52 protein-coding genes, 4 tRNA genes and 1 pseudogene (2 of these 57 cut by a window edge) are annotated in these 57,671 nt (G+C 57.0%); 36 read left to right on the plus strand and 21 right to left on the minus strand.

Features of this window, described 5'->3' with window-relative positions:
- From CQ017_RS12925 to trxA, 3 genes are all read left to right on the plus strand, one after another.
- Positions 1-1,117, plus strand: the 3' portion of a protein-coding gene (locus CQ017_RS12925) for a hypothetical protein (protein ID WP_146112483.1). 470 nt of this gene lie to the left of the window's left edge; only the last 1,117 of its 1,587 coding nucleotides appear in the window; the start codon falls outside the window, past its left edge; it ends in the stop codon at positions 1,115-1,117.
- Positions 1,118-1,217: 100 nt separating this feature from the next.
- Complete coding sequence (gene trxB, locus CQ017_RS12930) at positions 1,218-2,186, plus strand: thioredoxin-disulfide reductase (protein WP_105554046.1); 969 nt, start codon at positions 1,218-1,220, stop codon at positions 2,184-2,186.
- A gap of 26 nt (positions 2,187-2,212) precedes the next feature.
- A complete protein-coding gene (trxA, locus tag CQ017_RS12935) occupies positions 2,213-2,536 on the plus strand; it encodes a thioredoxin (protein WP_096282898.1) in 324 nt (107 codons plus the stop codon).
- 7,021 nt (positions 2,537-9,557) lie between these two features.
- On the opposite strand, the gene CQ017_RS12950 is transcribed toward trxA, so the two are convergent.
- The 8 genes from CQ017_RS12950 to rpmH all read right to left on the minus strand — a co-directional run bounded on the left by CQ017_RS12950 (position 9,558) and on the right by rpmH (position 15,113).
- On the minus strand, positions 9,558-10,718 hold the full coding sequence (locus CQ017_RS12950; protein ID WP_105554048.1) for a ParB/RepB/Spo0J family partition protein: 1,161 nt from the start codon (positions 10,716-10,718) through the stop codon (positions 9,558-9,560).
- Positions 10,719-10,902: 184 nt separating this feature from the next.
- Complete coding sequence (locus tag CQ017_RS12955; RefSeq protein WP_258133632.1) at positions 10,903-11,874, minus strand: ParA family protein; 972 nt, start codon at positions 11,872-11,874, stop codon at positions 10,903-10,905.
- Between the two features lie 134 nt (positions 11,875-12,008).
- On the minus strand, positions 12,009-12,650 hold the full coding sequence (gene rsmG, locus CQ017_RS12960) for a 16S rRNA (guanine(527)-N(7))-methyltransferase RsmG (protein ID WP_096282904.1): 642 nt from the start codon (positions 12,648-12,650) through the stop codon (positions 12,009-12,011).
- A gap of 44 nt (positions 12,651-12,694) precedes the next feature.
- A complete protein-coding gene (locus CQ017_RS12965; RefSeq protein ID WP_105554050.1) occupies positions 12,695-13,222 on the minus strand; it encodes a R3H domain-containing nucleic acid-binding protein in 528 nt (175 codons plus the stop codon).
- 2 nt (positions 13,223-13,224) lie between these two features.
- Positions 13,225-14,184, minus strand: a complete 960-nt coding sequence (yidC, locus tag CQ017_RS12970; protein ID WP_105554051.1) for a membrane protein insertase YidC — start codon at positions 14,182-14,184, stop codon at positions 13,225-13,227.
- Positions 14,184-14,561 (minus strand): membrane protein insertion efficiency factor YidD, encoded by a 378-nt coding sequence (gene yidD, locus CQ017_RS12975; RefSeq protein ID WP_096282907.1) that lies wholly within the window; start codon positions 14,559-14,561, stop codon positions 14,184-14,186. The genes yidC and yidD overlap by 1 nt, the downstream gene beginning before the upstream one ends.
- Positions 14,561-14,911, minus strand: coding sequence for a ribonuclease P protein component (rnpA, locus tag CQ017_RS12980; protein WP_105554052.1), 351 nt, complete (start codon positions 14,909-14,911; stop codon positions 14,561-14,563). The genes yidD and rnpA overlap by 1 nt, the downstream gene beginning before the upstream one ends.
- 64 nt (positions 14,912-14,975) lie before the next feature.
- A complete protein-coding gene (gene rpmH, locus CQ017_RS12985; RefSeq protein ID WP_096257183.1) occupies positions 14,976-15,113 on the minus strand; it encodes a 50S ribosomal protein L34 in 138 nt (45 codons plus the stop codon).
- A 513-nt stretch (positions 15,114-15,626) separates the two neighbouring features.
- Between rpmH and dnaA the strand changes: the two genes are divergently transcribed.
- The 11 genes from dnaA (at position 15,627) to CQ017_RS13035 (ending at position 26,637) form a co-directional block, all read left to right on the plus strand.
- Positions 15,627-17,063, plus strand: coding sequence for a chromosomal replication initiator protein DnaA (gene dnaA / locus CQ017_RS12990; protein ID WP_096282910.1), 1,437 nt, complete (start codon positions 15,627-15,629; stop codon positions 17,061-17,063).
- Positions 17,064-17,531: 468 nt separating this feature from the next.
- The gene (dnaN, locus tag CQ017_RS12995) at positions 17,532-18,659 is read left to right on the plus strand and encodes a DNA polymerase III subunit beta (RefSeq protein WP_096282911.1); all 1,128 of its coding nucleotides are present in this window, start codon (positions 17,532-17,534) and stop codon (positions 18,657-18,659) included.
- Between the two features lie 59 nt (positions 18,660-18,718).
- On the plus strand, positions 18,719-19,882 hold the full coding sequence (gene recF, locus CQ017_RS13000; protein WP_105554129.1) for a DNA replication/repair protein RecF: 1,164 nt from the start codon (positions 18,719-18,721) through the stop codon (positions 19,880-19,882).
- Positions 19,875-20,402, plus strand: coding sequence for a DUF721 domain-containing protein (locus CQ017_RS13005; RefSeq protein WP_105554053.1), 528 nt, complete (start codon positions 19,875-19,877; stop codon positions 20,400-20,402). Before recF ends, CQ017_RS13005 begins: the two co-directional genes overlap by 8 nt.
- A gap of 342 nt (positions 20,403-20,744) precedes the next feature.
- Positions 20,745-22,742 (plus strand): DNA topoisomerase (ATP-hydrolyzing) subunit B, encoded by a 1,998-nt coding sequence (gene gyrB / locus CQ017_RS13010; RefSeq protein WP_219843944.1) that lies wholly within the window; start codon positions 20,745-20,747, stop codon positions 22,740-22,742.
- Between the two features lie 60 nt (positions 22,743-22,802).
- Positions 22,803-25,430, plus strand: coding sequence for a DNA gyrase subunit A (gene gyrA / locus CQ017_RS13015; RefSeq protein WP_105554054.1), 2,628 nt, complete (start codon positions 22,803-22,805; stop codon positions 25,428-25,430).
- Complete coding sequence (locus CQ017_RS13020; protein ID WP_105554055.1) at positions 25,427-26,041, plus strand: DUF3566 domain-containing protein; 615 nt, start codon at positions 25,427-25,429, stop codon at positions 26,039-26,041. Before gyrA ends, CQ017_RS13020 begins: the two co-directional genes overlap by 4 nt.
- A 118-nt stretch (positions 26,042-26,159) precedes the next feature.
- Positions 26,160-26,233: transfer RNA gene (locus CQ017_RS13025), tRNA-Ile, on the plus strand.
- Positions 26,234-26,264: 31 nt separating this feature from the next.
- Positions 26,265-26,384 carry a DLW-39 family protein gene (locus CQ017_RS18235; protein WP_217990318.1) on the plus strand — a complete coding sequence of 40 codons (120 nt, stop codon included), beginning with the start codon at positions 26,265-26,267 and terminating at the stop codon, positions 26,382-26,384.
- Positions 26,385-26,392: 8 nt separating this feature from the next.
- A tRNA-Ala gene (locus CQ017_RS13030) sits at positions 26,393-26,465 on the plus strand.
- Between the two features lie 99 nt (positions 26,466-26,564).
- Positions 26,565-26,637 (plus strand) — tRNA-Ala (locus CQ017_RS13035).
- Between the two features lie 76 nt (positions 26,638-26,713).
- Here CQ017_RS13035 and CQ017_RS13040 read toward each other — a convergent pair.
- Positions 26,714-27,856, minus strand: a complete 1,143-nt coding sequence (locus CQ017_RS13040) for a glycosyltransferase family 1 protein (RefSeq protein ID WP_105554056.1) — start codon at positions 27,854-27,856, stop codon at positions 26,714-26,716.
- A 972-nt stretch (positions 27,857-28,828) separates the two neighbouring features.
- Between CQ017_RS13040 and CQ017_RS18505 the strand changes: the two are divergent.
- Positions 28,829-29,146 (plus strand): annotated as a pseudogene (locus tag CQ017_RS18505) (EamA family transporter); the annotation flags it as partial.
- A 24-nt stretch (positions 29,147-29,170) separates the two neighbouring features.
- Positions 29,171-29,677 (plus strand): DMT family transporter, encoded by a 507-nt coding sequence (locus tag CQ017_RS18510; RefSeq protein ID WP_308729562.1) that lies wholly within the window; start codon positions 29,171-29,173, stop codon positions 29,675-29,677.
- On the opposite strand, the gene CQ017_RS13050 is transcribed toward CQ017_RS18510, so the two are convergent.
- Positions 29,674-29,877, minus strand: coding sequence for a hypothetical protein (locus CQ017_RS13050; RefSeq protein ID WP_105554058.1), 204 nt, complete (start codon positions 29,875-29,877; stop codon positions 29,674-29,676). The two genes, CQ017_RS18510 and CQ017_RS13050, sit on opposite strands and share 4 nt — an antisense overlap.
- A 168-nt stretch (positions 29,878-30,045) precedes the next feature.
- Here CQ017_RS13050 and CQ017_RS13055 point away from each other — a divergent pair, with 168 nt between their 5' ends.
- Positions 30,046-30,591 (plus strand): peptidylprolyl isomerase, encoded by a 546-nt coding sequence (locus CQ017_RS13055; protein ID WP_105554059.1) that lies wholly within the window; start codon positions 30,046-30,048, stop codon positions 30,589-30,591.
- A 248-nt stretch (positions 30,592-30,839) separates the two neighbouring features.
- A complete protein-coding gene (locus CQ017_RS13060; protein WP_181150552.1) occupies positions 30,840-31,547 on the plus strand; it encodes a rhomboid family intramembrane serine protease in 708 nt (235 codons plus the stop codon).
- A gap of 494 nt (positions 31,548-32,041) precedes the next feature.
- Here the strand turns inward: CQ017_RS13060 and CQ017_RS13065 are convergent, their stop codons facing one another.
- Positions 32,042-32,656, minus strand: coding sequence for a LysE/ArgO family amino acid transporter (locus tag CQ017_RS13065; RefSeq protein WP_105554061.1), 615 nt, complete (start codon positions 32,654-32,656; stop codon positions 32,042-32,044).
- Positions 32,657-32,727: 71 nt separating this feature from the next.
- On the opposite strand from CQ017_RS13065, the gene CQ017_RS13070 reads away from it, so the two are divergent.
- Together CQ017_RS13070 and CQ017_RS13075 are read left to right on the plus strand one after the other, a co-directional pair.
- Positions 32,728-33,612, plus strand: a complete 885-nt coding sequence (locus tag CQ017_RS13070; protein ID WP_181150553.1) for an ArgP/LysG family DNA-binding transcriptional regulator — start codon at positions 32,728-32,730, stop codon at positions 33,610-33,612.
- Between the two features lie 82 nt (positions 33,613-33,694).
- Positions 33,695-34,012: a multidrug efflux SMR transporter gene (locus CQ017_RS13075; RefSeq protein ID WP_105554063.1), complete on the plus strand. Its 318-nt coding sequence runs from the start codon at positions 33,695-33,697 to the stop codon at positions 34,010-34,012.
- Between the two features lie 3 nt (positions 34,013-34,015).
- Here the strand turns inward: CQ017_RS13075 and CQ017_RS13080 are convergent, their stop codons facing one another.
- Positions 34,016-34,273, minus strand: coding sequence for a cell division protein CrgA (locus tag CQ017_RS13080; RefSeq protein WP_096282923.1), 258 nt, complete (start codon positions 34,271-34,273; stop codon positions 34,016-34,018).
- Positions 34,274-34,486: 213 nt separating this feature from the next.
- On the opposite strand from CQ017_RS13080, the gene CQ017_RS13085 reads away from it, so the two are divergent.
- The 3 genes from CQ017_RS13085 to CQ017_RS13090 are packed head-to-tail and all read left to right on the plus strand — an operon-like array spanning position 34,487 to position 36,081.
- The gene (locus CQ017_RS13085) at positions 34,487-35,263 is read left to right on the plus strand and encodes a class E sortase (RefSeq protein ID WP_105554064.1); all 777 of its coding nucleotides are present in this window, start codon (positions 34,487-34,489) and stop codon (positions 35,261-35,263) included.
- 9 nt (positions 35,264-35,272) lie between these two features.
- On the plus strand, positions 35,273-35,440 hold the full coding sequence (locus CQ017_RS18155) for a hypothetical protein (protein WP_181148310.1): 168 nt from the start codon (positions 35,273-35,275) through the stop codon (positions 35,438-35,440).
- Positions 35,437-36,081: an aminodeoxychorismate/anthranilate synthase component II gene (locus CQ017_RS13090; RefSeq protein ID WP_105554065.1), complete on the plus strand. Its 645-nt coding sequence runs from the start codon at positions 35,437-35,439 to the stop codon at positions 36,079-36,081. The genes CQ017_RS18155 and CQ017_RS13090 overlap by 4 nt, the downstream gene beginning before the upstream one ends.
- Here the strand turns inward: CQ017_RS13090 and pknB are convergent, their stop codons facing one another.
- From pknB to CQ017_RS13125, 7 genes are read right to left on the minus strand one after another with little or no spacing between them, the layout of a single operon-like run.
- The gene (gene pknB, locus CQ017_RS13095) at positions 36,082-37,998 is read right to left on the minus strand and encodes a Stk1 family PASTA domain-containing Ser/Thr kinase (protein WP_105554066.1); all 1,917 of its coding nucleotides are present in this window, start codon (positions 37,996-37,998) and stop codon (positions 36,082-36,084) included.
- On the minus strand, positions 37,995-39,791 hold the full coding sequence (locus CQ017_RS13100) for a protein kinase (RefSeq protein ID WP_105554067.1): 1,797 nt from the start codon (positions 39,789-39,791) through the stop codon (positions 37,995-37,997). The genes pknB and CQ017_RS13100 overlap by 4 nt, the downstream gene beginning before the upstream one ends.
- A complete protein-coding gene (locus tag CQ017_RS13105; protein WP_105554068.1) occupies positions 39,788-41,248 on the minus strand; it encodes a penicillin-binding transpeptidase domain-containing protein in 1,461 nt (486 codons plus the stop codon). The genes CQ017_RS13100 and CQ017_RS13105 overlap by 4 nt, the downstream gene beginning before the upstream one ends.
- A complete protein-coding gene (locus CQ017_RS13110; protein WP_096282929.1) occupies positions 41,245-42,633 on the minus strand; it encodes an FtsW/RodA/SpoVE family cell cycle protein in 1,389 nt (462 codons plus the stop codon). The genes CQ017_RS13105 and CQ017_RS13110 overlap by 4 nt, the downstream gene beginning before the upstream one ends.
- Positions 42,630-44,027, minus strand: coding sequence for a PP2C family serine/threonine-protein phosphatase (locus CQ017_RS13115; protein ID WP_096282930.1), 1,398 nt, complete (start codon positions 44,025-44,027; stop codon positions 42,630-42,632). Before CQ017_RS13115 ends, CQ017_RS13110 begins: the two co-directional genes overlap by 4 nt.
- 3 nt (positions 44,028-44,030) lie before the next feature.
- A complete protein-coding gene (locus CQ017_RS13120) occupies positions 44,031-44,510 on the minus strand; it encodes an FHA domain-containing protein (protein ID WP_096282931.1) in 480 nt (159 codons plus the stop codon).
- Positions 44,507-45,331 (minus strand): DUF3662 and FHA domain-containing protein, encoded by an 825-nt coding sequence (locus tag CQ017_RS13125; RefSeq protein WP_105554069.1) that lies wholly within the window; start codon positions 45,329-45,331, stop codon positions 44,507-44,509. Before CQ017_RS13125 ends, CQ017_RS13120 begins: the two co-directional genes overlap by 4 nt.
- 270 nt (positions 45,332-45,601) lie before the next feature.
- Between CQ017_RS13125 and CQ017_RS13130 the strand changes: the two genes are divergently transcribed.
- Both CQ017_RS13130 and CQ017_RS13135 read left to right on the plus strand, forming a co-directional pair.
- Positions 45,602-45,685, plus strand: a tRNA-Leu gene (locus CQ017_RS13130).
- 325 nt (positions 45,686-46,010) lie between these two features.
- A complete protein-coding gene (locus CQ017_RS13135; protein WP_096283002.1) occupies positions 46,011-46,526 on the plus strand; it encodes a YdeI/OmpD-associated family protein in 516 nt (171 codons plus the stop codon).
- On the opposite strand, the gene CQ017_RS13140 is transcribed toward CQ017_RS13135, so the two are convergent.
- Complete coding sequence (locus tag CQ017_RS13140; RefSeq protein WP_255248297.1) at positions 46,527-47,570, minus strand: LacI family DNA-binding transcriptional regulator; 1,044 nt, start codon at positions 47,568-47,570, stop codon at positions 46,527-46,529. It lies immediately after the preceding gene.
- Positions 47,571-47,709: 139 nt separating this feature from the next.
- On the opposite strand from CQ017_RS13140, the gene CQ017_RS13145 reads away from it, so the two are divergent.
- The 9 genes from CQ017_RS13145 (at position 47,710) to CQ017_RS13185 (ending at position 54,697) form a co-directional block, all read left to right on the plus strand.
- Positions 47,710-48,669: a nucleoside hydrolase gene (locus CQ017_RS13145; RefSeq protein WP_105554070.1), complete on the plus strand. Its 960-nt coding sequence runs from the start codon at positions 47,710-47,712 to the stop codon at positions 48,667-48,669.
- A 91-nt stretch (positions 48,670-48,760) separates the two neighbouring features.
- Positions 48,761-49,459, plus strand: coding sequence for a dienelactone hydrolase family protein (locus CQ017_RS13150; RefSeq protein ID WP_105554071.1), 699 nt, complete (start codon positions 48,761-48,763; stop codon positions 49,457-49,459).
- A gap of 77 nt (positions 49,460-49,536) precedes the next feature.
- Positions 49,537-49,968: a universal stress protein gene (locus CQ017_RS13155; RefSeq protein WP_096282935.1), complete on the plus strand. Its 432-nt coding sequence runs from the start codon at positions 49,537-49,539 to the stop codon at positions 49,966-49,968.
- A 95-nt stretch (positions 49,969-50,063) separates the two neighbouring features.
- Positions 50,064-50,783, plus strand: coding sequence for a LysR family transcriptional regulator substrate-binding protein (locus CQ017_RS13160; RefSeq protein WP_146112484.1), 720 nt, complete (start codon positions 50,064-50,066; stop codon positions 50,781-50,783).
- Positions 50,784-50,825: 42 nt separating this feature from the next.
- Positions 50,826-51,614, plus strand: a complete 789-nt coding sequence (locus tag CQ017_RS13165) for an enoyl-CoA hydratase/isomerase family protein (protein WP_096282937.1) — start codon at positions 50,826-50,828, stop codon at positions 51,612-51,614.
- Between the two features lie 2 nt (positions 51,615-51,616).
- Positions 51,617-52,291 (plus strand): alpha/beta hydrolase, encoded by a 675-nt coding sequence (locus CQ017_RS13170; protein ID WP_096282938.1) that lies wholly within the window; start codon positions 51,617-51,619, stop codon positions 52,289-52,291.
- A complete protein-coding gene (locus CQ017_RS13175; protein ID WP_308729561.1) occupies positions 52,288-53,193 on the plus strand; it encodes a carbohydrate kinase in 906 nt (301 codons plus the stop codon). The genes CQ017_RS13170 and CQ017_RS13175 overlap by 4 nt, the downstream gene beginning before the upstream one ends.
- Positions 53,190-53,984, plus strand: a complete 795-nt coding sequence (locus CQ017_RS13180) for an HAD family hydrolase (protein ID WP_096282940.1) — start codon at positions 53,190-53,192, stop codon at positions 53,982-53,984. The genes CQ017_RS13175 and CQ017_RS13180 overlap by 4 nt, the downstream gene beginning before the upstream one ends.
- Positions 53,981-54,697: a glycerophosphodiester phosphodiesterase family protein gene (locus CQ017_RS13185; RefSeq protein WP_105554074.1), complete on the plus strand. Its 717-nt coding sequence runs from the start codon at positions 53,981-53,983 to the stop codon at positions 54,695-54,697. The genes CQ017_RS13180 and CQ017_RS13185 overlap by 4 nt, the downstream gene beginning before the upstream one ends.
- On the opposite strand, the gene CQ017_RS13190 is transcribed toward CQ017_RS13185, so the two are convergent.
- Positions 54,694-55,872: a mandelate racemase/muconate lactonizing enzyme family protein gene (locus CQ017_RS13190; RefSeq protein WP_105554075.1), complete on the minus strand. Its 1,179-nt coding sequence runs from the start codon at positions 55,870-55,872 to the stop codon at positions 54,694-54,696. The two genes, CQ017_RS13185 and CQ017_RS13190, sit on opposite strands and share 4 nt — an antisense overlap.
- A 303-nt stretch (positions 55,873-56,175) precedes the next feature.
- Here CQ017_RS13190 and CQ017_RS13195 point away from each other — a divergent pair, with 303 nt between their 5' ends.
- Complete coding sequence (locus tag CQ017_RS13195; protein ID WP_105554076.1) at positions 56,176-57,102, plus strand: carbohydrate ABC transporter permease; 927 nt, start codon at positions 56,176-56,178, stop codon at positions 57,100-57,102.
- Positions 57,095-57,671, plus strand: partial view of a carbohydrate ABC transporter permease gene (locus CQ017_RS13200; protein WP_096282944.1) — the 5' portion only. 398 nt of this gene lie beyond the right edge of the window; the window shows 577 of its 975 coding nt (coding positions 1-577); it begins with the start codon at positions 57,095-57,097; its stop codon lies beyond the right edge, outside the window. The genes CQ017_RS13195 and CQ017_RS13200 overlap by 8 nt, the downstream gene beginning before the upstream one ends.

A 57,671-nucleotide genomic window follows, 5' to 3' on the forward strand; every position in this document is an offset into this window, starting at 1 on the left:
CGCGCTGAGCAGCGGGTTCGCCGGTTTGAAGAACCGTTTTGGCCGCAAGAATGCCACCGCCGCGGAATCCGTCGATGAAGACGAGTACGTCGAAGAAAATACCGACGATCAGACCGCACCCAATGCCCAGGTAACCACCCCCACGGTGGCAACCCCGATCTCACCGGCAAACAAGGCTTCTGCGACCCCTAAGCCCAAGGTGACCCGTCTGGACGACGATGAGGAACCCAATGTCACCGCAACGGCCGCCCTCGCGGCTGCGGCCCAGTCCAAGGGATCTGCTCCTAAGAAAGAGGAGCCGAAAAAAGAAGAGCCAAAGAAGCCTGCGCAGAAAAAGGCAGCAGCTATGGCCGGCATCGCCGCAGCTTCCGCACCGAAGGCTTCTACCTTCCCTGCAGCCGCCAAGGGCGTTCCTGCACAGGACGTTCCAGAGCCACTGGAGGAAGAGGAAGACGAAGGCACCTCGAAGGGCGTACGTCTGCTCGTGGGCGCCGTGCTGATCGCGGTGCTGATCATCGGCATCGTTTTCGCCTTCAACTTCTTGGGTGGCGCAGGTAAGGACACAACTGCCGATCCTTCGACCGCCCCGTCCGAAACCGCGGCCGCACCGACCCAGGACGAGGCTGAAACGCCAAGCGAGCCTTCACTGCCGGCTCCAAAGGTCGATGATGTCTCGCGTCTGGTGCCAGGCAACCAGCAGCTTAATGCGGAAACCGACAACACCCTCGGCGACATGATCGACGGCAATCCTTCGAGCACCTACAAGACCTACTCGTACACCACCAGCAACTTCGGTGGCTTCTCCTCGAATATGGTCTTCATCCTGGAGCTTGAAGAGGAATCGGGAATCTCCGAAATCAATCTCGAGGGCCTGAATGCCACCGGTGGCGACTACGAGATCCTCGTAGGTACCTCAGATGATCTGGGCGATGCGAAGTCTGTGGCCAAGGGCTCGTTCTCCGGTCCATCGATCTCCGTTCCGGTCAAGGGCGATGACTCCGATCAGATGGCAGGCACGCACGTATTCCTCAACGTCACTGACCTGCCACGCCGTGCTTCGGGCGCCAATGCCTCCCGTCCATTCGGCTTGCAGATCGGCGAGTTCTCCGCCAAGTAACAGAAGCGGAATTTTTTACCAAAGCAATGCGTTGAGGTGGATAGTGAGGTTAGACCTTGCTATCCACTTCGCATTATTAGAACGAAAGGGTTCTACCCTCGTGACTTCAGCACAGAACGACGAAATCCGCGACGTAATCATCGTCGGCTCCGGCCCGTCGGGTTATACCGCTGCGATTTACACCGCGCGTGCGAACCTGAACCCGTTGGTCATTGCCGGCTCAGTCACCGCCGGTGGCGAACTGATGAACACCACGGACGTCGAAAACTTCCCAGGCTTCCCCGAGGGCATCATGGGCCCTGACCTGATGGACAACATGCAGAAGCAGGCCGAGCGCTTCGGCGCCGAGGTGCTCTTCGATGATGTCACCGAGATGCAGCTCGACGGCGAAATCAAGACCCTGTCGTTGGCCGACGGTACCGTGTACCGCGCCCGCACCGTCATTGTTTCCACTGGCTCTGCCTACCGCGAGCTGGGCCTTCCAGACGAAAAACGCCTCTCCGGCCACGGTGTCTCCTGGTGTGCTACCTGCGATGGTTTCTTCTTCCGCGACCAGACGATCTCCGTCATCGGCGGCGGCGACTCCGCAATGGAAGAAGCTCTCTTCCTGACCAAGTTCGCGGCAAAGGTCATCGTGGTGCACCGCCGCAGCGAACTTCGCGCGTCGAAGATCATGGCGGATCGCGCCTTGGCACACGAAAAGATCGAATTCGTCTGGGACTCCGAGGTTGTCGGCATTAACGGCGAAAACAAGGTCAACGGCCTCGTCGTGAAGAACCGCAACACCGGCGAAGAGTCCACCCTGGATGTCACCGGAATCTTCGTAGCCATCGGCAATGATCCACGCGTGGATCTCGTCAAGGATCAGCTGGAGCTAACCGCAGAAGGCACCATCGCCGTCGACGGCCGTTCTTCGCGTACTTCGTTGCCTGGTGTTTACGCAGCTGGCGACGTCATCGATTCAAACTACCGTCAGGCAATCACCGCCGCAGCTTCCGGCTGCGCCGCTGCTCAGGACGTCGAGCATTACTTGGCCAACGTCAAGACCCCGGCCAAGGTAACCAACTAATAATTCGCAGAAAGGGGTTCACTCACATGAGTAACGCTAAGGCAGTAACCGAAGCAACCTTCCAGGCAGAAGTTCTGGAGTCCGAGAAGCCAGTAATCGTAGATTTCTGGGCAGAGTGGTGCGGTCCATGCCGTCAGCTGAGCCCAATCCTGGATCAGATCGCTGAGGAGCACGCAGACAAGGTCACCATCGTAAAGCTGAACATCGATGAGAACCAGGCGATTTCCGCGAAGTACGGCATCACCAGCATTCCTGCAATGTTCGTTTTCAAGGATGGCGAGCACGTCGCCTCCTCGCTCGGTGCTAAGCCAAAGGCTGTCATTGAGAAGGAATTTGCAGAATACCTGTAGATCCTAAGTAGTTGTCAAAATAGGCGTTGAGCTTTCGAGCTCAACGCCTATTTTTGTCCCTACCGCTAGTCAGGGCGTGGTGGCTATGCTCAGAAAACGCGCCTCAGAGCTACGACGTATTTAACCAAGTAATATAGCTTGTTTTCTCTCAAGTAAATTGGAGATTTCATTTCCATGTGTGTTTGTTGGTCAGATTCAACATATCGACGGAAAACACGGCGCTCACCCAACCGGCTGCAGGTAGCACGTGCGCTTCGATCTCTGGCTACTTCAACTTTCTTCGAAGCAACCCGTTAGCGTGCAAAGTAGTTTAGAGCACCTTCCAGATATCGATAGCCGCTTACCAACATGAGCATCTTCGGCGATTACTTTGCATAGATGACGACATCCGCTAGCGGCACCAATCTTCTTACCAGTCATGAATCCCGAGGCTGCCATGCACAAGTCGATCCTCGTTTGAAACTCAGTAGTGCTAGTCAGAAGTGAACTCATCTTTAAAATTTTCATGTTCCTGATTCCTATGTTGCTTGGGATATAGACCAGGAAAATTCAGGAAAAAGACTACCTTCGAGATTCGGCAGTAGAAGACGTGCAACGGTGCCTTGCGAGCTCAAAGAAGAAGACGCTGGATGGGGGTCTCTCAATGTAACGGCCCGCCCTACGACGTACCTGGCAAGCGTCTCTCCTCACTGAATGTGTCAAGTAATCAGGACCAGAAGCATGGAGCGAGAACGGACCGGATGGACCTCAGAACGTTCGCAACCATGTGTCGCTACTCTACTTCGATACAGCAAGTCCAGGAGACCGGTCCACGTAACCGGTACTGGTGTACCAGTTATTGAGAATTGGTGACCGCTGAACTACCTTCGCTGTCCAGTCGCTGCACTCGTGTTAGAGCGTCGATGCCAAGTCGTGGATATCGACGCGGTTCGGCTAATAAGGCGCTATCTCGGATACCCGTTTCTCTTTTGCGCTGACTAGCAACTCACTGAGCTTTCTCGGGAACGCGGCAACGAGAAGAACCGATCGGTCTTCATTGATTCGATTACTGGTGAGAAAGCAGGCTCCTAGAAGCACGCGTATTGTTGGGGTCATCTATTGGGAAAACGCAGGTCCAGTTGTACCTCGCCGAGATTATCAACGTGACCTATAGTCGTCGTAAGTAGTTGGTCGTTCAGGGGCCTTCATAGTGTTGTTGGCAGCCCACGGTGGACAGTTCCCGGGTCTGACGATAGCGCTGCGTCTGTGTACTCGAACGAGTGGACGCATGATGCCACGGTAGTTTGCCATCCGTCCTCCTAGAATAGATTCACCTCCCCCAAGTAGAGCATTTGACTCATTGTGAGGCAGCAATAATGCCTTCCAGCGGCCTTGCCAACGAAACACGATAATCTTCCGTCTGAGCCACCCTTAGAGCCCTTGAAGACCTCTGAATAAGCAGACCCTCTATGGGGAGACTTTCGGCGGATGTCGTAGAAAGCGAAGCAACGCCCGTATGGCTCGACGGCAACAGGCTCTGCACTCACTACAAGCAATCTGTCTGGCCTGCCAGGTTCAATTCAGGGGTTCACGCGGATACGAACTTGGATCGGTTTGTTCAGCATAGGATCTGGGTTGAGCCGGGCAACTTCAACATGTAGGTGCAACCCTCATGGCTACGGATCAAGGGTGTTGTTGAATATTAGTAGGTTTGGGGACCACCCAATATTGCCTTTGAAAGCCAGCGTTATTGCCGTTGGGGACCAGCAGCTGCCCTGAAGGGTGCCACTGGCCGCCAACGGTATTCCTTTCTATACGAGGTTCAACTGCTCACGCATGTTGTACGTCCCGGTTTCGCACCACGTCGTATTGTGAATGATTCGATCCATAATCGCGTCCGCATGCACCCCAGAACCAAGCCGCTGATGCCAGAGGCTTCGTTGTCAGAGGATCAATACACGTGTCGCTCCCGGAACTGTTCCACCTTCTGGTGGTTAGTTAGGTCCCGAGATCTGCCAGTGAAAACTTGACGTTAAGAGTGAATGTTCGTTGGCGCAGCCGCAATCAGTTCTGAAATCGACCGAACCTCATTTATCAGACAATCAGGTCCGCCCGCCCCCGATCGTCGAACGGTGAATACCATGTCGTCTCGCAAATAGCGTTGTTTCACGTGAAACAAACGTCATTTCTGGTCTGGCCTCGAAAGGGCTAGATTCCATTCTGTCTTCCGTTGATTGACGTTCGAAATCGCGCGTCGACGATCGCCGTTTTCAATAATGGAAGGGACCAGTAGCGCACAATTCTGTACCCGAAGAACATATTTGCGTCCCGTGCTGACATGGAGCGGCTTTTCTCGTCGCCAGCTATACAACACCATGGATTCTGTAATTCCAACCTTTAAGTGAGTGAAGAATGTTTCACGTGAAACACGCGCAGATGATGAGTATCAGGAGGACCGCGAACCGAACTGCCCCAAGTGTAGTGAAAAATATCAGCACTACGCCTAGACGGTAGCAAGAACTATAAAAACCGTTTCGTCGCAGACGCCATTGTAGAACCTGGCGCCACATCCCGATTACCCGTAATGAGTTCCAGAATCACTGCGGGAGCAGCCAGTGATTCGGTCGGATGTTCTCATCGATTCGTCAGGTGCCTAATCTGGATAGATGACCTTTTGTCCCACACTGGCTTTCAGCGAGAAATCACAAGTGCACAGTCATCGTTTTTGAGCGGAACTCCTAGTAGCTCTCAAACGCCGGCAAACGAGAACGAGATGCAGACAGCCGATATTTGCCTAGTACCTCTCCCCCACTACATCTGGGATAAGCCCTTCATTTCGCACCTGTCCCGATTGCGCGACATGCTGGATGCTACCGATATTTCCGTTGGGAGACGGTACCTACTTGTGCCGGAGATACAGCGGCCGCCAATGCGAATGTCCATGCCCAACAGCACGGATGATCTCCAGTATTCTGAACCTTTCGAAAACGTTCCAGATGGTACCGCGGAAGAGCCTGCCCATCTCATCTCGCAACGGATGCCGATGCCGAGTAACTAAGTCTCCAGACACTGAGTACAAGATAACGTTGAGCGACAACAGCGGCGTGCATATCTCCAAGCAGCAACGTTCCGAACCAGAAGCAATTTTTCCTTGGCACATGCCGGCAAGACTCCATCCATCGCGACGTTATTCTCATCGCTATGGACTTGTGGAACGTAACCGTAGCCATTGAATCCTTTTCGCGAAGTCTGCCAGGCTTCTTTCGTCGGGTCGGGCAGCCTTCGGCAACGTAGATCCCAACGATGCCGGTGAACCCTATGGCAGTGCCCAAAGAGAACATTCATGTTTCTTTGGGATAGTCCCACACGTAGTACCGTCGGTTGCCACAGGAGTAGACGTTCAGAAAAATACGATCGTGAAATCGCTCGGGAAGCGGATCAGTTGAATATTTGACGATTTGAAAGCGCCAATATGGCCACTCAGAACCGCCAATGGCGCCCCTGAGAGCCATGAATTGGAATCCTTCCGCCATATGACAACATCTGTTGGAGGGAGCAATGCAATTGGTGCGATAAAACAATGCGAAGCTGACACGCTTGCTTCCCGTCGAAGGAATATCGGGGCGGAGTATCGACGTCTCGCGAAACATCTTCAGAAACAACGCATACAACGTCCTAGATGCCGAATTAGAAACCGAAAACACCGGAACGGGAACCCAGGCAAACTATAGGAACCTGTTTGGTAGTTTTTAGTCCCTGGCCTCGGGGAGCATTAGGGCTCGTTCACTCCGCCTGACTGGAATACGGTGTCTAAGCAATTCCCGAGAGTCGGAGTGACACTCAAATTCCTGCATGGACGCGATCATGGAGCGGATCGGGCAAAATACGATCTGAGTCGATACTACGAGCTACAACATGAGGGAGAAAAGGTCCTTGGACTAGGCTATAGGATGTTGTTGCGGTTACGTGGTGCCTCCCGAAAGGTTCGGGCCCTCAACAAGCACATTGGTGGCTATGGAAGGGTATATCCGGAGGCTCCCATACCTCCCGATTTTCGATCAGTATTCATTGAGTATGGGATTTGGAGCTACCGCGCGAAAATACCGAACGCAACTTCAATCGAAGCGTGTGCCGTACTGTCGCAGTGACATCAGATCACCGATCATTCCGAAGGTATACATCCCGTCTGCTACGCCCATGATCTCGTCAGTCGGACCTGTCTACCTCTTCTTGGTAACCTCTACATCGGACACTTGTTCAGCGCTCAAGAGCTGAAAGGTCCCGATATTTCACATACGCCCTACTCCCCTGATCTTCTTCGTGACTGGGGTGCCAACATGGGTATCACTAGAAATTGCTGCAGGACAGAAGCATGCACTCCCATGATGCAACTGGACTTCCAAGGATATTATTCGCCGTGATCGATTGGGCGGTGCCAAATTCATTCAGAAGTATCTTGTATCTAGTCGTGATGCCGATCCAACTATCGATATCATCTAAGGATTGAGCTCGGACCGCTACAGCTTTGACAGTGTTGCCGGCAGGGTTGAGAAATATTGCCATCCGACTTGTCTGAACTGAAATTCAATCAGCGTGTTGGATGTCGTAGGTAATCTCGATGTCGGTGTTGGACATCAGATGCGCTGCAGGCGCCCCCTGGCAGAGCATCTAGAGATTACCCTCATCATCGGTTCTCAGTACTTACTATGATCACTCTATGATTTTGGGATTCGATCCAGCCCGCTAGTTCCTTCTACATTGGTGACACGCAATGTAGTTCCGATGTCAGCCGATCCATGGCGCCATGTTTCACGTGAAACAGAGCATGCCCCATATCCAAGATATTCTGATTTATTGAATACGAACCGGAGCTTTAGCGAGACCAGCACCGATCGCGTCTAGCTAATTTTAAACCGAACACGCTCGAGCATTCGGAGCTCAGTTTGGACCTACGGTCAAATATCAGCGTCCTCGACGCCACTGGAAAGCCGATGATTCTATGCGTGAATACATGAGTATTCGGAGCCTTGAGTGTCACCGAATATTGCCTTTCGATCCGTACCACTAGATTCGAGGGTAAGCGTCGGAGCTGGCAAGGTAGCAAGGTAGCAAGGTAGCAAGGTAGCAAGGTAGCAACACTATCCGACCAACCCACCTCGATTACTTCTACACCAAGAAGATGCCTTCGGCTATCTACCATCCGAGGAACAGAGGGAATGCCCATGCCCTCTGTTGAACGCTGCCAAATGGAATCTTGTCAGTCGCTCCGTCTCTGGTGCTAGTCGAAGATCTGTGAACCTAGTTGTTCTAGGACTCGAAAAATCGCTTTGGAGAGCTATACCCAATGCGACGAAAATGAATAGCACCGCCCACAGACAATGCTGTTGCAATCATCACTCGGCATGTTCACAAAAAATCCTGCCCGTAAACCGTTGCCGGTACAGAATAGATAAAGCACTGAGGTACCACAGGATACGCAACTCCGAAGGCTGGTGGCACTCACAGCGTGGATGACGTTTTTATGCCCCCTAAGGCCTGTATTTAGGGCAACGTGCAGCTGGTTATTTTACGGTTCTAGGCAATGAAGCAAAGTAGACCAACGGATCCTCTGGATCACGGAGTCTATAGTACCTCCCCCGATAGGAACGCATCGGTACAATATTCGAGTGTAGTGAATGTCTGCCCCCTGGCTTATCCTCATTCCTGCGGTATTCAATCGTGCCGCTAGTTCCTGCCCGAGCTTGCTGGAACCGTCTCCAACGGCTATTACCGCGACCGGGCGAATTCACAATACGGGATACCCCGAAGGCAATAAACCGCAAACTTCCCCAGCGCGAATCAAGATATTTTCACTACGTAGCCCTAATTACTTTTCCAAAGGGACTGCTGGTCCCCAACGGCAATAACGCTGGCTCCAATAGGCAACGTTGCGGGGTCCCCAAACCTACTAATATTCAACACTAACGAGTTCTCAAAACATGATCGTCGTTTGCCCGGCAATTCGTTGGCACGCCTTCAATCGTCAGGAATCTGTTGGCGTGCATGGAGATCAGCCGACGTGCGGCCAGAAAATTGCCCACTGGCGGACAATTAATGCGACATCCTAATAAACCACCGCATTCGCTGAGTGAATGATCAAAGCCCGCCGTCTTATCAGCGACCACCTTCAACAAAGGTACTGCTGATGACCGTCTCATTATATGAAGGCAATGCGCCACCCAGATGGTCGGCGCCTCCCCTTTCATTGCATCTATCAGACATGGCCAAATTAGAGCAGACAACGATTTGAACTCTCATTGCTTCTCCCATCGCCACGCGCTCACGCCCGAAGCAACCATCAGATTGTTCCAAGTGCACCTTGGTCGGCATAGAACCGAGCTCGTTACCGCTGGTCCTTCTGCCCGGTGACCTTGTTCAAGGACATTCGATATGGCAGTAGTTCTGGGCCCTGAAACTTACTTCAATCAGAGGTGCAGGTACCGCTCTCGCATATCCACAATTACGCGAACAACGAGCACGCTACTGTCAGATCCGAAGCTGAACACTTGAGCCATTATCTGCGTGAATCAAATCAACGGTTTCAACATCGCCGGATGAGAAGAGAATTCAGCTGCAAGGATTCCTAGATCAAATAAGTTACATCGGACCGTTTTCGGTTTAGGAAAGTCACTACTGGTTCAATGAGGTCAAGTTTGGGTGACGCTCGCATTCTGGGCAAGAACTGATTCGGTTCACGGTGTTCCGCCTTTCCGTTTTTGTGTTTTCACGGGTCACCGCTGATCTGTTTCCTCGACTGACATGCTTGCAGCATCTCTGGTCTGGTTGACTCCTTCCTTCTAAGTGCCCAGCATGGCCTGTGCGCAGCCCCTCAGAAGCCATGTACGCCCTAGGCTGAGGTCTCCTCCAATTCTGGTCAGTTCGACCGGCTGAAGCGCTTACAAGGATCATTCGGTGTATCCGGCTTGCTGCGCGTAGGCGGATAAAAAAAATGGTGTCGGGTATGTTTCACGTGAAACATACCCGACACCGCAAGAGCAAGTGGCTACTTCTTCAAGTCCGGATCTAGGACTTCCATAATTCTATTTAGGTCCTCCACCGAGGCAAACTCGATGCTGACTTTACCTTTTTTGGTACCCAATTGAATCTTGACGCTAGTGTCCAAACGATCAGCCAACGACGTCGCCAAAAAATCCAGCCGCTCGTTACGCTGGTTCTCACGTGCCTTAACGGTCTTCTTAGCTGGCTTGTCGCCGCTAAGGGCCACTGCCTCCTCCGTAGCGCGAACGGACAATCCTTCATTGACGATTCGTTGAGCAAGTTGCTCAATTGCTTCTCCATTGGATAAACCGAGCAGTGCACGTGCATGCCCGGCCGACAATACGCCGGCGGCCACTCGTCGCTGCACCAGGGCAGGCAGTTTCATCAGCCGGATTGTGTTCGAAATCTGCGAGCGTGATCGCCCAATACGATCCGAAAGTACTTCCTGAGTGCAATTGAATTCTTCAAGAAGCTGCTGGTAAGCCGCGGCCTCTTCAAGTGGGTTGAGCTGCGAACGGTGAAGATTCTCAAGGAGTGCATCACGAAGTAGGTCGGTATCCAGCGTATCTCGGACGATAGCCGGAATCGTAGACAGTCCTGCGGCCTGAGTCGCCCTCCAACGACGTTCACCCATGACCAGTTCATATGGTGCATCGTTGTCTTCTCGCGAGGGACGAACAACAATTGGCTGGAGCAGGCCAATTTCCCGAATCGAATGGATGAGTTCATCCATGTGTTCCTGGTCAAAATTCGTTCGGGGTTGCTTACGGTTCGGATGAATCTGGTCAACGTTGAGTTCAGCAAAACGAGCTCCCGGTACGTCTACCAAGCCATTTGCCGGCTCCTCCAGCACCCCTCCCCGGTCGTTACTCTGCGGGACAGGTTCGGTCTTGCGCGGAGCGACGGTCGTGTTGAGTCCAGGCATTGCCGCCCGAGGCTTCTTCGCACTCTTTGCAGGTGCCGCTTTCGGCGCAGAGGAAGCCGACTTGCGTCCCGGCTCAAAGAACATGTCTACAGGACGAGCTGTCTTCGTCTTGCTCTGGTCGGAGGTAGGTATCGATGTTTCACGTGAAACATCGTCTTTAATCTCTGCCACAGCCCCGGATGGCGAACTGGAAATCAGCGCACCAAGCCCTCTGCCTAAGCCACGCTTCTTGTCAGCCATATAGCGGCACTCCTTTTCATCCAAATTCTCAACCCACGACTAGTCTACTGTTTACGTGAGTAACTAGGGGGATGTTGACAATTTTCCTTTTAGGGAGTCATGGGTCTATTGAAGATGAAACTTCTATCCTAAAAACAACGAAAAACAAGTGAATTCCAGATCTTGTTGTCTAGAACGTTCTGTCTTAGGATTTTACCGCTCGTTCGGCGATCTCTATGGCTGCCTCCATATAAGACAACGCGCCGGTGGAGCTCGGGTCGTAAGTAATTACGGTCTGCTGGTAACTCGGGGCTTCCGAGATGCGTACAGATCGAGGTATGACGGCGCCGAGAACTTGCTCTGGGAAATGTTCCCGCACTTCGTTGGCTACCTGTGCCGCCAAATTGGTCCGGCCGTCATACATGGTGAGCAGTATCGTGGAAACAGTTAATTTTGAATTCAAATGCTTTTGAATCATCTCAATATTCTTCAAAAGCTGGCTCAGACCCTCCAACGCGTAGTACTCACACTGAATTGGGATGAGCACTTCCCTGGCAGCCACAAATGCGTTGACAGTCAATAGGCCCAAGCTCGGCGGGCAGTCTATGAATACGTAGTCCAGACGAGGAAGTCCCTTGCGTTGACGAGTGCGCGCATAGTCATCCAATGCTCGCTGCAACCGCTGCTCTCGGGCCACCAAAGAAACTAATTCAATTTCAGCACCCGCAAGATGAATAGTTGCCGGGGCCACTTCCAATGTGGGTAGCTCAGGGCAAGTCGCAATGACATCTGCCAAAGGAAGATCATTGATAAGTACGTCGTAAATGCTATCGACTTCCGAATGATGCTCAATACCTAGAGCTGTCGATGCATTGCCCTGCGGGTCGATATCGATTACCAGAACGTTCAGACCACTCTTGGCCAAACCCGCCGCAAGGTTAACTGCCGTCGTCGTCTTGCCCACTCCACCCTTTTGGTTGGAGATAGTGAGGTATCGAGTCTTCGGCGGCGTTGGGACTTCTCGCTCCGAAATCGCTTCGCGGCGCCTATGTTCATTGGCCAGCTGACTAGCTAACGGCGAAGAAGAATCATTAAAGTCAAAAACGTTGCTCGACGAACCTTTAGCCTTGGACAAAGGTGAAACTCCTCCTCGTGAATTGATGCGTTCAAAATCCATGAACCCACCGACGATGTTTCACGTGAAACACACGAAAACAAACGTCTTAGTATGCGTTCAAGCTGAATCTCGAAAGATACTCAGGTCTTGGGTTATTCCGCATCTAAAGCTACTTAAAGACTAACGCCTAAGTATTAGCCAACCTTGATTTGAACCACCGTGGTGACTTCTTCCAGCATGTCTTCACCGACAGTGACTACCTTAGTTTCGGTGCCACCAAGCTTGCGGATGACCTTCTGCGCCTTATCAATTTCTTCTGCGGCGGAACGTCCCTTGATGGCGATAAGGTCACCTTGCCCGTGCAGCAGTGGGATGGTCAGGCCTGCGAGGTTACTCAACGCCGAGACCGCTCGGGCAGTCACGTAACGGGCATTGATGGTCTCAGTCATCTGCTCGGCGCGTCCACGCATCACGGTCACATTGTCCAGACCGAGGTCGTCGATGACTTCTGTCAGCCAGATGCAACGGCGTTCTAAGGGTTCAATCAGCGTCAGCTTGAGATCCGGACGTGCGATGGCCAAGCACAGGCCAGGAAGGCCCGCACCGCTGCCTACATCGGCTACTTCAGCATCGCGCTCCATCAACGACTCGATCACGGCGCAGTTGAGCACGTGGCGGGACCACAGACGAGGGACTTCACGCGGGCCAAGCAGCCCTCGTTCAATGCCTGACGTAGCAAGGTGCGCTACGTAGCGCTTAGCAAGATCCAGTCGGTCACCGAAAATCTTTTCGGCAGCTACGGTCTCCGCTGCTGTAAGGCTGAGGTCCTCAGTCATTGCATAGTTCCTTTGAACGATTGAAAACGCGCGGTGCGAATTACTTAGTTATCCAGCGTCGATACGACGATGTGGCGACGGGTGGATTCACCTTCGGATTCCGAATGCAGTCCAGCATCCGCAATGACATCGTGAACAAGTTTGCGTTCGTACGCGCTCATCGGCTCGAGGTGTACTGGCTGTCCCGACTTTCGCGCCTCGGCGATGGCTTCCGTGGCTAACTGCTGCAGTTCTTCGGCACGGTTTGAGCGATACCCGGCAATGTCCAAGACTAAGCGTGAACGCTCGCCAGTGGCATTGAGAACAGCCAGGCGGGTTAGCTCCTGCAGTGCATCGAGTACCTCACCGTCCTTGCCTACGAGGCTGTTCAGGTCGGTGGTGGCTTCCTCGGCGACGATGGAAATGTACGTTCGTCCGCCACGGATTTCGATGTCGATGTCGCCATCGAGATCGGCAATATCCAACAGTTCCTCTAGGTAGTCCGCGGCAACATCGCCTTCGTCGACTACCTCTTCATTTTGCTCGACCTGGTCGGTCAGCTCAGATACTTCGGTGTTCTCAGTTGCAGTCATGACTACTTCTTCCGGCGATTCTTACGCTTTGGCTGCTCGCGCTGGCCCTTAGGTTCTTCGATCGCTGGGGTCTCGGACTCATCCAGCTTCTTCTGTCCCACAGGAGGCAAACCCTTGGCAGCGCGACGAGCGTTGAGTTCGCGTTCTGCCTCAGAGCCTGGAGTTGGGTTGTTGCGAATGACCCAGAACTGCTGTCCCAAGGTCCAAAGGTTCGATGCGGTCCAGTAGATCAGCACGCCGATTGGGAAGTTAATACCACCGATGCCGAAGACCAGAGGCAGGATGTAGAGCATCATCTTCTGCTGCTGCATGAACGGGCCCTGCAGGGCTTCCTGGCTCATGTTCTTGGTCATCAGCTGGCGCTGGGTGAAGAACTGCGAGGCGGTCATCGCGAGGATCATGATGACCGCAACGATGATTACTGCCCAGTTGATGGCACCGGAATTGATGGTGCCCAAGAAGGTCTCGGAAAGCGGTGCCCCGAGGATCGAGGACTGGTCGAAGCTGCGGATATGGTCAGCGGACAAGGCACCGATTGAACGGCCGTCATCGCTGGCACGGGAAGCTTCGTTAAGCACGCGGAAGAGGGCGAAGAAGAATGGCATCTGCACGAGCAGAGGCAGGCAGGAAGACAGTGGGTTGGTCTTGTGCTTCTTGAACAGCGCCTGCTGTTCTTGCACCATGGCCTGACGCGACATCTGGTCGGTCTTGCCCTTGTACTTCGCCTGGAGCTTGCGCAGGTCGGGCTGCAGCGCCTGCATCGCACGCTGGCTCTTGATCTGCTTGACGAAGACCGGAATCAGCAGTGTACGGATGAGCAGAACCAGGAAGATGATGGACAAGGTCCAGGTCACTCCCGAGCCCTCGTCCATACCCATGATGGTGAACAGTTCGTGGAAGGCCCACAGGACCCACGACACGGAATACGTGAACGGAGTCAATATGGTGTCTAGAAAGTTCATTAGCGGTCAAGCTCCTTGTGGCCGCTATCCGCGGCGTCTTCATCGTCGGGAATCACAGGATGATTCAGAACTATGATCCTCGGCAGTTTACCTTCGGGCCAAATCCGTGGACCCTCCGGAACGTGGTCTACGCCGCCGTGGGAAAATGGATTACACCTCAGAACCCGCCAGGCAGTCAAGACGATACCTTTGACGGCACCGTGCTGAGTCACCGCTTCGAGCCCATAGGCAGAACAGCTAGGAAAGTATCGGCATACATCGCCATAAATTGGCGAGATGATCTTTCGGTAGAACTTAAGAAACCCGATAAGAAGATTGCGTGGAATATCAATGATGAACCACACAGGTCCGGTTCGGAAAGCTAAGTCCTTACGCATCAGCGGACCTCTGTTTTACGAAGCACGGATGCGAAAGCAGTGTTGACCTGTGATCGCAGCTCTTCCCAAGAGAGCTCAGCAGCTCCAGGCAGGGCACGAACGACGATATCCAGGTTTCCATCCACGCGCCTAAGCTCGTGGGCAACTTCGCGCATGCGACGTTTCGCCAGGTTCCGCTTAACCGCAATTCCCACTGCCTTGGAGACAATAAATCCAAACCGGTCCCCCATGCCCCCTTCGGGGCGAGGGCGTGCATATAGCACGACGTTCCGGCGTCCGCTTCGGGCGCCGGAACGTACAGTGACTGTAAGGTCTTGCGCTAAGCGCAATCGCTGATTCTTTGGCAACATTTTTGGCCTAGACGGATCTAGTCGAGTCCATCAGAACTATGCAGCCAAAAGCTGATCCACAAATTTATGCGGAAAGCTCGGTGCGGCTCTTGCCGCGACGAGCCGAAAGAATTGCGCGACCCGCACGGGTACGCATACGAAGACGGAAACCGTGCTTCTTAGCACGACGACGGTTGTTTGGCTGAAAAGTCCGCTTGCTCACGGTGACACTCCAAGAATTTTAAGTGATGCGCCGTACCCGCTACTAGCTAGCTGGATAACAACAGGCTGACGCTCGTTCTTTATAAAATGCGTGATTTCGCGGGCTCTTCTAAAAACTGAGCAGGTCACAAAACGCACACATAGGACTGAATAACGATAGGAAAATTTGAGCCGTAGGTCAAATTGGCGCGCGGTAACAGCGCCCCTGTGAATATCAGAGCGCTGCCTGTGAATAATCTACCCCAAACTTGTGGATTACGACAGCTTTCAACGAAAGACACCTCACATTCTGACGCGAAAAACCACGTCAAAGCGGCCCTCAAAAGCCTAGATTTCAAGGGAAAAGACGTTTTCCACAGCCAAACCGCTAACTTTTTCCACCAGACTGTGCATAACCATGTGGATAGTGGATAGAATCAGTGGTGATAGCGTCGCCAGAATGGCGAAAACAAAGCCGAAAATCGGGTTTTGTGTGATCAACATTGCATTAAATGATGGAAGTGGGACGCCCTTAGTGAGTAGCGACGAGACCAATAGTATTGGGAGCTCCTGGCGTCAAGTCATCCGCAAGATCGAAGACGACGATCGGGTTAAAGCCCGCCACCGTCCGTTTGTGTCCTTAGCCAAGCCCCAGGGTCTCATCGGAAGTACCCTTCTTGTTGCAGTGCCAAATGACCTCACCCGTGACATTCTGCAGACTCAACTACGCGAGCCGCTGGATCAAGCACTGCGCGAAGTCTTCCAGGACGATATTCGTTGCGCGGTAAGCGTCGACCTGTCTCTGGCCGAAGACGTCGAACAGCCGGTCGAGGAAAAACCAGCACCTGTTTCCACCCCAGCCCCGGTTCCGGAGACTCCCGGCCCACGCCCACAGCCGGCGCCCCAGCCGACTCCCCCCTCAAATTCCCAAGAGTTCGGTCGCCTGAATCCGAAGTACATATTCGATACCTTCGTGATCGGCTCTTCGAATCGATTTGCGCATGCGGCCGCCGTTGCCGTTGCCGAAGCGCCGGCGAAGGCCTACAACCCGCTATTCATCTACGGCGATTCTGGTTTGGGTAAGACGCACCTACTTCATGCGATTGGGCATTACGCGCGTCACCTCTACAAGGGCATTCGTGTTCGCTACGTGAATTCCGAAGAATTCACCAACGATTTCATCAACTCCATCCGTGATGACGAGGGTGCCAGTTTCAAACAGACCTACCGCAACGTCGACATTCTGCTGATTGACGATATTCAGTTCTTGGCAAATAAGGACGCGACGCAAGAAGAGTTCTTCCACACCTTCAATGCCCTGCATAATCACAACAAGCAGGTAGTGATCACCTCCGACTTGCCGCCGAAGCAGCTCCAGGGCTTTGAAGATCGAATGCGTTCACGCTTCGAATGGGGTTTGCTTACCGATATCCAGCCGCCTGAATTGGAAACTCGAATTGCGATCTTGCGCAAGAAGGCGGATGCGGAGAACCTTTCTGCCCCGGGCGACGTGATGGAATACATTGCTTCACGCATCTCTACGAATATCCGTGAGCTCGAGGGTGCACTCATTCGAGTGACGGCCTTCGCCTCATTGAATAACCAGCAAGTAGACCTTGCCCTGGCCGAAACCGTTCTGAAGGATTTGATCAGCGCCGACGGTGCCCAGGAGATCACGCCCTCAACCATCATCAAGCAGACCGCCGAATACTTCGGACTGAGCATTGATGAGCTCAACAGTAAGTCACGTACTCGAACGCTGGTCACTGCACGTCAGATCGCGATGTACCTCCTGCGGGAATTGACCGATATGTCTCTGCCGAAGATCGGTGCCGAACTCGGTGGACGTGACCATACCACCGTGATCCATGCCGATCGCAAGATTCGTGAACTGATGGCCGAACGTCGTGCGATCTTCAACCAGGTGACAGAACTGACAAACCGCATCAAACAAAGCCAGCGCGAGCACTGATTCACGAAAATCACAGCTGTGGATAAGGCTGTGGAGTAGTTGGAGACAACCTGCGCATAACAAGCACCTCGAGTGTGGACTGCGAAAAGAGTGACACTGAGTTTCAACAGGGCACTGGAACTGAGTGTCACTCCCAGTCACAGATTGTTCACATGCACAATTGGTTCAATCTATGGGATCGCGGCGGTTGTCCACAGTATCCACAGGGGTTATTAACACTACTTCCTTTAAACACTTATTCATCCAAATAACGAGACCTCTCCCCGATACACCCGTTTTGAACGATTTTTTGTTCATAAGTTCGCTGCACTGCACACCTCGGAATCTTCTATGAAGCTTCATGAGGAAAGTCGTGGCAAGATTAAGTGGAGATATCGTGTAGCTACCTGCTCTATGCTTAAGAACTTGGCGGGAAACAAGCTTCTTGGCCTGACTTAAGACTTATGGGTTCCGAAAGGCGGATTTTTCGTGAAGTTCAGCGTTGAAAAGGATGTATTGGCAGACGCCGTTTCTTGGACCGCAAGGTCTCTAGCGCAGCGTCCACCATCTCCAGTACTTGCTGGCATTTTGATCACTACCCATGAGGGCATCGTTCGCCTTGAGGGATTTGATTACGAGATCTCATCCCATATTGAAATACCTGCCGATATAGCAGAACAGGGTGAAGTGCTGGTTTCTGGCAAGCTTCTTGCAGAAATTACCCGATCTTTGCCTAATTCAACGGTGACGCTGGAAACCGATGGCACGAAGATTACGGTTTCCTGCGGCCGTTCTCGTTTCCACTTGGCAACCATGCCCGTGGATGAATACCCGACGCTTCCTGCGCTTCCAGAAGTTGCGGGAACCATTAATGGACAGGCTTTCTCCGAAGCCGTATCGCAGGTCATCGTTGCTGCGTCCAAAGATGATACTCTTCCGGTTCTTACCGGCATCAAGGTAGAAATCGTAAACGATCTCATTACCTTCCTGGCTACCGACCGTTACCGCTTGGCGATGCGCGAACTGAACTGGTCCCCTAACCAGCCAGAAGTTTCTACCTCATTCTTGATCAAGGCGAAGACCTTGAGTGAAGTCGCGAAAACACTTTCGAGCGCCGGTGATTTGAAGCTGGCTATCAGCCCTAACGGCGAAATGATTGGTTTCGAAAGCGCCAATCGCCGAACCACCTCGCTGCTGATCAATGGCGACTATCCAAAGATTCGTTCGCTGTTCCCGGACAACACCCCCATCCATGCGACCGTTCGTACCAGCGATCTAATCGAAGCAGTACGCCGCGTCTCGGTGGTTGCCGAACGTAATACTCCGGTTCGCATGGCTTTCACCGATGGTCAGCTGACCCTGGATGCGGGAACCGGCGAAGATGCCCAGGCCGAAGAGGCGATCGTTGCTTCGCTTCGGGGTGAAGACATCACCGTGGCGTTCAACCCCACATTCCTGAGCGAGGGCCTAGGCTCCTTCAATACCGACTACGTGCGGTTCTCCTTCACCAGCGCACCTAAACCTGCGATGATCACCGGTCAGAAGCAGATCGACGAAGACGATCAGGACCAGTACCGGTACCTGGTCATGCCAGTTCGATTGCCAAACTCGAACTAGCAACAACCTCGCGGTGGATGGCCTGGCCATCCACCGCTTCGCAGCTTCCAGGACTCTCGGTGTATATCTCGCAGCTTTCCCTCACGAGCTTTCGCTCGTACGTGCAGGCCGACGTGCAACTTGCCCCGGGCATTAATGTACTGGTCGGCCCCAACGGTGTGGGCAAAACCAACATTGTTGAGGCCGTCGGCTATCTAGCGAATCTTTCCTCGCACCGGGTCAGTAGCGATGCCCCATTAATTCAATTCGGGTCCGAACGAGCACTGATCCGCGGCACCTTGCACCGCGGTTCCCAGACCTCCTCGCTCGAGGTCGAAATTACCAGCGGCAAGATCAACCGTGCCCGAATCAATCGGGCCAATCCGGTGCGAGCACGTGAAATTCTTGGACTCGTTCGAACCGTCCTGTTTGCTCCCGAGGACCTTGCCCTGATCAAGGGCGACCCCTCGAACCGTCGCCGCTTCCTGGACGAGATGCTCATCTCCCTGCGGCCCATCGAAGCCGGCACCAAAAACGACTACGAGCGAATCGTGAAGCAGCGCAATGCGTTGCTCAAATCGATCCGCGGGAAATCCAAATTGAATTCCTCGCAGGAAAGTACCCTGCAGGCTTGGGACATGCAGCTTGCGAACTGCGGGGCACGCCTCATCCGGGGACGGCTGAACGTCTTGGCGCTGCTGCGTCCGTACATGGAGGCCGCCTATGCGGACCTCGCCGATGGCAAGAAGCACGCCGGTGCAATCTATCGCTCCTCGCTCGAGGGAGAGAACGATGAGAATTCGCTTCCCGCCAACGATCTCGAGGCAATGGCCCAGGACGAGATTCGGGAATTGTTGCTGAATTCCATCGAGGCAAACCGATCACGTGAATTGGATCGCGGAATTTCTCTCTTCGGCCCGCATCGCGACGATCTGACCTTGACCTTGGGGGCGACCCCGGCGAAGGGCTACGCCTCACATGGCGAAACCTGGTCGTTTGCGCTCGCTTTGCGTTTGGCAGCCTACCGAGTCTTTGGCGATGACGATCCGCGAACCGGCTCGGGTCCAATCCTGATCCTCGATGATGTCTTTGCTGAGCTGGATGCGACTCGACGAGACAGGCTGGCTCATATTGTGTCCGGTGCCGAACAAGTTCTTGTCACGGCCGCGGTTGCCGCCGATGTCCCCGAAGCTTTGAAGGGGCATTTTTTCCAAGTCAGCCCCGGCCAGGTCAGCGATGTCTGAGGAAGAGCTCGACTCAGCCAAGGCGCTGCTCAATCGCATGCGAAAGCTTGCCGAGGAACGCGGAGAGCCGAGAATCGATGCGGCCCGAATGGAGCGGGTGAAGAAACGGCAGGCCGCTCGTCGCGGATTTGCCGCTCCCAAGGGCACCGCAAGCGAAGGATCTGCCCGTGACCCGCATGCCATCGGCGAAATCGTCAACAGAATGTCCAAATCCCGTGGCTGGAATACGCAAGTCGCCGTCGGTTCGGTACTTGGCCGGTGGGCAGAACTTGTCGGAGAAAACGTTGCGGCGCACTGCAAACCAGAATCCTTTGAAGATACGGTCGTCGTCGTGCGCTGCGATTCAACTTCCTGGGCCACGCAGTTACGCCTACTCAGCCATCAAATTTTGAAGAAAATCGATGCCGAACTAGGCCCTGGGATCGTGACTGTCATCAAGGTTCTGGGGCCCAACGCTCCATCGTGGCGGCACGGAATGCGTTCGGTCGCCGGACGTGGACCGCGAGACACCTACGGCTAAAAATGCTGGCACGGCATATGGCGCTCTAACGGACCCGGTGGCTGACTCCCCCCTCACCGGATCGCCCTCAACCGCTCAGAGAGACGGTTCTGTGGCTGCTACAGCCGATTTGAGCTTCAGGATCCCTATATATTTTGCTAAACGCGGTAGAATTAGCGGTAGTGAATGCGCGTTGTGCAGGTACGCCCTGCGCTCGTTGCACCCGACCATGATTTCTTGATACGCACCTCACTCAGGAGCGGCAGGGAATCGCGCGCCAAATTCGAGGAGTTCGTAGCACAAGTGTCTACCGAAAACGCTTCACCGCAGGAACCGGCCGAAAGCCAAGTACCCGCGGAATCGATGACTTCCAAAGTCGAACACACCTATGGCGCCCAGGACATTACCGTCCTCGAAGGACTCGAAGCGGTACGCAAACGTCCGGGCATGTACATCGGTTCCACCGGTCCACGAGGCCTGCACCACCTGGTATACGAGGTCGTCGATAACTCCGTCGATGAGGCATTGGCAGGCTACTGCGACACCATCGACATCACCTTGCAGGACGATGGTGGTGTCCGTGTCGAGGACAATGGACGTGGCATTCCCACCGACATGCACCCAACCGAAGGCAAACCTGCCGTAGAGGTCGTCATGACAATCCTGCACGCCGGCGGCAAATTTGGCGGAGGCAGCTACGCGGTTTCCGGCGGTTTGCACGGTGTGGGCATTTCCGTGGTCAACGCCCTCTCGCGCCGCGTCGATACCGTGGTTCGCCAGAAGGGCCATGCCTGGCGGATTTCCTTTGCCAACGGTGGGGTCACCACGCAGCCGCTGACCAAGGGCGAAGAAACCGACGTCACCGGCACCACCCAGACGTTCTACCCGGACCCGGAGATCTTCGAGACCGTAGAGTTCGATTTCGAAACCCTGCGTGCCCGCTTCCAGCAGATGGCGTTCCTGAATAAGGGATTGCGTATCCGCCTGACCGACGAGCGCGTCGTCGAAGAGGTCGAAGCAGAGGTCGAGGAAGAGCGTGAGAACCAGGTAGTCAAGCCCCGCGTGGTCGACTACCTGTACAAGGACGGCCTGCTGGACTATGTCAAGCACCTGAACTCCGCCAAGAAGGTCGAGCTGGTCCACGAGGAGGTCATCGCCTTCGAGGCCGAAGACACCGCCCGCGGCATCAGCGTTGAAATCGCCATGCAGTGGACCAGCGCCTACTCGGAATCGGTGCACACCTACGCGAACACCATCAACACCCATGAAGGCGGAACTCACGAAGAAGGCTTCCGCGCGGCGCTGACCGGGCTGCTCAACCGGTACGCCCGCGATAACAAGATCCTGCGCGAGAAAGACGACAACCTCTCCGGGGATGACGCCCGCGAAGGGTTGACGGCGGTGCTTTCGGTGAAGCTTTCCGAACCGCAGTTCGAAGGCCAGACCAAAACCAAGCTGGGCAACTCGATGGCCCGTGGCTTCGTCCATGGTGTGGTCAACGACGAACTGGGCGACTGGTTCGAGCGCAACCCGAACGTGGCCCGCGATATCATCCGCAAGGCCCAGCTCGCCTCCCAGGCCCGCATGGCGGCCCGCAAGGCGCGCGACAATGCGCGCCGCAAGTCGCCGATGGAATCCTTCGGCATGCCCGGCAAGCTCTCGGACTGCTCCTCGAAGAACCCCGCCGAGTGCGAGGTGTTCATCGTCGAGGGTGACTCCGCAGGCGGCTCGGCCAAGCGTGGACGCGACCCGCACACCCAGGCCATCTTGCCGCTGCGCGGCAAGATCCTGAACGTCGAGCGTGCCCGCCTGGACCGCGCGCTGGGCAACGCCGAGGTGCAGGCGATGATCACCGCCTTCGGCACCGGCATCGGCGAAGAGTTCGACATGGCCAAGCTGCGCTATCACAAGATCGTGCTGATGGCCGACGCCGACGTCGACGGCCAGCACATCACCACGCTGCTGCTGACGCTGATCTTCCGCTTCATGCGCCCGCTGATCGAACACGGCTACGTGTACCTGGCCAGCCCGCCGCTGTATCGCATCAAGTGGACCAACGCGGCCCACGAGTACGTCTTCACGGACCGCGAACGCGATGACGCCCTGGTCAAGGGCGCCGCCGCGAATAAGCGCATCCCGAAGGAAAACGGCATCCAGCGCTACAAGGGCCTGGGCGAGATGGACTACTCGGAGCTGTGGGACACCACCATGGATCCGGCCCATCGTGTTCTGCGCCAGGTGGCCATGGACGATGCGGCCGCCGCGGACGAGGTCTTCTCCGTGCTGATGGGCGAGGACGTAGAGTCCCGCCGCAACTTCATTCAGCAGAACGCCAAGGACGTGCGCTTCCTGGATATCTAACGCGCGCTCCGCGCAGCGAAACGATAACCAGTAACGAATTTTGACTTGTAAAGGGATGAAATGAGCGACGAGCAAACCCCGGGGAACGAACCGTTGGACGGGGAAATCGTGCCCGCACTTGAGGGCCACGACAAGATCGACCAGATCGATCTGCAGACCGAAATGCAGCGGTCCTACCTTGACTATGCGATGGCCGTGATCGTGGGCCGTGCGCTGCCCGACGTGCGCGACGGGCTGAAGCCGGTGCACCGCCGCGTGCTGTACGCAATGTACGACGGCGGCTACCGCCCCGAGCGTTCGTACAACAAGTGCGCCCGCGTGGTTGGCGAGGTCATGGGCCAGTACCACCCGCACGGCGACACCGCGATCTACGATGCGCTGGTCCGGCTGATCCAGGACTGGGTCATGCGCTACCCGCTGGCTTTGGGCCAGGGCAACTTCGGTTCCCCGGGCAACGATGGCGCCGCCGCCCAGCGTTACACCGAAACCAAAATGGCCCCGCTGGCCATGGAAATGGTCCGCGACATCAACGAAGACACCGTTGATTTCCAGGACAACTACGACGGCAAGAACCAGGAACCAACGGTGCTGCCGGCACGGTTCCCGAACCTTCTGGTCAACGGCTCCTCGGGGATCGCGGTCGGCATGGCCACCAACATTCCGCCGCATAACCTGCGCGAGGTCGCCGAGGGCGTGCAGTGGTACCTGCAGAATCCCGAGGTCACCCGCGAAGAACTGCTTGCCGCGCTGATGCAGCGGGTGAAGGGCCCGGACTTCCCATCCGGCGCGATGATCCTGGGCACCAAGGGCATTTCGGATGCCTACCGCACCGGCCGCGGCTCGATCACCATGCGCGCCGTGGTCAACGTCGAGGAAATCCAGGGGCGCGCCTGCCTGGTTGTCACCGAACTGCCGTATATGGCGAACCCGGATAACCTCGCGGTGAAGATCGCCGAGCTGGTCCGCGACGGCAAGATCGCCGGCATCGCCGATATGCGCGACGAGACCTCCGGCCGCACCGGCCAGCGCCTGGTGATCGTGCTCAAGCGCGACGCCGTGGCCAAGGTGGTGCTGAACAACCTCTACAAGCACACCGAACTGCAGTCGAACTTCTCCGCGAATATGCTCGCGATCGTCGACGGGGTGCCGCGCACCCTGCCGCTGGATGGCTTCATCCGCCACTGGGTGACCCACCAGATCGAAGTGATCGTGCGCCGCACCAAGTACCGGCTGAAGAAGGCCGAAGAAGAGGCCCACATCCTGCGCGGCCTGCTCAAGGCCCTGGATGCCTTGGACGAGGTGATCGCGTTGATCCGCCGGTCCTCCACCACCGAGGCAGCCCGCGACGGGCTGATGGAACTGCTGGACATCGACGAGGCCCAGTCCCGGGCCATCCTCGACATGCAGTTGCGCCGGCTGGCCGCCCTGGAACGCCAGAAAATCCAGGATCGCCACGCCGAACTGGAAACGATGATCACCGAGTTCAAGCAGATCATCGGCGATCCGCAGCGCCAGCGCACCATCGTCTCGGAAGAACTTGCCGAGATCGTGGACAAGCACGGCGATGACCGCCGCACCAAGGTGCTCATGGGATTCGACGGTGATATGAACGTCGAAGACCTGATTCCCGAAGAGGAAATGGTCGTCACCATCACCCGCGGCGGCTACGTGAAGCGCACCCGTATCGACAACTACCGTTCGCAGCAGCGCGGCGGCAAGGGCATCAAGGGTGCCAACCTGCGCGGGGACGACGTGGTGGAGCACTTCTTCGTGACCTCCACGCACAACTACCTGCTGTTCTTCACCAACCATGGCCGGGTGTACCGCACCAAGTGCTACGAATTGGCCGAAGCAGGACGCGACGCGAAGGGGCAGCACGTGGCCAACGTGATGGCCTTCCAGCCCGACGAGCACATCGCCCAGGTGCTGGATCTGCGCACCTACCAGGATGCCGAGTACCTGATGCTCGCCACCCGCAACGGCCTGGTGAAGAAGACCCGGCTGGAGGATTACGACACCAACCGCACCGCCGGTGTGATCGCCATCAACCTGCGCGAGGATGACGAATTGGTCTCCGCGCAGCTCGTTAGCGAATCAGATGACGTGATGCTCGTCTCACGCAAGGGCCAGTCGGTGCGCTTCACCGCGACCGATACGGCGCTGCGTCCGATGGGCCGCGCCACCTCCGGGGTGACCGGAATGAAGTTCCGCGAGCACGACGAACTGCTCGCCGCCGAGGTGGTCCGCGCGGACTCCTTCGTCTTCACCGTCACCAACGAGGGCTATGCGAAGCGCACCACGGTCGAAGAATATCGTGTGCAATCACGCGGTGGTTTGGGCATTAAGGTCGCTAAACTCAACGAGGAACGCGGCGAATTGGTCGGTGCGTTGATCGTCGACAACAGCGATGAGGTGCTCGTGGTGATGGCCTCGGGCAAGGTCGTCCGCTCGGCAGTTTCGCAGGTCCCTTCCAAGGGCCGCGACACCATGGGCGTGATCTTTGCGAAGCCCGATAAGAAGGACCATATTATTGCGGTTGCCAAGAACTCTGAGACGGAGCTCGAAGAGAACTTGGAGGAAGATGCCGTAACGTTGAATTCAGAAAACATGACAGATGAGTCATCTGCTGTGCCTGAAATCGCTTCGGACGCACAGAGCGATGACACCGATAACGGAGGTAACGCATGAGCACGCCCTCGACGCCTCGCCCAAGTGGCAGCGCCCCGAAGAGCGCAGCGCCGCGACCTACCCAGGTAAAGCGCCCAGCGCCAACCTCGAATGGCAACCGTCCGACCGGCGCCCGACCGGCGCCGACCGGCCAGCAGCGCCCAGCTGCCGGAGCACCGCGCCCAGCCGCCGGGGCACCGCGCCCGGGAACCGGTCAGCAGCGCCCAACCCAGTCGCAGGAACGCCTCGTCCGCCCCGCACCGAAGGCGAAGGTGCGCAAGGCGCGGCTGCTTGCTTCGAAGGTTGAACCGTTCTCGGTACTCAAACTTGCCTTCCTGCTATCGGTAGCCTTCGGTGTGATCACCGTGGTGGCATCCGTGGCAATCTGGGCACTGCTGGATTTGACCGGAACCTTCGATTCCTTCAATCAGTTGATGCGTGACGCAATCGGTGCCGAGGGAACCTTCGACCTGCGAGATGTCGTCTCGCTGGGCCAGGTAGCCTCGTACGCAACGATCATCGCGGTGATCAACGTCGTGGTGATCTCCGTGCTCTCGATGCTCGGAGCGGTGTTGTACAACATTGCCTCCTCGCTCGTTGGCGGCGTCGGAGTTACCCTCACGGACGACTAAGAACGTGCTAGTCGAGCCCGGGTTTCGTGCTGTGATGCATGACACCCGGGCTCGATTTGTATCTTCTTGCAAACCCCGGTAAAGTTTTATTTCGTTCCGAAGGGAATGAAAAAGGTAAGGGCGTATAGCTCAGGCGGTTAGAGCGCTTCGCTGATAACGAAGAGGTCCCTGGTTCAAGTCCAGGTACGCCCACGGAATCCTTACCGGCGAGAAAGAGGGTAGAATGAAAAAGCTCCTGATTCTCGGGACGATTGCGGCTGCTGCGGTAGTCCTAATCAAGAAGGTGAAGGATTCTTCGGAAATCAAGGAAACTTGGCAACAGGTAACCGACAAGGTTTCCTAACGCTTTTCGGGGCCTTAGCTCAGTTGGTAGAGCGCCTGCTTTGCAAGCAGGATGTCAGGAGTTCGAATCTCCTAGGCTCCACAGGTTAGATTGGCGGAAAGCAGAAGCTTTCCGCCAATTCTTTTCCAAAGACGAGGTGTGAATTCCTCGGAAAGTGAAAATCTTTCGATAATAGAATACGGGGCCTTAGCTCAGTTGGTAGAGCGCCTGCTTTGCAAGCAGGATGTCAGGAGTTCGAATCTCCTAGGCTCCACAGAATGAAAAGGGCGGAAAGCAATCAGCTTTCCGCCCTTTCGCTTTACCCAAGAGCCACGAAACAAACGATGCGACTACTGGCTGACGCGAGCACGCATCACATTCTTGTAATGGCCGAGCAATTGTTCACCGATACTGAACCACGTGCGCTCTTGCACGCTCAGATAGGCGGTTCGAGCAAATGCCAGCCGCTTGGCATCATCGTAAATGAGGTCGCTCACCCGGGCGCGAAGCTCATTGAGATCTCCCGGGGCGTAAAGCCACCCTGTGCGCGAGGAATCCACTAAATCCAGTGGCCCTCCCCTGCCCACCGCTACGACCGGCACAGCACAAGCCATGGCTTCTTGGATGGTTTGGCAGAAAGTTTCCGAGGCGCCCGGATGAACGAACACATCAAAGGATGCAATGACTTCCGCTAGACGGGTACCCGAGAGGAAGCCGGTGAAGTGGGCATCGGGCAACGCGTTGCGTAGTTCGTCTTCCAAAGGCCCGGAACCAACCACCACGATTCGGGTGTTCGGCAGCGAATTGAGCACTCGAAGATCTGCCACCTGCTTCTCTGCGGCCAGGCGACCCACATAGCCAATGATGCGTTCACCATTGGGTGCGATAGCCGTACGGAACTTAATATCGCGACGCTCTGGTGTGAACTGAACGGTGTCTACTCCCCTGCGCCCCCACGCGAGCCGTGTGACGCCCAGAGATTCGAGCTGACGCCGAGAAAAGGAACTTGGCACCAGCGTGAGGTCCGCGGCCGTGTGAATGGCTCTGACGTGTTCCCAGAGCCTCTCGGTGAGCCATGGCATCTTATAACGAGCCGCGTAGGTCGGCACTTCAGTTTGATACATCGCCAGCGTCGGGATATCCAATTCCTGCGCGGCGCGCAAGGCACGCCAGCCCAGGAGGAAAGGACTTGCCAGGTGAACTACGTCGGGAGCTTCCTTGGCCAGAATTTTTTTGAGCCGGCCTGAGCCTCCGGCGGCTAAACGCACTTCTGGATATCTGACCATGGCTACTGAAGGGACGGTGATTACCGGAAATCCCTTGTACGTCCGTGGCACGCTATGGCCCTTGAGCTCACCGGACAGTGAGCCCGCCGGGGTGATAACCACCGCGCTATGGCCGGTGAGGGCCAAATGATCGAGGGTCCTTAGGACCGAGTTGGTGACCCCATTGACGTGGGGCAGGAACGATTCAGCAACGATAGCAACCTTCACATCTCCATACTGCGGTTTCGGGGTAACGCCGAGCTTAACGTGCCCTACAGCGTTCATTAACTTCTAGCTTCGGCCATTCGCCAGGGAGTCATATCCCCGAAAAAATATCGAAGGAGTCTCTACCTAAGCAGCCGCCGAACATGGATCATGGAGGTGAACAGAAAGTAGCTCGAGACTCTCGACTCGCGGTTTCGCGTTTCCCGATACTTCTTCGGCATGGCGGCTTAGGCGGCCGGTTTCCCCGGGTGCTTGCTCGAATTGAATTTGTGGATCAATCCGCTGCTCATGGCCAACATGTTCCGCAGGGTCGCTCCTTGTCACTTCCTGACTTCGCTTTGGAATTCGAATCGCCGCTTCCGGTGGTGCCATTGCTTGGTTGGCCGGTGGCGATGACAAATGTAGCCAGCTGGTTCGCCGGACAGCACCTGCCGGTAGTCCCTGGCATGATGGCCAGAACCGTCGTTAGGATCGTACCGATCCCGGTGACCTGCGGCCTGCTGCTTCGGATGTTCTTGCATAAGCCAGTTCCAGCGAGGCTGCCCGCTTGCCACGGATTTCATGTTTCGCCATTTCCTTTGCCGCCCCGATTATCGTCGCCCTATGTGCTGGACCTATCCGAGTCGCTGGCTTATTAGTCTTGTTCACGGGGATTGTGCACAACTGCTTGGGGCTGGCCGTTGGCTAAGGGATTGCTGAATTGCTAGAGGGACCCGAAGCAATCAGTCCGACTACCGCCTTGGAATCCAGAATTCCCGGCGCGGTATTTTCAGTGTGGCGCAAATTATTGGGTCTTCGATGGCGGCATATTTGCTTCTTATGAGGGGCGAATAAATCGATATATAGGCATTTGAGTTGCGTGTATGCATAAATCCGTATATATAAATACGAATCTTTGCGGGCTGGCTTCAGTCACGGTTCAAGGCAGTGACCCCAAACTTGTAAACTTAGCCGGTGACGTTCTTATTGGCCGCGGTGGGAATACTCGGCATTTCAGCATCTGGCCCCATCATCGCGGCATTTCCCAGCGTCCCGGTGATGTCCATGGCCTTCTGGCGCAATGCGGCAGCGGCCCTCATTCTTGCCGCACCTTCCATCAGGAAGAATCCTCGGGCGTACCTGCAATTCACTCGCCGCGAATGGTTTTATCTTCTCGTGGCCGGCGGCGCGCTTGCCCTGCACTTTGTGTGTTTCATGTTTGCCGTCCGAATGACCAGCGTCGCAGCGGCAACCGCCCTAGTTTGCATTCAGGGCGTTTGGATAGCTTTGTTTCAATCCCTGCGCGGAGTTCGCTACCGCTCCCCGGTAATTATCGGTATGAGCGTCGCGATTCTAGGAGTAGTGACGATCACCGGATTCGACTTGGGGCAGGGGCGCACCGCATTCTTCGGAGACCTCTTAGCACTGGCCGGTGGCATCCTTGCAGCTATTTATACCTTCGCCGGCGCAGCGGCACGGCGCACCATGACGACGTCCAGGTACACCTCGATCTGCTATGCGGTCACCGCGATCTTGCTGCTACTGATGTGCTTGTTTACAGGCCAACCGCTCTGGGGATTTGATGCCTGGGGTTGGCTGGGGATCATCTTGCTGACGGTGTGCGCACAGTTATTTGGGCATACAGCGATGAACCATTTGTTGAGTGTTCTCGGTCCGTTGACGGTTTCGACCTTGATCTTGTTGGAGATTCCAGGCGCTGCCCTGCTCGCGGCTTTGCTCCTAGGTCAGGTGGTTCCTGTCGGGACCTATCTGGGTTTAGGGATTATTCTGGTGGGACTTGTTCTAGTAGTGCGTGGGCAGGCGAAGCCCAAACTTGAGGTTTAGTCCTCGGAGATAAGATTTTGGACTTCGGCGACATTCGCTTCGCGAGATTCAACAGGTTGCTGCGGCTCTGCGATTTTTGGTTCGTTTTCCCAAGGGTCCTCAACGGGCCTTGAAGCCTTCCACATGGCTACGCCTAAGGCCACGAGTCCGACGAACACGCCGAATGCCAAAAGTTTTCCTGCTGCACTTTTCTTGCTCATGGTTACTCCCTAATGAATCAATTTTCGTTACCAGCTACGTCCAGACTAGGCAGTTAGCTGATGCGAGGCCAGTGTTCAACAGACGCGCTCGGATAATCGCGCAAATGTTTCACTCAACGCGTACCCCAGCTTTGGCGGCCTCGCCCCTACTCATGGGAGAATAAAGCCATGACCGCAAACGCAACGCATAAAGCCACGATTCACACTACTTTGGGCGACATCGTCGTCGATCTTTTCGGCAACCACGCCCCGAAGACCGTAAAGAACTTCGTTGGCTTGTCGACCGGTGAGCAGGAATGGGTACATCCAGAATCCGGTGACAAGAAGACCAACACCCCGCTATACAGCGGGACCATCTTCCACCGCATCATCTCGGACTTCATGATTCAGGGTGGCGACCCACTGGGTCAGGGCTTCGGCGGCCCAGGCTACCAGTTCGATGACGAGATCCACCCAGAACTGAACTTCAACGAGCCATACAAGCTAGCCATGGCAAATGCCGGTATCCGCATGGGCCGTGGAACCAACGGTTCCCAGTTCTTCATCACCACCGTCCCAACCGCATGGTTGCAGGGCAAGCACACCATTTTCGGTGAAGTGACCGAAGCCGAATCACGCAAGATCGTCGACGCGCTGAACGCAGTTGCCACTGACGGCCGTGACAAGCCAGCGGAAGATGTTGTTATCAACTCGGTAGATATCGAGACCCTGTAACACCCTCTTTACCGACGTCGGCTCCGGTGATTCCCTAGTGGAGTCGCCGGAGCCGACGTATTTAACAGATAAACGCGCTAATGAGATCAAGGTTGAAATAGATGTCTTACGGTCAAGTGACTCCCGCGGGCCAAACCGCCCCCACCTGTTTTAGGCACCCCGAAACGATCTCATATGTGTCATGCACCCGCTGTGGTCGCCCGGTGTGCCCACGCTGTCAGGTTCCTGCGCCGGTCGGAGTACAGTGCGTGGAATGCGTCAACGAAGCAAACAGGAACATTCCTACACAGCGCACCGAATTCGGCGCACGAGCACGCCAAGGCGCCCCGATTATCACTTATTCGTTGATCGCACTCAACGTCGTGGCCTATATTGCCCAGTGGGTCATCCCGGGAACCACCGAGAATATGTGGCTGGTGCCCGCCTTGGCTGGATGGGAGCCCTGGCGCCTGATCACTAGCGCATTCGCTCACTCAACTGGATCCATTTTCCACCTAGCAATGAACATGTACGGGGTTTACCTCTGTGGTGTATTCCTGGAGCCTCGCTTAGGGCGGGCCCGCTTCGGCTGGTTGTATCTGCTCAGCGCTCTAGGCGGCTCACTGGGGATCCTGTTGCTTAGCCCCGCGTCGAGCGCCACCTTGGGCGCTTCGGGGGCACTGGCGGGACTATTCCTATCCCTCTTCGTGGTCTTCCGCACCAACAAGCAAGTCCTGCGGCAAATGGGTATCGTGCTGGCGCTAAATGTAGTGCTCGGCTTCGTCGTAGCGGGGATCTCCTGGCAAGGACATCTAGGTGGCGCCGTGATTGGCGCGCTAGCTGCTGCCTGCATCGTCCTGGTGCCACGTAATCCACAACGTTCGAAGATTCAGTTCACTTTGCTGGGGATTATGACGATACTTGTTGCCTTGGCGATATATCTTTCCGCGGCAGCGGTCAAATGGCCGATGGGCTAGTTCGAATTCTCTAGGCCCGAGTTATCCACACAATTTATCCACACTGTTAATAACTTACACCCGTGTAACTCACCCTTAGAGGTCAATCCCCCTCCCCCGAAACCACTGAACTTCCGCGGATATGCCATCCGAGGTATTGAATACGCACAGCTTTACCCACATTTGTGGATAACTTTTAAACAGGGCCTGTAGATAGCGTGGCTACGAAGGTGCGCCAGTGGTGGGATCACTTGTTCGAATTTTTAAGCGAATCGGAAAATTCTGGGGATATCCTCGATGCGGGCAAGATATCCACACGAGTAATCCACAGTGTTAATAACTTACAACCATGTGATTCCACGGTTGCTATTCGACTTTGACTAGGCATTTTATTTGGTTTGTACAAGTAGTTGCAGCACTATCCACACCTGTGGATAAAGTTGTGAACAAGTGAACGCGACCGTTCTCCACAGGGCGTGTGGATAAGCTGTTAATGCTGTGGATATCTGACGGGCCTAGCCAAAAAGCGGCAGTACTAGCAAGACGGCAAAAGTGGCCATGAAAACGCAGATGATCCCGTCAAGTACGCGCCAAGACTTGGCGCTGGAGAACACTCGGGCTAAGAACCTTGAGGCGTAGCCAAGCGCGACAAACCAGGTAATGCTGGCGGCTATCGCACCACCGGCGAAGTGCCATTTCCCCTCACCCTGCGTGACCGCCACCGAGCCTAGCAACAGCACGGTATCCACATATACATGCGGATTAAGCCAGGTCAACGCCAACGTGGCTAGTACGACGGATAGCCTGGCGGTCGGCGCCGAGGACTTCGATGTACTCAGAACACCCGGAGAAATTGCCCGGCGTAGCGCGAACATTGCATAGCAAGCAAGGAAGATGAACCCACCTACCCTCGCATAAATCAGAATCCACGGTGCACGCTCAATGATGGCCCCGATCCCGGACACGCCTGCAAGGATCAGCAAAATGTCTGACAGAGCGAAGATGCATACCGTCAGTAGTACGTGTTCTCGTCTGATTCCTTGGCGAAGAAGAAAGGCGTTCTGAGCTCCGATGGCAATGATTAGCGAAAGCCCTGTGGAGAAGCCGAGGATTGCTGACGTGTGGATCATGGGGTAACCGTAAAAGAAACCCTTCTTCGCTGTCGAACTTAAAAAACTGATGCTGCATTAGTATTTCTAATGTGAATCTTGATCTCGAGCACCTAGATACTCTTCTTGCGGTGGTGGATTCAGGCAGCTTTGACGATGCTTCTATCGACCTTGGAGTGACGCCGTCCGCAATCAGCCAACGTATAAAAGCCTTGGAAAGTCGACTCGGTTCAATATTGCTGGTGCGCAGTCGGCCAGTTAAACCAACGGAGAAGGGCGCAAGAGTTCTGCGCTATGCTAGACAGATTTCCTTGTTGGGCACAGAGTTCAGCCACGAACTCATGCGAGACGAGGTGCTACAGGGCAAAATAACGCTCTCGATCGGCGTAAATTCCGATTCTCTTGCGACCTGGTTTGCTCCCGTATTCACCGAACTGACTCGGTGGCCGCAACTTAGCTGCGAGATTCTACGCACCGACGAAAATCTCACCATGGAACTTCTACGCACCGGACGGGTCAGTGGCGTGGTGACTAACAGCCCGGAAGTAGCGCAGGGATGTTCCGTCCAACGACTGGGGGCTATGCGATACCGTGCGGTCGCCGCGCCAAACTTACTGAGCACGTGGACTGCCCAGGATCTGTCGCAAATGCCGATAGTACTTTTTGATCGAGAAGACCCGCTCCAGCACCAAATGCTTGAGCGTATTGACAGCTCAAAGAAGCGACCTACTGGAACTATTTATTACGTCCCGGATTCTTCGCAGTTTGTCCATGCAATACGCGCCGGCATGGGTTGGGGAATGGTGCCTGAGCAACAATTGTGCTTAGCGCCGGAGCTGAAGGTACTCGACGATAGTTGGTTCATCGACGTCCCCTTGTACTGGCAGCGCTGGTCGGTGGATTCACCTGCGCTTGACCGGCTCGGGTCCATATTGCTCAACGCCGCAGAGCAAAACGGGCTCGATTTGCTAATCTGAGGGGGAGTCGGCAGCAAGCCCACTCCCGGACGAGGGAGCCGTACCCGGAACGACAGCTAAGACGGCCAGTAAGGTAACTGGCATGTATTGGCTAATTCTCGTGATCTCGGGGCTTTTTGAAGCGGTTTGGGCTACAGCATTGGGGATGAGCTCCGGGCTCACAAAACTCGTCCCAACAATTATCTTTTTCACTGCGCTAGTGATTTCAATGGGCGGGCTAGCCTACTCAATGAAAGAAATCCCCACCGGAACCGCTTATGCGGTCTGGGTGGGGATTGGGGCTTCTCTGACTGTCATCTATTCAATAGCGACCGGTCAAGAAGCATTCTCAGCACTGAAAGTGTTCTTTATCGTGGGGCTGATCGGCTGCGTAATCGGGCTTAAAGCCGTCAGTCACTAAACGCTATTTCCAGCCAGTCGTCATGAAGAAGCCGACCATGGCAATGCCAAAGCCGATGACAATGTTCCAACCGCCAATACTAGGGATTGGGAATAGTGTCTGCGAAATGTAATAGACAATAATCCAGACCAATCCCAGCAGCATCAAGCCGAACATCACTGGCTTGTACCAGCTAGGCATGGGCTTATCCACCGCATGGGCGCCTTGTGCTGTCTGCTGGGACTGTGTTTTGTTCTTGCGTCGTGGCTTAGACTCTGGCACTAGAACGCTCCCTCGGCTTCATCCGCATAGTGTAGTAAATGTGGGAGACTCTCAGGTCTTCCCGGTAGGCTTGGGGCAGGTAATGAACGAACGATCGCATCGATTTCCTGCGTAGATTCCATACTAGCCGTAATGTGCGTTGTCCATTGATTTACGGTTCACGGAAGTTCACCCGACTTTTAGTGCCCGATCGCCCAAAGGAGCATCACCGTAGTGAATCGTGTAGCGTCCGCGCCCGGGCGAAGAATGGCCCGTGAAAAGCAAACTGTCGGAGGCAGGGTCACTGGATTCCTCGGTGAACTGCTCATTACCTTGGGCATCGTCCTGATGCTATATGTCGTCTGGGAACTCTGGTGGACGAATATCGATTCTGCAAATGCCCAGAAAGAAGTCACACAAAACCTAGTTCAAGACCTAGGCGATGTGGTGATTCCCGAAGAAGGCGTCGAAGAAGAAGAGGATATCGATTACGGTCCAGCGCCGACGGCCGAAGCTGCTCCGGGGGACACCTTCGGGATCATGTACTTCCCAACCTTCGGTAAAGACGGGACTCACCATCCGGTGAGCTACGGTGTGCAGAGCTCCGTGATCGATAATCTCGGAATCGGATACTATCCGAATACCCAGTTGCCGGGAGAAAAAGGAAATTTTGCGGTCGCCGCTCATCGCCAAACCCACGGGCAGGTCTTTTGGGATATCGATAAATTGGATAATGGGGACCATGTCTACTTGCAAACCAAGGAAGGCTATTACACCTACACCTGGTTTGACACTGAAATCGTTGCTCCGTCCAATGGCGACGTTCTGCTTCCAACGCCCCATCAGTGGGGCGTTGAGCCCACGGAATCAATTCTCACGATGACCAGCTGCCACCCACCATTTAGCACTCGTGAACGCATCATTGCCTATTCCGAGCTGACCGATTGGCGCCCACTAGATGCCGGCCCGCCCAAGGAAATTCGGGAACTCGTTGCAGACGCCACAAGCTAGGGAGAAATAATGTACGCATGGATTTTTCGAAATCTGCCAGGACCGGTGTGGTTACGCATTATTGAGGCATTGATCCTGATCGCCGCGGTCGTGTTGTTGCTGATGGTGTATGTTTTCCCATGGCTGTCGCAATACAGCCCGTTTACCGACTCTACGATTGGCCAGATAACCCTGTGAGTACCATCAAGATCCTCGTAATCGACAATTACGATAGCTTCGTCTACACCCTCGTCGGTTATCTTCAAGAGCTCGGCGCGGAAACCACCGTGTACCGCAATGACATGATCAGCCTCGAGCAGGCGACCGAACTTGCTTCCGAGTACGACGGTGTACTGATTTCTCCCGGACCAGGGGATCCTGCTGGAGCTGGAGTGAGCATCGACCTGATCAAATGGTGCGGTACGCACGCCAAGCCGATGCTCGGCGTCTGCTTGGGCCACCAGGCCCTAGCCGAAGCCTATGGAGGCACGGTTACGCATGCCGAAGAGCTGATGCATGGAAAGACCTCATTGGTCAGCCATGAAAACCATCCGGTTTTCAAGGACGTGGCTAATCCATTTACCGCCACGCGCTACCATTCGCTCGCTGCCATACGCGAGAGCATCCCGGAGTCTTTGGAAATTATCGCGCAGACCGCCGGGGGAGTCATCATGGGGTTGGCGCATCGCAGCGCGCCGCTGTGGGGGCTGCAGTACCATCCCGAATCCGTGCTCACCGAACAGGGCTACCAGATGCTCGGCAACTGGTTGGAGTTCGTAGGTCTGCAGGGCGCGGCCGGCAAAGCCGCAACCCTTAGTCCACTATTTAGCGGCGAGTAGTTACCCCTCTTGGTTTCCTCTGCCTCGGCCATTTCCATTCCCCGGTCCACGTGTGGACTGAGGAGGCTTTGAAGATTCCGGCGTCGGAGAAGTAGCTTCTTCTGGCTCGTCAGTTTCCTCGGATTCTTCCGAATCATCGGTAGGTTCCGAAGACGTAGGAGTTTCACTGGGAGTGGGCTCGGCTCGTTTAATCGCTTCTGATACCTTCACTAGCGATCCCTGGGGGGCGTCCGTTCCGGCGACAGGATCTTGCAAGAAGAGGGTGCCTGGCTCTTCATCGCTTTCGACTTCAACGAACTGTGCGCGCAGTCCGACGTCATCTGATGTCAGTGCCTTTTCCGCTTCATCGCGGCTCATCCCGGTGACGTCTGGAACCTTGACCATACCCGTTGAAAGAATCAGGTCAACGGTCGAGCCCGCCTTGACCTTCGAGCCGAGTTCAGGGCTGGTACCAATCGCCCAGTCGGTAGGGATGCTCGGGTGGTTTTCACGGCTAACTTCGCCTACGACCAGCCCTGCTTCGCGGATTGCATCGCGGGCAGCTACCTCGGATTGGTTCTCCAAGGACTCAGGGATAACCCGATCCTCGGATCCATCGGAGATGAAAAGCTTCACGGTGGAGTCCTTGGGAAGATCCGTCCCGTCATTCGGGTCGGTGCGCGTGGCCTTATTCTCGTCAATGTCGTCGCTGAATTCATGTTCGACGTTCACCTTGAAGGTCGCATCATTCAGCAATCGCGTCGCATCCTCCTCGGAGAGGTTCTTAACCTCGGGAACTGCCACTGGCGCGCGCTGTTCTGCCTCCGCCTGCAGGGATCGAATGACCAGGAAACTGGCGATGCCCACGGCGATCAAGGCGATGATGGTCAACAACCAAATCAAGCCACGATTCGACCGATGCTCCCGGGGCTCGGTCTCCCTAGCATCTGAACGGGAGGAAAAGACCGGGTGCTCGCTGGTGACCGGGTGTCGAGGTGGGGAACTGTCTTCTGCACGCTCGTAGAAGGGCACGGTAGCGGCGAGAATCGTGGCCGACTCATCTCGGTATTCAATTCCGTTTTGCGCATCTTCCAGGGCCGCGGCAAAGGCTCCGGCGGACTGGAAGCGTTGATCCCGTTCCTTGGCCAGGGATTTGAGCACCACCGGGTCATAGATTTCCGGCAGGGAGCTGTTGACCTCACTCGGCGGAACGGGGCTCTCGCCGACATGTTGGTAGGCGACTGAAACTGGGGAGTCCCCGGTGAAAGGAGGCTGATGGGTGATCAACTCGTAGAAGAGGCAACCGGCGGAGTAAATATCCGAACGGTAGTCCACCAACTCACCACGCGCTTGTTCGGGAGAGAAGTACTGCGCGGTGCCAACCACCGCGGCGGTCTGCGTCATCGTCGCTGAGGTGTCCATGGCTCGGGCGATCCCGAAGTCCATGAGTTTCACGTGGCCCTCATCGGTCAACATGATGTTGGCCGGTTTGATATCGCGGTGCACCACATTTTTCATATGCGAATGATCTAGCGCATCGCATACGCCGCGAATTAGTTCGACCGCATACTGTTCGTCGACTTGCTCTTCGCTCAGTACCTGCTTCAAGGTTCGTCCGGAAACATATTCCATGACGATATACGGAGAGGTGGAATTGCTGCGTTCGGTAGCCGGCAGTTCACCGGTGTCATACACTGCGACGATATTTGGGTGGCTCAGCCCGGCTACCGATTTCGCCTCGCGACGGAATCTATTGACCACCATCGGATTATCCGCTGTGTCGTGCCGCAGGACCTTCACCGCGATCTTACGCGCGAGCGTATGATCGGTGGCCAAATAAACGTCGGCCATGCCTCCACGGCCGATCAACGAGTGAATTTCGTAGCGGTCGGCGATTAGCCGGGGCAAGCCTGGCGGCAATGCATCAAATTCACTCATGGTGCTTCGCTTGTGCCTGTTTCTTCTGGTGCTGGTGAATCGGTGGGGCTTGACGTTGGTGTGGTGCTAGGCGTCGACGAGGGGGTTTCCTCAGGCTCTGGGCCCAAGGAAAGTACCAAGGAGACACGCGAACCTGGGGTGACCTGGGTGCCTTCGACAGGGGTCTGCTTCAGCACCGTGCCCGCTACGGAGGAGTCGTACTCCTCCCCACCCTTAGTCACGGCGAGTCCGGAGTCCTGCAACAGCTTCTGCGCTGCCTCATAGCTCATGCCGGTTACCGCGGGAACCTCGGTCATTTCGGGAGCCTTGGCATAGCTGACGTTGATGGTGGAACCTGGTTCAACGCTGCCGGTCGGGGAAACCGACAAGACTTCGCCCGGCTCGGCCTCAGAAGTTTCCGTGGCCGTGGCAGCTACTTCCAATCCGAGCGAATTCAACTCGCTGGTCACCGTGTCGATGTCCTGACCGACCAAGCCGGAGGGCACGGTGACGAACTGGGCTGTTTCGCTTGATTCGGTGGTCTCCTCGCTAGGTTCGCTGGTCTCGTCGCTTGGCTCGGTGGTTTCCTCGCTCGGCTCGGAGCTTTCCACAGAGGCCGTGGTACTAGCCGGCGGAACGGTCGGCTCCTCATTTGAAGAATTGATCTTGGGAATCAGCCAAGCGCCGAGGGCGATGAGCGCGGCCAGGACGATGACAACCACCAATGGAATGATCCACGGGTTGCGCTTCTCCTCGGCATAGTCGTCTTGACGGTCTATCTGATGCTCGTCGAAGCCTTCGTCATCATAGCCTGCGGCGGCTAGCCCGGCTTCGGCCGGTGCCACTACGGTCGGCATGGCGTCGGTCATTGGCGGAGCGGTTTCGACCGGGGTCACCGCGCGGGTGGCGTCATCATCGATGTTCAGCGCCTGGGTGGCATCATCTTGCACACCGGTGATCAGCATGCCGGGCACGGAGATGGTCGCGGTGTTGGTGTCCCCCTTGCGCAGCGCTTCGGCGGCGTCGGCCAACGCGTTGGCGTTCGCCGGACGGTCTGCCGGGTTCTTGGCGAGCATCGACATGATCAGCTGGCGCACTGGCGCCGGAAGCGAATCCGGCAAGGCCGGAGGCGCGTCGTTGACCTGGGCCAAGGCGATGGCGATCTGTGATTCACCGGTGAAAGGGCGACGCCCTGCAAGGCATTCGTAACCGATGACGCCCAGCGCGTAGATATCCGAGCTGCCGGTGGCGATCTGCCCGGTAGCCTGCTCGGGGGCCAGATACTGGGCGGTGCCCATTACCTGTCCGGTGGCGGTCAGCGGGACCTGGTCGGCCAGACGTGCGATGCCGAAGTCGGTAATCTTCACCACGCCGGTAGGCATGACCAGGATATTTCCCGGCTTCACGTCGCGGTGAACCAAGCCGTGCTCGTGGGCTGCGGCCAAGGCACGCGCGGTTTGAGCGATCAGCGACAAGGTGCGGTCCACGTCGAGCTTCCGCTCGCGTTCGATGATCGTCGAAAGCGGCGGGCCCGGAACGAGTTCCATGACCAGGTAGGCGGAGCCTTGCTCCTCGCCGTAGTCGAAGACTCCGGCGATGCCCGAGTGGTTCAGCAGCGCCGTGTGGCGCGCTTCGACGCGGAAACGAGTCAAAAAACTCTCGTTGTCCGTGTACTCCTCTTTAAGGATCTTGATCGCTACTAGACGCCCGAGAACCTGGTCTCGTGCCTTCCAGACCTCGCCCATGCCACCGATCGCGATGCGGTCGGTCAGCTTGTATCGACCGCCCAAGGTGGTGCCCGTTACTGGCCTCACTTGTTGAACACCGCCTCTGTCATCTTCTTCATCAGTGACCCGGCCGTGTTGTGGCCGGTGTTGTAAGGTACATCGTGAATTGCGATAGTGATCGCTACCTGCGGATCGTCTCCCGGGGCAAAGCCGGTCATCCAAGAATTGAACAACGCAGTTCCGTTGGCGTCTTCACGCCCGGTCTGCGCGGTACCGGTCTTGGCGCGCAGATCGACCCCCGGAACGCGTGCATTCATTGCCGTGCCGGAAGCAACCGGCCCGGCCATCATGTCCGCAACTTCGTTAGCGATTTCGGGCGTCGTCGCCGTCGAGAACGCCTTCGGTTTGGGTTCTTCGATTACACGCAAATCAGGAGCAACCACTTTCTTGACCAAATTTGGCTGCATGATGACGCCGTCATTTGCGATTGCCATGGCAACCATGTTCATTTCCAAGGGCGTTGCCTTGGTATCATCTTGGCCAATGACAGCACGTGCAAACTGATCCTTTGTGCGGTTTTCCGGGAATGTGCTCGGGCGAACGGAGAGCGGAATTTCAAGCTGCTGGCCAAAGCCAAAGCGTTCGGCTACGTCGGAAAACGGCTTCTCGCCGAGATCTAGAAGCATCGCACCAAACGGGGTGTTGCAGCTCTGCGTGAAGATGAAGTCCAGTGTGGCAGTTGGCCTTCGATCGCAAATGCCCGCAGAGAAGTTTGTTAGCGGTGGTCCACTGCCCACGTCGAGACTATTCGGATTTTGTAGTTCTGTGGTTCGATCGTATTCCCCAGACTCCAGGGCCGCCACAACGTTGAGGATCTTGAAGGTCGAACCGGGCCAGATAGGCGTATCAATCGCCGGGTTGACGTAAGGGCTGAGGCCTGAAACGCTGGTCAGCTCCTTCATGTTCTCCGCCGCAGCAGAGGTCGAATGCACCGCCAGATCGTTTGGATCGTAGCTTGGCTTCGAAGCCATGGCCAGAATGTCTCCGGTTTTCGGATCTGTCACCACAATTGTGGCCTCTAAATCATCGGGAATCATCTCGTAGGCCTGCTTTTGCAGTTCCCCGTCGATGGTCAACTCGACCGATGCGCCTTCCGCGGTCTGTCCGGTGAACATCGCGGTGAGCCGGTCAAAGACGAGGTCGGAACTGCTGCCGGTCAACCAGTCATTGAGCTCTGACTCCAGGTGTGTGCTGCCATTGGCCAAGGAGTAGTAACCGGTTAGGTGAGCGTACTGCTGGGGGTCGTTGTACCGACGCTGATAGGTGAATTGACCGTCGTCGGTGGGTACCGATTCGGCAATGGGCTTGCCATCGACCAAAATGGCACCACGCGGCAGGTCGAACTCGCGGAAGAGCTGACGCTTATTCAACGAGTTCTCGGCAAGTTTCTCGGAGCTGAAGAACTGGATGTAGCTCAATCCCGCCAGGCAAATTACAAACATCATGGTCAGCGCGATCCAGACGCGCTTAATGGCTTGATTCATACGTTCTTCACCGCCTTAGGGGTCGTGGCTCCCGGGGTCGCAATCTCGTCGGTTGGTCCCACGCCGCCGGTCATCGGTCGGCGCGAGTTATGCGAAATCATCAGCAGCAAGGAGATGATGATCCAGTTGGCGAGCAAGGAGGAGCCGCCGGCAGCCATAAATGGAGTGGCCAGACCGGTCAGTGGAATCAAACGTGTTACGCCGCCGATGATGACGATGCACTGCAGCCCCAGGGTGAAGGACAGCCCCGCCGCAAGCAGCTTGCCGAAGGTATCACGCGAACCCAACGCGGCACGTAAACCGCGGCTGATCAGCAGCATGTACAGCAGGATAATTGCCGTCAGGCCGATCAGGCCGAGCTCTTCACCGAAGGAAGCGATGATCATATCCGAGTTCGCTAGCGGCACCCGGTATGGGGATCCCTCGCCTAAGCCGGTGCCGAAGAGGCCACCATCGGCCATGCCGAATAGCCCTTCGACAATCTGCATGCTGCCGCCCCTGGCCTGGTAGATCTCCGGGTCGAAGGCATTTAGCCAAACATCGACGCGCCGGGTCACGTGGCTCATCGTGGTGGCTGCGAAGACACCGCCGGCCGCGACCATGAGCAAGCCGATCAGCACCCAGGAGATGCGCGCGGTAGCCACATAGATCATCACAATGAACAGGCCGAAGAAGAGAATCGAGGAACCTAGGTCGCGCTGGACCACCAGCACTCCGATGGACAAGATCCAGGCCACCACCATCGGGGCCATATCGCGACGGCGCGGCAATTGCAACGGGCCGATTTTACGCCCGGCCATCAAGATCAGATCTCGGTTGGAGGAAAGATATCCGGCAAAGAAGATCGACAAGGTGATCTTTGCCAGCTCACCGGGCTGCATCGAGAATGCGCCGAGCCGAACCCAAATGCGGGCACCGTTAATGGTCACGCCGAACCCGGGAATCATCGGCAGCAGCAGCAAGATAATGGATGCCAACAAGGCGATATAGGTGAATCGGCGAAGCACTCGATGATCGCGAATCGCCCACAGAACGATGGCGGCGATGATGACCGCGATGGCGGTCCAAAGCAGCTGCCGCATCGACTGACTTGTGGTTTTGGCCAAGTCAATACGGTGGATCATGGCCAGGCCAAGAGCGTTCAAGGCCACCGTAATGGGAAGTATTACCGGATCGGCATATTTAGCGAAGATGCGCAGCATGATGTGCAGCAACAGCGCGAGTCCAGCCAAAACCCCGGTCTGCACAAAGAAGTCTTTAGTGTCGTCGCTGTCCGAGGAACTTCCGACGAGGAAGAAGGCAGCGGCGCCGACGCTCAAGGCCAGCAGCAACAGGACCAGCTCAAGGTTGCGCCGTGGAACCGGTGCGGTGTGCAGTTCGCTCATCGCATGATCTCCTGACAGTAGGCTGGCGGAAGTGGAAGGTCGTCGCTGGCACCGTCTGTACCTGGCGCCAAGACCGGACAATTCTGTTTCGCTGTCACCAGCAACTCTTGAATCATCATGCTTGCGTGTTCAAGGCTGTCTGCCGGAATGGAAGATTCCACTCGTTGACGCGAATACTCTGGCAAGGCTTCGAGCGGGATATTGCTGACCGTATCAACCTCGGATAGTGAGATGGGGCCAAGCTCCTGCGGTACGCCCTTGTAGATGGCGACCTTATCTCCGACAGCGCCAACGTAGAACTGGGTTTGTGTCCACAGATAACCCCAGACCCCGAGCCCGATCACCAAAAGGGTGATCATGGTCAGCAGCAATGGCATGATCCAACGGCGGTGCGGCACCCGCGACTCGAGCGGATCGAGGATTTCGCCGGCAGCAGGGGAGCGGTGCGTCAGCAACGCGGCGGCGCGACGCTCACCGGTGTGCTGGGTGACCACTGGTATCTGCCCGGTCTGTGTGGCAAGCTGCGCGGCTCCGACCAGGAGGTGGGGGCGCTGGGAAATTTCATGGCGCAGGACCGACGCGCTCGCCTCAACATCGCCTTCGGCGGCGATGGTCAGCTGTCCGGTATCCGGGGCCGGCTCGAGAACCGAGGGTTCGGCATCTTCGGATTCATCGACCTCGACCAGCTCAAAGAGCACCACCGTGACGTTATCCGGGGCGCCATTGCGCAAGGTCGTGGCCACCAGTTCATTGACGGCCGCATCCATATCTGCGGTGCCACGCACGATTTGTTCGATAATGGGCACGGCTACCGCATCGGTTAGCCCATCGGAGCACAGCAGCCAGCGTTCGCCGGCGGTTGCCTCGAGCTGTTGCACATCCAGTTCGGGGGAGGCATCCGAATCGCCGAGCACGCGCAACAGCACGTTCTTATGCGGGTGGGTCTCCGCCTCGTGGGGTTGAATGCGCCCCTCTTCGACAAGCCGCTGCACGAACGTGTGGTCACGGCTGATCTGTTCAAACTCGTTGTTTTTCAGCCGGTATGCGCGGGAGTCGCCAATGTGCGCCATGTGCAGGGTCTGGCCAGAGAGCAACAGCGAGGTGACGGTGGTGCCCATTCCCGAAAGCTTCGGGTTCGCGCCCACTAGTTCGTTGAGAACCAGATTAGCCGCCTGAATTTCATCGGGAAGCGCATTTTGCGGGTCTGCCGTGTATCGATGGTCAAGATGCACCAGATCTAGCACGGTGGATGCCGAGGCCACATCGCCACCGACGTGTCCGCCCATGCCGTCGGCGAGTACCGCAAGATATTCTCCCGCGTAAGCGGAGTCATCGTTCTTTTTGCGCACGCGTCCGACATCGGACATCGCCGCGAACTTAAACTTTAAAGCCATTGGCTAGGCCTTCAATTCCAGGACAGTCTTCCCGATGCGGATGCGCTGTCCCGGTTCGACCGGCTGCGCGCGGGTGAGCTGGCTGTCGCCTACGAAGGTGCCGTTGGTGGAGCCAAGGTCTTCGATGAACCAACGCGAACCCTGTGGGAAAAGTCGGGCATGGCGGCCCGAGGCATAGTCGTCTTCAAGTACCACGGTGGCATCCTGGGCGCGACCGAACAGGATCGGCTGGCCCTGCAACGGGATACTGCGCCCGGCCAGGGGGCCTTCAACGATCTGTAGGGTATGTACTGCCTTGCGCGTGCTGATCTCTGGTTCGGCAAGTTCTGGATTCTTTTTCAGTGCCCGGGCGCTAGGTGCTCCGGTTCGAGCTCGCGTGCCGATCACCAAGTCACGGCGCATCGCACCGACGATGCTCAGCACGAGCAGCCAAATCAAGACAAGAAAGCCAAGTCGGAACAGGTTGAGAACCAGATCATTCATGCACGGCCTCCGTTGCTAGGCGTAATTAGGCGAAAGACTATCTTGGTCTGTCCGATAGTGATGATCGAACCGTCCAATATACGCGTCTCGCCCGAAATCTTTTTACCGTCCACATAGGTGCCGTTGGTTGAACCTAGATCGGTGACGGCATAAGCGCCTTTGCCCTTCGTTTCGAAACGGACGTGCTGCCGCGAAACGCCGGTGTCATCCACGGGGATGTCGGTGCTCGCCGAGCGCCCAAGCACGATCGAATGGTGATGAAGCGCGAAGCGTTGCCCATTGACCTCGACAACCGCCTGCTTGGGAAGCGGAGCGGCTGCTGGCGCCGCCGGTGGGGGAGTAGGGCGTGGTTGTGCGGTGGTTTTGGGATCCGCAGCTGCGGCGCCCTGGTCCTGCTGCGGTTTGGGGGCCTTTGCCTTGACCGGAGCCGAAGCTACCGGGTTAGCGCTGGAGTCCTTGATGGAACCGGAAACTTCCATTTCGCCGGGCTTGAGCTCCTGGGAATTCACGAAATGAATCATGATGTTTCCTTGGACCGAATAGCCTTGGCTTACGGCATGTTCCGCGGTCACCTTAGCCATCTCGTTGACTACGGGTGAGCCCCACGACTTGGCCGTTGCAAAATCCTTGTCGCTCAACGAGACGATGAAATCGTTCGGAGCAAGACTGCGGCCCTCGCTGATCGCAAGAATTCCACGATCCATTTCGTTGCGCAGGGCGCTGGTGAGTTCAACCGGCTTGATGTCTGCGGTGCTGGTGCCACGAAAGAAGCTGGTGACGACCTTCTCTAAGCCTCGTTCGACGTTGTCGAGAAAGCTCATTGCGTGTGCTCCTTTCCTGTAGTCCACGGCGTTTCAAGGCCTTGCGGTCTTAGTCTGATGCCTTCGAGACACAGAACTTCATTATCGATCTTACTGTTTACAGCTGTGCAATTCCCGGAAATATCCTTGAAGGAACGACTGGCATCATATTCAACGCCCCAACGGCCCAAAAGGTTTCATGTGGCGCTAAGCACATGTGGGCCCTCTGATTAGGCGAACGGCGAAAAGTGCGTGTAAGCTATTTCTTGTTGCCGCGAGAGCGGGAATCATGCGCGAGTGGCGGAATTGGTAGACGCGCTGGCTTCAGGTGCCAGTGCCCTTCGGGGCGTGGGGGTTCAAGTCCCCCCTCGCGCACATGAGAAAAAGAGCCTCTCACTAGTCTGAAAAGACGAAGTGAGGGGTTCTTTTCGTTAACTCGCAGGGCGATCTTGGATTCGGTTCAAGACGCAAAATAGCAGCTGGAGGCTCCTTGGGGGTGCGAATGCCCAACTCCCAGCGAGCCGAGCAAAACGTCGCACGGATTTGCTCCACGTTATCTGCGCCATTCTCCCGAACCGAGAAAAATTATTCGCCGGGCGTGGGAAGAACCACTTTTCCCGACCTTCTGCCCGGACAGATTTCCTTCACCGCCCATCGCATAGAATCGGATTCATTGGATTACCGAAACGGTGGGGGCATCATGGCAGGCACTAACCAAAGCATCGAACTAGCCGGAACTGTGCACCAAGTCGAGGATCGACTGGTATTGCGCTTCGATCAAGAATCCAGTCAAAAACTTCCCAGTCGCGGCCAGGTGGCTGTGCGGCTGGTGGATTCAAACCAAAGTGTCGTCGTGGAGCCAGATGGGCGGCGTGGACATTGGCTGCCTGCCGAACAGCTTGGTCTTGAACTCGGGCAGAGACCCATATTGCAGGTGACGATCGCCGAGCAGTGGCCCGAGGTAACCCTCCCGGAAGATCTAGCCGGCGCCCTTGAGGACGCGAGCGATCTGCAGGACACCTGGGAAGGGCTGACCCCCATGGCCAGATGGGAATGGGCGCGGTGGGTCAAATCGACGAAGAACGCCGCGACGCGTCAGCGGCGGGTGGAGGTCAGCATTTCCAAGCTGCGCGACGGCAAACGGCGCCCCTGCTGCTTTGACCTGTCTTCCTGCACCGATCCGGAAGTTGCCAAGAGCGGAAAGCTCATCGAGTAGTTATTGGGCCCCACCGCTCGAGGCGCGAACCATCAGTTCGCTGGAAAGCAGCAATTGGAATCGCTCGAGGTCCTTGCCCTCGATCAGGGTGCGCAATGCCTGGGCAGCCTCAATGCCTACGGCTTGGGCGTCGAGGCGAACGCTGGTCAGCGAAGGGTTTGAGGTGGCGGAAAAAGGCAGGTCATCGAAGCCGGTGACCGCCAACTCTTGGGGGATCCGCACTCCCACGACGCTTGCTCCATGCAATACGCCGTAGGCGTGCGTATCTGTGGCGCAGGCCAACGCCGTGATGCCCGCGTGTTTCCACTGCTTCCAGTTCGCGGAGAAGGTCGCTGCCGCGTCTCCCATTTCAATGGTTGAGGACCTGATTGCGTCCGCCGGAACTTCCATGCCGTGTTCGGCCGCCGCGCTCAGAAAGGCTTCGCGCCGCATGCGCAGGGTGGCGGTTCCGGTGTTTGCGTCCAGATAGCCAACCTTGCGGTGACCCTGTGCGGCGAGGTGCGCCGCCACGTCCCGTGCGCCTTGGAGCACGTCAAAATTTACCGATGGAACATTTTCTGGCGCATCCGGTGCATCGAGGGCGATCATTGGCAGGGGGCTGGATAGCTCGGCAAGGAATTCAGGTGTAGGTGCATGGACGAGCAATCCGGCCGGGCGCAAGCCCAGCAGGCGCCGGGTTTCGGCGGCGCTCGGCGATAGGCCGGCGTCGGTGACCGAAAGCAGCAGCTGGTAGTCCTCCCCGAGGACCCCGCGAACTCCGGCGATGAGCTTGGCGAAGAAGGGGTTTGAAATATCCGGGGCCACCAGAATGACCAGCGAGCTGACCCCGCGTGCCAGCGAGCTGCCGATGCTGTCTACGTAGTATCCGAGTTCGCGAATCGACTCGCGAACTCGGGCTTCATTTCTTTTGGAGACTCGGCCGCTGGACTTGCCGTTCGCCACCAGCGAGACAGTTGCCGTGGAAACTCCAGCATGGGCCGCGACCATGGCAGCGGTGACCTTGCGCGCTGGCTGGGTTTGCTTCGGCGAATCACCATTGTTCATGGCTCCATCCTAGTGCGCCGTCGAGCGTGCGCAACGTCGGGAGTTAAGCGCTTGACGCTTTGCGTTATCCGAGGAAGAATCAAGGGTAACCACACATCGAACTCCCGATAGCCGGCTATCGGGCGGATCAAGGGCGCAAATGAGCACACCACGTAAGATCATCCTTGACTGCGACCCAGGGCACGACGACGCGGTCGCCATCCTGTTGGCTCACGGAAATCCGCAGATCGAGCTGCTCGCGGTAACTACCGTCGTCGGCAATCAGACGCTGGAAAAAGTCACCGACAACGCACTGGCGGTGGGCACCATCGCCGGGATCACCGGGGTGCCATTCGCTGCCGGGTGCCCGCGCCCGCTGGTGCGCAATATCGAAACCGCTCCCCAGGTGCATGGTGACTCCGGGATGGACGGCCCGGCCCAGCCTAAGCCGCGCATCGAATTGGACGAGCGCCATGCGGTGGACCTGATCATCGAGACGATCATGTCGCACGAACCGGGCGAGATCACGCTGGTACCTACCGGAGCGTTGACCAATATCGCGTTGGCGGTGCGCCGCGAGCCACGCATCGTCGAGCGCGTGCGCGAGGTTGTGCTGATGGGCGGCGGCTACCACACCGGAAACTGGAGCGCCGTGGCCGAATTCAACATCAAGATCGACCCCGAAGCGGCGCATATCGTCTTCAATGAGAACTGGCCGGTGGTCATGGTGGGCCTGGATCTCACGCACCAGGCGCTGGCCACCAAGGACGTCGTGCGGCGCATCGAGCAAATCGGCACCGGCCCGGCGAAGTTCGTGCGCGAGCTTATGGACTTCTTCGCTCAGGCCTATCATGACCACCAGGGTTTCGACGCCCCGCCGGTGCATGATCCCTGCGCCGTGGCATATGTGATCGATCCAACCGTGGTGCGTACCCTGCGCGCGCCGGTCAGCGTTGAACTGCGCGGCGAACTGACCCTGGGGATGACGGTAGCTGACTTCCGTGCCCCGGCCTCGGCCGATTGCCATACCTCGGTGGCCGTGGATCTGGATCACGAACGCTTCTGGGATCTAGTTGTCGACGCCCTGGAGCGAATCGGTGAGGTCGAGCTAACAGCGTAGTTTCGGCAAAATCCAGCTAATTGTGATGACAGTCAATGCCAAAGCGCACCGCCATGCATAGACTGGAGATAAATACAGCTCAGGAGGCGAAGTGGCAGTCAAAACCCCGCACCAGAACGTAACCTTCGAATCGTCCGGAACGCAGGCGCACGGCTATCTTGCGCTTCCCGAGTCCGGTAAGGGCCCCGGCGTCATCGTGATCCAAGAATGGTGGGGGCTCACCGACCATATTCGCGATATCGCAGACCGGCTCGCCGACCAGGGCTTTGTCGCCTTGGCTCCGGATCTCTACGGCGGCTCGATCACCCATGATGGCGACGAGGCCGGCAGGATGATGTCCGAACTGCCCGAGGAAAAGGGCGCAGAGCTCCTCTCTGGTGCGGTGGACTACCTGCTCGCCAGCGACCATGTCACCAGCGGCAAGCTGGGAGCCATTGGATTCTGCATGGGTGGCGGTTTCGTCTTGCAACTGGCCGCTCAGCAGGGCGAAAAGATCGGCGCTGCGGTTCCGTTCTACGGTGTCGGCCAGGGTGTGCCCAATGAATTCAGCGGCGTGCGCGCGGCAATTCAGGGTCACTACGCGAACTTCGACGACTCCTACCCGGCCGCCGAGGCCAAGGCCCAGGAGGAACGGATCCGCCGTGAATCCGGTGCCGAGGTGCAGTACTTCTACTACGACGCCAAGCACGCATTCCACAACGACGAGAACCCTGCGGGCAACTACGACGCCCAGCTCGCGGACCTCGCCTGGCAGCGCGCCGTGGACTTTTTGCGACAAAAAGCCAACTAAGCACATAAAGTGGTAGGCATCACAGTTGGTGTATGCCTCGAATACTTCCGAAGCAATCCAAAACTCAAGGAGAAATAATGTCTGAAACCATCCTCGTAGGTGTTGACGGTTCCGAAACCGCTCAGCGTGCAGCTCGCCGGGCCGCCGAACTTGCCGTGAAGCTCGACGCCGATCTGGTGGTGCTCACCGCTCACGCCTCGGACAACACCGAGGTCGTCTCCATCGGCAGCGACACCTGGATCCTCGACGACGCCGAGCAGGCTCGCAAGCTGGCCCAGCGTGTGGCAAATGACGTGCGCAACGCGGTGCCAGGCGTGAAGATCAGCGCCGCTGCCGGCCACGGCAAGCCAGGCGACGTCCTGATCGCCGATGCAACCGACCGCGGCGCATCGATGATCGTCGTCGGCAACGTGGGCATGAAGGGTCTGGGCCGCGTGCTCGGCTCGGTCGCCTCCTCGGTAGCCCACTCGGCACCATGCGACGTGCTTGTGGTCAAGACCGACAAGTAAGCGAAGCTTGAACTGCGGCGGGCACGGATCTTTCCCGGCCCGCCGCAGTGCTTTAACCGCACCGCACCCCAGCAAAAGACCAGTAGGCTTTAACCGTGCAAAAACTTCGAGTTTCCTACGTAGCAGGCGTCACCCCGGGCAAGTGGATGGATCGCTTCACCGAACGCTACCCGCAGGTCGAATTCCAGGCTTCGCGTTATGACGGCGAGGACATCCTCGGCCTGCTGGCAACCGATCAGGCCGATGCCGTCTTCGTGCGCTACGTCGGGGATTCGCCGAAGGACGCCACGCGGCATCTCATTCCGCTCTACGAAGAGCTCGAGGTCGTCTGCGCGGCCAAAGACCACGACGTCGAGTACCACGAGGAAACCATCGACGAGCAGGAAGTGGCGAAATTCCCGCAGCTTGACCTGTCCGAGTACCCGGAAGAAGCCGGCGGGATCCCGATCGCGATGGAAGTTGTCGCCTCCGGCGCGCAGGTGCTGCGCGTTCCGCAGAGCATCGCCCGGCTGTACCAGCGCAAAGACGTGGTCTATCGCCTCATCGAGGGCGGAGCGAGAACGCAAATCGGGATCGCCTGGCCCACCGGGCTGGCCGACACCGAACTGGTCGACGAATTCATCGGCATCGTCCGCGGACGCAGCGCAAACTCCTCCCGCCAGGCCTCGGTGCGCAGCACCCAGCAAGAAGCCAAGGCGGTTAATGACAAGCTGCGTGCGGCGGCCAAGGAAAAGGCGAAGCTGCGCGCAAAGCAGGAAAAACAAGCTAAGGCCAAAGCGCGCTCGGGCGGGGCTAAATCCCGCAAGCGCCGATAATAACCTAGTCAGCCACGCTAGAGACATGAGAGAGTAGGCCATATGGAGCAACTCGATACCCTCAGTCTGAGCACCCAGGGCAGCGCCCTGATTATCACCATCAACCGGCCTGCCTCGATGAACGCACTGGCCCTGGAGGTCGTTGCAGACCTCGAGCGGGCCGTCGACTACCTTGAAGCCAGCGGGTTCAAGCACCGCGGAGTGGTCATCACCGGCGCGGGAGAGAAAGCCTTTGTGGCCGGGGCAAATATCGTGCAGATGAATACGATGGACGCGACTGCGGCCGAGGCCTATGGCCGACGCATGCACCAGGTCACCGAGCGGCTCGAGTCGCTGCAGTTGCCGGTGATCGCCGCGGTCAACGGATTCGCCCTGGGTGGCGGGTGCGAACTGGCCTTGGCCTGCGACTTCATCTACGCCTCGCAGAAGGCAAGTTTCGGACAGCCGGAGGTCACCCTCGGCCTGGTGCCCGGCTTCGGTGGATCGGTACGCCTGCCACGCCGCGTGGGCAATGCGATGGCCCGCGAATTGATCTTCACCGGCCGCCGGATCAAGGCCGATGAGGCACTGCGCATCGGCCTGGCTAACCGCCTGGTAGCCCCGGAAGAACTGCTGACCGAAGCCGTCGCGACCATCGAAGAGATGGCCAAGGTTTCCCCGACCGCCGTGGCGAACGCCAAGCGCGCCATGGTCAAAATGGACTCGGTCAACGTCCATGACGCTCTCGAGCTGGAGGCACAGAGCTTCCACGAGGCCTTTAACACCGCCGATTCCGTAGAGGGCCGGGCGGCCTTCGTTGAGAAACGCGCCGCGAACTTCCCCGGAAACTAGCCATGCACTACGGGGCGCATCAGGACCAATGGCTGCGCTTCTACGCGCCGCAGGAGGCCACCGCGCTCGGTGCGGTGATGATCATCCACGGCGGATATTGGCGCGAAAAGTACACCGCGCAGCTCGGTGAACCGCTGGCCTTGGATCTGGCAGCACGCGGTTTCCCCACCTACAACCTCGAATACCGGCGCGGGCCGGGCAGCGCGGCAAAAATGCTGGCCGATGCCCGGCTTGCGCTGGCATTGATCAAGGAGGAAGGCCCGATCACCCTGATCGGGCATTCCGCCGGCGGGCACCTCGCCTGCCTGCTCGCCGCCCATGAGGAGCGGGTCAGCCAGGTGATTTCGCAGGCCGGCCTGCTCGATCTGCAGCTTGCCCGGACGCTGCGGCTGAGCAACGACGCGGTCAACGAAATGCTTGGCGACTGTGATCTGTCCACGCTGAACCCCGTGGAATTATGGCCGACGGGGGCGCGTGTCGTAATCTTTCATGGACGGGCCGATGCGGATGTCCCGGTGAAAATTGCCCGGCGCGCGGCCGATCATGCGGCGGCACTCGGCCAACAACACTCCTTGCGGATTTTCGACGGCGACCATTTCACTTGGATCGATCCGTCCAGCCATCAGTGGGAGGCGTGCGTCAAGGCGCTGTACCCGCTGCACTACAAAGGAGCATGATGAACCCGACGGTCATAGGCGAGGCGCTGGTCGACGTATTGGCCTCCGGAATTGCCCCGGCGCAAGAATTTGTGGGCGGAAGCCCGCTGAACGTTGCCGTCTCACTGGCCCGCCTAGGCTACCCGGGCACCCTGATCACCCGCTGGGGGCAGGACGAAAAGGGCGCAAAAATCGAACGCTTCCTGGCGGAGAACGAGGTCAAGTACCTCGGTGGCGCGGACGACGAGCCGACGGTGATCGCCCACGGAATCCTGGACCCCGCCGGCGGCGCGACCTTCGCATTTAACGCCTTCTGGCAGATGCCCACCATCGGCCCCGAACTGGCCCAGGACTCCGAGTTGGTGCACACCGGATCCATTGCCACGCTCTTCAGCCCCGACGAGCTGCTCCCCTTGCTGGCAGCCGCCCGGAGCCACGCCACCATCAGCTACGACCCGAACCTGCGCCCCTCGCTGGTGACCAACCACGCCCAAACTGTTGCCGAGGTGGAGCAATTCGTGGGCCAGGCGGATGTCGTTCGGGTTTCGGGGATCGACCTGAAATGGCTCTACCCGATGCGTACGGTGCACGAGTCGGCCCGCGCCTGGTTGGCTATGGGTCCGGCGATCGTCGTGGCAACCGCCGGGTCGGGCGGCTCCTGGGGAGTGGTGCGCGCGGGCGAATCGGAACACACCGCACAGGCCGTCGAGGTCACGGACACCGTGGGCGCCGGGGACACCTTCACCGCCGCCCTGCTGTGCTGGCTGGCCGAACATGGGCTGATCGGCGCGTCGAACCGTGAAAGGCTGGCCCGGCTTGCGGTGGATCAGCTCGACCAGGCCCTGGATTTTGCCGCCCGCGCGGCGTCGGTCACCGTGGGACGCGCCGGCGCGAACCCGCCGAGCCGCGAGGAGCTTTCATGATCAAGCTGATCGCCTCGGATCTCGACGGGACCATCGTGGCGCGCGATGGCAGCATCAGCGACCGCACCCGTCGCGCCTTCTTGGACGCCCGCGAGGCCGGAATTCATATCGTCTTCGTCACCGGCCGGCCGTTCCGCTGGCTCACCCCCATCATCGAGGCCTTCGGCGGGATGGGGACGGTGATCTGTTCCAATGGGGCCGTGCTCTATGACCTAGAGCAAGACCGCGTGATCTGGTCCCGCACGCTCAGCTCGGCCACCGCCAGAATGGCGGCCGAAATTATTCTGAAGCATGAACCGGACGCCGCCTTTGCGGCCGAGACCACTCGCGGATTGCACCTGGGCGAAAATTTTGCCGAACGCCACCGGACCCTTGGCAGCCAGTCGGTATTGGATCTAGACTCGGAAGCCATCGACCAGGAAGGCATCGTGAAGTTTTTGGCCCGCTCCAAAACGTTGCCCATCGATGAGTTCTACGCTGCCGTCGCCCCGGAACTGGAAAAGCTTCTTTCGGTCACTCACTCGGCATTCGATGTTTCGCTGCTGGAAATGGCCCACGTCGACATCCACAAGGCCACCACTCTCGATGTGTACTGCCGCGAGCTGGGCATTACCGCCGATGAAGTCATGGCCTTTGGGGATATGCCCAACGACCTCGAGATGCTCGAATACGCAGGCCACGGTTATGCGATGGCCTCGGGCCACCCGCTGGCCTTGGCCACCGCGCAGCACACCGCGGACACCCTCGAGGCAGACGGAGTCGCGCAGGTCATCGAGGATCTGCTGAAATGACCTACGCTTTCACGCACCGCGGCGTCCGGCGAGACGGCGAAGAGAATACGCTGATCGCCTTCCAGCGCGCGTGGGACCTGGGCATTACGCACTTGGAAACGGATGTGCGAGCCTCCAAGGACGGCACCGTTTACGCCTTCCACGACCAGAACCTGGACCGGGTGACGGATGCGACCGGGCCGCTGGGCGAGCGCACCGACGAAGAACTTGCTTCGGTGCGTGCAGGCGGGCAGCCGTTGTGCACGCTCGCCGAATTATTGCGCAATTTTCCCGATGCGTTGGTGAATATCGACGTCAAGGACGAGGCGGTGATCGCGCCGCTTGCCCTTTTGATCGAAGAGCTGGGCTGCCACCGGCAGATCGCCTTGGCCTCATTTGATAGCTCGCGCAGTGCCGCGGTGCAGCATCTCATTGCTACGGAAATGAAACGTTCCCCCGGTATTCGTGAGACGGCGTTGATCTGGTTGTGCGCCATGGTTCTGGGCCGCGTGCCTAAACGGCTGATTAAGGACTTCTGGGCCGTGCAGGTGCCCCTCAAACAAGGATTTCTGCCGTTGGTTACCTCGCGTTTTATCCGTGCGGTCCACGGCGCGCGGGTGCAGGTTCATGTGTGGGTCATCAATGATGAGCCGAGCATGCGAATGCTGATCGAGAAGAACGTGGATGCAATTATTAGCGACGAGGCCGAACTGCTGGTCAAAGTGCTCGGTTAGTTCAGCAACACGCGTTTGACCAGATACTTCTCCAGAACCTGCGCATCTGGTTCGAAGCCCAGGCCGGGGGCGTGCGGCAGCTGGATCGCTCCGTCCCCATTCATGGCTGATTGATGCGGAGCGTGCAGCGGGTGCAAGGTATGCGCCCATCTCACAAACGGAATCTCCAACTCTGGAAGCGGGGTCCCGTTGGTGAGAACCTGGGGTGGATCGAGCGCCAGAATTTGAGCGCTCGCAAGTAGCGCAGGCCCGTAATAGAAGTTGTGCGGCACCACCGGAACGCCGAGCCGCTTGCCCGCCTGGCGGATCTCAAGCATTCCCGAGATGCCACCGATTTTGCCGACGCTCGGTTGCGCAAAGCTGAGCGCACTGGACTCCATGGCTGAGATGAGCCCGGCAACTCCCGAGTGGTTCTCCCCGGCGGAAATGTTCGCGAAACGGGCGTTGAGCTCACGAAGCGCCGTCGTGGAATCGGGAGGAAAGACGGGTTCCTCAACCCAGAGCAGATCGAGTGCTTCAAACTGTGCGATGGCCTGCGCGGCACCGTCCTGATCCCAAGCGCAGTTGACGTCGACCATGAGCGCCGAGCTGCCAATGCTCTGGCGGGCTGCTGCGATGGCCTCGCGGCTGGATTCATGCAGTTTGAAGGCCGTAAATCCCAGGTTTAGCGCCTGCTTTACGTGGGATGAAACTTCATCCGGATCTTCGGCGTAATGCACCAGGGAGGCGTAGGCGCGGATCTGGTCTCGCGAGCCGGGCTCAATGTACTCACGCAAGGTCGCTCCGGCTTGTTGTGCCTCGAGGTCCCACAACGCGATGTCCATAGCCGAGAGCGCGTAATGCACCGGTCCGGTCCGCCCAAAGGCATGAAATGCATACTCGGCCGCGGGTATGGAATTGGCGATCCCGGTTTCTCTGCCGATAAAAAATGGGCCGACGATCTCTTGCAGCGCCGCCCATGTGGCGGGGTTCGATTTGTGGCCAAAGGCTTCACCCCATCCGGTAAGCCCGTTTTTGGTACTGACCTTGACCATCAGGGATTCCATGTGTGTGAAATTTCGCGACGATGCATTGAACGTATCGATTGATTCCACATCGGAATCTTCGAGTTCTTGGCGCCCGGCCTCGAAAGGCATGGAAATCAGAAGCAGTTCAATAGACTGAATGTAATCCATTAAGTTCTCGTTGACTTGAGTCAATGCATCAATCTTTCATTTTCTCTGGGGGATTTTCCGGCTTGGCAAGGTGCGGGGCATGAGCCTTTGGTGAATTGTGGAACCGTTCACTGAATTGCTGCGCTCAATGTGGTTGACCTCACGTTGGTTTTTAGTTTAGCGTGGGGGAATACGCTTTGGAAAGCGCATTCCTAACTATTAGTTATTCAGCTTCTCTAGGAAGCATCAAACCGAGGAGTCAGCCATGTTGGTCCACACTCGCCAGGGGTCCCAACGCACCCCTTCGAACGAGGGCGTTGGTCAATGAGTGCCATTGCTGAATTATCAAGACTTAGCAAGACCAAAGGCCGCAAGGCTCCCGCCAAAGACAACAAGGCCGGCCACCTCTTCTTGCTGCCGTGGACTATCGGGCTGTTCCTGATCACGCTGGGCCCGATGGCAATGTCCCTGTACTTGTCATTTACGGACTACAACCTCTTGCAGGCCCCGGAATTCGTCGGCATGGACAACATCGAACGGATGTTCAGCGACGATCGGCTGCACAATTCGCTGCGCGTGACGTTTACCTATGTACTGGTCGGCGTTCCGCTCCAGCTCGGCGTCGCGCTCGGCGTCGCCATGCTGTTGGATCGCGGAATGCGCGGGTTGTCCTTCTACCGCTCGATCTTCTACCTGCCCTCGATGCTCGGCTCATCCGTAGCCATCGCGGTGCTATGGAAGCAGATCTTTGGAACTACCGGGCTGGTTAACCAGCTCCTGGGACTCGTGGGCATCGAAGGCATGGGCTGGATCTCCGATCCGAGCACGTCACTGAGCAGCCTCATTCTGCTCAACGTGTGGACCTTCGGCTCGCCGATGGTGATCTTCCTGGCGGGTCTGCGCCAGATCCCTGCGATGTACTACGAAGCCGCTTCGATCGACGGGGCCACCAAATGGCGCCAATTTGTCAGCATCACTCTTCCGATGCTGAGCCCGATCATTTTCTTCAACCTCGTACTGCAGGTGATTGGAGCCTTCCAGAACTTCACTCAGGCATTCATCGTCTCCAATGGTTCTGGCGGACCGGCGGATTCAACAATGTTCTTTACCTTGTACCTCTACCAGCAGGGCTTCAAGCAGTTTGACATGGGCTACGCCTCGGCGATGGCTTGGCTATTGGTCCTGATCGTCGGTGGTTTCACAGCACTGAACTTCTTCGTTTCTAAGTATTGGGTGTTCTACGATGACTAATCAGACTTCAACTTCGCGCGAGGAACTAGACGCGAATAAATTGACGGCACTTGACGAAGAAGCGCTATTTGGGGGTCGGCCTCCCGTGGGCGGAACCGATTCCAAGGGGAAAAAAGTCAAGGGCCACCGCCCCAGCGCACGAACCCGCGCACGTGCGATCATCAAGCACACCATTTTGATTCTGGCCGCGCTGATCATGATATACCCGCTGCTCTGGATGATTGCCAGTTCCTTCAGGCCAAACGATCTGATCTTCCGCGAAGCCGGTCTGGTGATCTCGAGCGTGGAATGGGAGAACTATCCCAACGGTTGGAGCGCACTGTCGGAACCATTCAGCAAATACCTGATGAACTCGGCCATCGTCGTGCTCGGTTGCATCCTAGGAAATCTGGTTTCTTGTTCGATGGCGGCCTATGCCTTCGCCCGCCTGGAGTTTAAGTTCAAGAAGATCATGTTCGTGCTCATGCTGATGACCATCATGCTTCCCATTCACGTCATCATCGTTCCCCAGTACATCATGTTCTCGCAGATCGGTTGGGTCAACACCTTCTGGCCTATCATCGTTCCGA

The organism is Arthrobacter sp. MYb224 (assembly GCF_002975455.1).
Classification (GTDB): domain Bacteria; phylum Actinomycetota; class Actinomycetes; order Actinomycetales; family Micrococcaceae; genus Glutamicibacter.

Excerpts from the sequence above, each read along its gene's own strand:
- yidD (WP_096282907.1), bottom strand. The coding sequence starts at position 14,561 with ATGCGTAAGGACTTAGCTTTCCGAACCGGACCTGTGTGGTTCATCATT.
- CQ017_RS18510 (WP_308729562.1), top strand. The coding sequence starts at position 29,171 with ATGAGCGTCGCGATTCTAGGAGTAGTGACGATCACCGGATTCGACTTG.
- CQ017_RS13055 (WP_105554059.1), top strand. The coding sequence starts at position 30,046 with ATGACCGCAAACGCAACGCATAAAGCCACGATTCACACTACTTTGGGC.
- CQ017_RS13065 (WP_105554061.1), bottom strand. The coding sequence starts at position 32,656 with ATGATCCACACGTCAGCAATCCTCGGCTTCTCCACAGGGCTTTCGCTA.
- CQ017_RS13180 (WP_096282940.1), top strand. The coding sequence starts at position 53,190 with ATGATCAAGCTGATCGCCTCGGATCTCGACGGGACCATCGTGGCGCGC.
- CQ017_RS13175 (WP_308729561.1), top strand. The coding sequence starts at position 52,288 with ATGATGAACCCGACGGTCATAGGCGAGGCGCTGGTCGACGTATTGGCC.
- CQ017_RS18235 (WP_217990318.1), top strand. The coding sequence starts at position 26,265 with ATGAAAAAGCTCCTGATTCTCGGGACGATTGCGGCTGCTGCGGTAGTC.
- CQ017_RS13005 (WP_105554053.1), top strand. The coding sequence starts at position 19,875 with ATGTCTGAGGAAGAGCTCGACTCAGCCAAGGCGCTGCTCAATCGCATG.
- CQ017_RS13190 (WP_105554075.1), bottom strand. The coding sequence starts at position 55,872 with ATGGATTACATTCAGTCTATTGAACTGCTTCTGATTTCCATGCCTTTC.
- CQ017_RS13115 (WP_096282930.1), bottom strand. The coding sequence starts at position 44,027 with ATGGCTTTAAAGTTTAAGTTCGCGGCGATGTCCGATGTCGGACGCGTG.
- CQ017_RS13165 (WP_096282937.1), top strand. The coding sequence starts at position 50,826 with ATGGAGCAACTCGATACCCTCAGTCTGAGCACCCAGGGCAGCGCCCTG.
- CQ017_RS18155 (WP_181148310.1), top strand. The coding sequence starts at position 35,273 with ATGTACGCATGGATTTTTCGAAATCTGCCAGGACCGGTGTGGTTACGC.
- trxA (WP_096282898.1), top strand. The coding sequence starts at position 2,213 with ATGAGTAACGCTAAGGCAGTAACCGAAGCAACCTTCCAGGCAGAAGTT.
- rsmG (WP_096282904.1), bottom strand. The coding sequence starts at position 12,650 with ATGACTGAGGACCTCAGCCTTACAGCAGCGGAGACCGTAGCTGCCGAA.
- CQ017_RS13155 (WP_096282935.1), top strand. The coding sequence starts at position 49,537 with ATGTCTGAAACCATCCTCGTAGGTGTTGACGGTTCCGAAACCGCTCAG.
- CQ017_RS13170 (WP_096282938.1), top strand. The coding sequence starts at position 51,617 with ATGCACTACGGGGCGCATCAGGACCAATGGCTGCGCTTCTACGCGCCG.
- yidC (WP_105554051.1), bottom strand. The coding sequence starts at position 14,184 with ATGAACTTTCTAGACACCATATTGACTCCGTTCACGTATTCCGTGTCG.
- CQ017_RS13195 (WP_105554076.1), top strand. The coding sequence starts at position 56,176 with ATGAGTGCCATTGCTGAATTATCAAGACTTAGCAAGACCAAAGGCCGC.
- CQ017_RS13120 (WP_096282931.1), bottom strand. The coding sequence starts at position 44,510 with ATGAATGATCTGGTTCTCAACCTGTTCCGACTTGGCTTTCTTGTCTTG.
- CQ017_RS13140 (WP_255248297.1), bottom strand. The coding sequence starts at position 47,570 with ATGAACAATGGTGATTCGCCGAAGCAAACCCAGCCAGCGCGCAAGGTC.
- CQ017_RS13135 (WP_096283002.1), top strand. The coding sequence starts at position 46,011 with ATGGCAGGCACTAACCAAAGCATCGAACTAGCCGGAACTGTGCACCAA.
- rnpA (WP_105554052.1), bottom strand. The coding sequence starts at position 14,911 with ATGTTGCCAAAGAATCAGCGATTGCGCTTAGCGCAAGACCTTACAGTC.
- CQ017_RS12955 (WP_258133632.1), bottom strand. The coding sequence starts at position 11,874 with ATGGATTTTGAACGCATCAATTCACGAGGAGGAGTTTCACCTTTGTCC.
- gyrA (WP_105554054.1), top strand. The coding sequence starts at position 22,803 with ATGAGCGACGAGCAAACCCCGGGGAACGAACCGTTGGACGGGGAAATC.
- CQ017_RS13145 (WP_105554070.1), top strand. The coding sequence starts at position 47,710 with ATGAGCACACCACGTAAGATCATCCTTGACTGCGACCCAGGGCACGAC.
- CQ017_RS13075 (WP_105554063.1), top strand. The coding sequence starts at position 33,695 with ATGTATTGGCTAATTCTCGTGATCTCGGGGCTTTTTGAAGCGGTTTGG.
- CQ017_RS13110 (WP_096282929.1), bottom strand. The coding sequence starts at position 42,633 with ATGAGCGAACTGCACACCGCACCGGTTCCACGGCGCAACCTTGAGCTG.
- gyrB (WP_219843944.1), top strand. The coding sequence starts at position 20,745 with ATGACTTCCAAAGTCGAACACACCTATGGCGCCCAGGACATTACCGTC.
- CQ017_RS12950 (WP_105554048.1), bottom strand. The coding sequence starts at position 10,718 with ATGGCTGACAAGAAGCGTGGCTTAGGCAGAGGGCTTGGTGCGCTGATT.
- CQ017_RS13105 (WP_105554068.1), bottom strand. The coding sequence starts at position 41,248 with ATGAATCAAGCCATTAAGCGCGTCTGGATCGCGCTGACCATGATGTTT.
- CQ017_RS13050 (WP_105554058.1), bottom strand. The coding sequence starts at position 29,877 with ATGAGCAAGAAAAGTGCAGCAGGAAAACTTTTGGCATTCGGCGTGTTC.
- CQ017_RS12965 (WP_105554050.1), bottom strand. The coding sequence starts at position 13,222 with ATGACTGCAACTGAGAACACCGAAGTATCTGAGCTGACCGACCAGGTC.
- CQ017_RS13125 (WP_105554069.1), bottom strand. The coding sequence starts at position 45,331 with ATGAGCTTTCTCGACAACGTCGAACGAGGCTTAGAGAAGGTCGTCACC.
- CQ017_RS13185 (WP_105554074.1), top strand. The coding sequence starts at position 53,981 with ATGACCTACGCTTTCACGCACCGCGGCGTCCGGCGAGACGGCGAAGAG.
- pknB (WP_105554066.1), bottom strand. The coding sequence starts at position 37,998 with ATGAGTGAATTTGATGCATTGCCGCCAGGCTTGCCCCGGCTAATCGCC.
- CQ017_RS13020 (WP_105554055.1), top strand. The coding sequence starts at position 25,427 with ATGAGCACGCCCTCGACGCCTCGCCCAAGTGGCAGCGCCCCGAAGAGC.